Annotated in this window: 53 protein-coding genes and 1 tRNA gene (2 of these 54 running past the window's edge); 23 read left to right on the forward strand and 31 right to left on the reverse strand. The window is 52.5% G+C overall.

The window, feature by feature from the left end:
- The 3 genes from nhaA to ACSC94_RS03925 all read right to left on the reverse strand — a co-directional run.
- On the reverse strand, positions 1–752 hold the 5' portion of the coding sequence (nhaA, locus tag ACSC94_RS03915; protein WP_435641756.1) for a Na+/H+ antiporter NhaA. The gene continues 616 nt to the left of window position 1, outside the view; the window shows 752 of its 1368 coding nt (coding positions 1–752); its start codon is at positions 750–752; its stop codon lies off the left edge, out of view.
- Between the two features lie 60 nt (positions 753–812).
- A complete protein-coding gene (locus ACSC94_RS03920) occupies positions 813–3731 on the reverse strand; it encodes a phosphoenolpyruvate carboxylase (RefSeq protein WP_435641757.1) in 2919 nt (972 codons plus the stop codon).
- A gap of 96 nt (positions 3732–3827) precedes the next feature.
- Positions 3828–4451, reverse strand: a complete 624-nt coding sequence (locus ACSC94_RS03925; RefSeq protein ID WP_435641758.1) for a hypothetical protein — start codon at positions 4449–4451, stop codon at positions 3828–3830.
- A 115-nt stretch (positions 4452–4566) separates the two neighbouring features.
- Here ACSC94_RS03925 and ACSC94_RS03930 point away from each other — a divergent pair, with 115 nt between their 5' ends.
- Positions 4567–5748, forward strand: coding sequence for a type VI secretion system-associated protein TagO (locus ACSC94_RS03930; protein ID WP_435641759.1), 1182 nt, complete (start codon positions 4567–4569; stop codon positions 5746–5748).
- 351 nt (positions 5749–6099) lie between these two features.
- Here ACSC94_RS03930 and ACSC94_RS03935 read toward each other — a convergent pair whose 3' ends face one another.
- From ACSC94_RS03935 to ACSC94_RS03995, 13 genes are all read right to left on the reverse strand, one after another.
- Positions 6100–6543, reverse strand: coding sequence for a hypothetical protein (locus ACSC94_RS03935; RefSeq protein ID WP_435641760.1), 444 nt, complete (start codon positions 6541–6543; stop codon positions 6100–6102).
- A gap of 61 nt (positions 6544–6604) precedes the next feature.
- Positions 6605–7111: an EF-hand domain-containing protein gene (locus ACSC94_RS03940; RefSeq protein ID WP_435641761.1), complete on the reverse strand. Its 507-nt coding sequence runs from the start codon at positions 7109–7111 to the stop codon at positions 6605–6607.
- Positions 7112–7113: 2 nt separating this feature from the next.
- Complete coding sequence (locus tag ACSC94_RS03945; protein ID WP_435641762.1) at positions 7114–10275, reverse strand: efflux RND transporter permease subunit; 3162 nt, start codon at positions 10273–10275, stop codon at positions 7114–7116.
- Positions 10276–10288: 13 nt separating this feature from the next.
- Positions 10289–11629 carry an efflux RND transporter periplasmic adaptor subunit gene (locus ACSC94_RS03950; RefSeq protein WP_435641763.1) on the reverse strand — a complete coding sequence of 447 codons (1341 nt, stop codon included), beginning with the start codon at positions 11627–11629 and terminating at the stop codon, positions 10289–10291.
- On the reverse strand, positions 11622–12950 hold the full coding sequence (locus ACSC94_RS03955; RefSeq protein ID WP_435641764.1) for a TolC family protein: 1329 nt from the start codon (positions 12948–12950) through the stop codon (positions 11622–11624). The genes ACSC94_RS03950 and ACSC94_RS03955 overlap by 8 nt, the downstream gene beginning before the upstream one ends.
- Positions 12951–13054: 104 nt before the next feature.
- Positions 13055–13429, reverse strand: coding sequence for a hypothetical protein (locus ACSC94_RS03960; RefSeq protein ID WP_435641765.1), 375 nt, complete (start codon positions 13427–13429; stop codon positions 13055–13057).
- A gap of 39 nt (positions 13430–13468) precedes the next feature.
- Complete coding sequence (locus ACSC94_RS03965; protein ID WP_435641766.1) at positions 13469–14299, reverse strand: IS3 family transposase; 831 nt, start codon at positions 14297–14299, stop codon at positions 13469–13471.
- A 33-nt stretch (positions 14300–14332) separates the two neighbouring features.
- Positions 14333–14611 (reverse strand): transposase, encoded by a 279-nt coding sequence (locus ACSC94_RS03970; protein WP_435641767.1) that lies wholly within the window; start codon positions 14609–14611, stop codon positions 14333–14335.
- The gene (locus ACSC94_RS03975) at positions 14556–14978 is read right to left on the reverse strand and encodes a TSUP family transporter (protein ID WP_435641768.1); all 423 of its coding nucleotides are present in this window, start codon (positions 14976–14978) and stop codon (positions 14556–14558) included. The genes ACSC94_RS03970 and ACSC94_RS03975 overlap by 56 nt, the downstream gene beginning before the upstream one ends.
- A gap of 169 nt (positions 14979–15147) precedes the next feature.
- A complete protein-coding gene (locus ACSC94_RS03980) occupies positions 15148–15771 on the reverse strand; it encodes a cation transporter (RefSeq protein WP_435641769.1) in 624 nt (207 codons plus the stop codon).
- Positions 15771–16280, reverse strand: a complete 510-nt coding sequence (gene lspA, locus ACSC94_RS03985; protein ID WP_435641770.1) for a signal peptidase II — start codon at positions 16278–16280, stop codon at positions 15771–15773. Before lspA ends, ACSC94_RS03980 begins: the two co-directional genes overlap by 1 nt.
- Position 16281: 1 nt before the next feature.
- Positions 16282–17235 carry a protein-disulfide reductase DsbD domain-containing protein gene (locus ACSC94_RS03990; protein ID WP_435641771.1) on the reverse strand — a complete coding sequence of 318 codons (954 nt, stop codon included), beginning with the start codon at positions 17233–17235 and terminating at the stop codon, positions 16282–16284.
- Positions 17232–17660, reverse strand: a complete 429-nt coding sequence (locus ACSC94_RS03995) for a MerR family transcriptional regulator (protein ID WP_435641772.1) — start codon at positions 17658–17660, stop codon at positions 17232–17234. The genes ACSC94_RS03990 and ACSC94_RS03995 overlap by 4 nt, the downstream gene beginning before the upstream one ends.
- A gap of 90 nt (positions 17661–17750) precedes the next feature.
- Here ACSC94_RS03995 and ACSC94_RS04000 point away from each other — a divergent pair, with 90 nt between their 5' ends.
- Positions 17751–18191 carry a hypothetical protein gene (locus ACSC94_RS04000; protein WP_435641773.1) on the forward strand — a complete coding sequence of 147 codons (441 nt, stop codon included), beginning with the start codon at positions 17751–17753 and terminating at the stop codon, positions 18189–18191.
- A 155-nt stretch (positions 18192–18346) separates the two neighbouring features.
- Here ACSC94_RS04000 and ACSC94_RS04005 read toward each other — a convergent pair whose 3' ends face one another.
- The 3 genes from ACSC94_RS04005 to mobQ all read right to left on the reverse strand — a co-directional run bounded on the left by ACSC94_RS04005 (position 18347) and on the right by mobQ (position 21595).
- Complete coding sequence (locus ACSC94_RS04005; RefSeq protein WP_435641766.1) at positions 18347–19177, reverse strand: IS3 family transposase; 831 nt, start codon at positions 19175–19177, stop codon at positions 18347–18349.
- A 33-nt stretch (positions 19178–19210) separates the two neighbouring features.
- Positions 19211–19489, reverse strand: coding sequence for a transposase (locus ACSC94_RS04010; protein ID WP_435641767.1), 279 nt, complete (start codon positions 19487–19489; stop codon positions 19211–19213).
- Positions 19490–19645: 156 nt separating this feature from the next.
- A complete protein-coding gene (mobQ, locus tag ACSC94_RS04015; RefSeq protein WP_435641774.1) occupies positions 19646–21595 on the reverse strand; it encodes a MobQ family relaxase in 1950 nt (649 codons plus the stop codon).
- Positions 21596–21984: 389 nt separating this feature from the next.
- Between mobQ and ACSC94_RS04020 the strand changes: the two genes are divergently transcribed.
- The 8 genes from ACSC94_RS04020 (at position 21985) to ACSC94_RS04055 (ending at position 30651) form a co-directional block, all read left to right on the forward strand.
- Positions 21985–22752 carry a type IV toxin-antitoxin system AbiEi family antitoxin gene (locus ACSC94_RS04020; protein WP_014102797.1) on the forward strand — a complete coding sequence of 256 codons (768 nt, stop codon included), beginning with the start codon at positions 21985–21987 and terminating at the stop codon, positions 22750–22752.
- Positions 22749–23672 (forward strand): nucleotidyl transferase AbiEii/AbiGii toxin family protein, encoded by a 924-nt coding sequence (locus ACSC94_RS04025; RefSeq protein ID WP_014102798.1) that lies wholly within the window; start codon positions 22749–22751, stop codon positions 23670–23672. The genes ACSC94_RS04020 and ACSC94_RS04025 overlap by 4 nt, the downstream gene beginning before the upstream one ends.
- A 361-nt stretch (positions 23673–24033) precedes the next feature.
- Positions 24034–24381 (forward strand): hypothetical protein, encoded by a 348-nt coding sequence (locus ACSC94_RS04030; protein ID WP_435641775.1) that lies wholly within the window; start codon positions 24034–24036, stop codon positions 24379–24381.
- A 54-nt stretch (positions 24382–24435) separates the two neighbouring features.
- Positions 24436–26298: a copper resistance system multicopper oxidase gene (locus ACSC94_RS04035; RefSeq protein ID WP_014102799.1), complete on the forward strand. Its 1863-nt coding sequence runs from the start codon at positions 24436–24438 to the stop codon at positions 26296–26298.
- Positions 26288–27070, forward strand: a complete 783-nt coding sequence (locus ACSC94_RS04040) for a copper resistance protein B (protein ID WP_014102800.1) — start codon at positions 26288–26290, stop codon at positions 27068–27070. The genes ACSC94_RS04035 and ACSC94_RS04040 overlap by 11 nt, the downstream gene beginning before the upstream one ends.
- An 11-nt stretch (positions 27071–27081) precedes the next feature.
- Complete coding sequence (locus ACSC94_RS04045; protein WP_014102801.1) at positions 27082–27705, forward strand: DUF2231 domain-containing protein; 624 nt, start codon at positions 27082–27084, stop codon at positions 27703–27705.
- A 24-nt stretch (positions 27706–27729) separates the two neighbouring features.
- Positions 27730–28155: a copper-transporting P-type ATPase gene (locus tag ACSC94_RS04050; RefSeq protein WP_014102802.1), complete on the forward strand. Its 426-nt coding sequence runs from the start codon at positions 27730–27732 to the stop codon at positions 28153–28155.
- A gap of 138 nt (positions 28156–28293) precedes the next feature.
- On the forward strand, positions 28294–30651 hold the full coding sequence (locus ACSC94_RS04055; protein ID WP_435641776.1) for a heavy metal translocating P-type ATPase: 2358 nt from the start codon (positions 28294–28296) through the stop codon (positions 30649–30651).
- A 50-nt stretch (positions 30652–30701) separates the two neighbouring features.
- Here ACSC94_RS04055 and ACSC94_RS04060 read toward each other — a convergent pair.
- Positions 30702–30791, reverse strand: a tRNA-Ser gene (locus ACSC94_RS04060).
- Positions 30792–30880: 89 nt separating this feature from the next.
- Complete coding sequence (locus ACSC94_RS04065; RefSeq protein ID WP_435641777.1) at positions 30881–32209, reverse strand: tyrosine-type recombinase/integrase; 1329 nt, start codon at positions 32207–32209, stop codon at positions 30881–30883.
- 276 nt (positions 32210–32485) lie between these two features.
- Here ACSC94_RS04065 and ACSC94_RS04070 point away from each other — a divergent pair, with 276 nt between their 5' ends.
- From ACSC94_RS04070 to mazG, 12 genes are all read left to right on the forward strand, one after another.
- Complete coding sequence (locus ACSC94_RS04070) at positions 32486–33259, forward strand: YdcF family protein (protein WP_435641778.1); 774 nt, start codon at positions 32486–32488, stop codon at positions 33257–33259.
- Between the two features lie 8 nt (positions 33260–33267).
- Complete coding sequence (locus tag ACSC94_RS04075) at positions 33268–34260, forward strand: lytic murein transglycosylase (protein ID WP_435641779.1); 993 nt, start codon at positions 33268–33270, stop codon at positions 34258–34260.
- A gap of 31 nt (positions 34261–34291) precedes the next feature.
- On the forward strand, positions 34292–35302 hold the full coding sequence (locus ACSC94_RS04080) for a septal ring lytic transglycosylase RlpA family protein (protein WP_435641780.1): 1011 nt from the start codon (positions 34292–34294) through the stop codon (positions 35300–35302).
- Positions 35303–35428: 126 nt separating this feature from the next.
- Complete coding sequence (locus ACSC94_RS04085; RefSeq protein WP_435641781.1) at positions 35429–36703, forward strand: D-alanyl-D-alanine carboxypeptidase family protein; 1275 nt, start codon at positions 35429–35431, stop codon at positions 36701–36703.
- 6 nt (positions 36704–36709) lie between these two features.
- Positions 36710–37351 (forward strand): dTMP kinase, encoded by a 642-nt coding sequence (gene tmk / locus ACSC94_RS04090; RefSeq protein WP_435641782.1) that lies wholly within the window; start codon positions 36710–36712, stop codon positions 37349–37351.
- On the forward strand, positions 37348–38541 hold the full coding sequence (locus tag ACSC94_RS04095) for a DNA polymerase III subunit delta' (RefSeq protein WP_435641783.1): 1194 nt from the start codon (positions 37348–37350) through the stop codon (positions 38539–38541). Before tmk ends, ACSC94_RS04095 begins: the two co-directional genes overlap by 4 nt.
- Positions 38538–40112: a methionine--tRNA ligase gene (gene metG / locus ACSC94_RS04100; protein ID WP_435641784.1), complete on the forward strand. Its 1575-nt coding sequence runs from the start codon at positions 38538–38540 to the stop codon at positions 40110–40112. Before ACSC94_RS04095 ends, metG begins: the two co-directional genes overlap by 4 nt.
- A gap of 1 nt (position 40113) precedes the next feature.
- Positions 40114–40935: a TatD family hydrolase gene (locus ACSC94_RS04105; RefSeq protein WP_435641785.1), complete on the forward strand. Its 822-nt coding sequence runs from the start codon at positions 40114–40116 to the stop codon at positions 40933–40935.
- Positions 40932–41732 carry an MBL fold metallo-hydrolase gene (locus ACSC94_RS04110; protein WP_435641786.1) on the forward strand — a complete coding sequence of 267 codons (801 nt, stop codon included), beginning with the start codon at positions 40932–40934 and terminating at the stop codon, positions 41730–41732. The genes ACSC94_RS04105 and ACSC94_RS04110 overlap by 4 nt, the downstream gene beginning before the upstream one ends.
- A gap of 226 nt (positions 41733–41958) precedes the next feature.
- A complete protein-coding gene (locus ACSC94_RS04115) occupies positions 41959–42414 on the forward strand; it encodes a hypothetical protein (RefSeq protein WP_435641787.1) in 456 nt (151 codons plus the stop codon).
- A gap of 158 nt (positions 42415–42572) precedes the next feature.
- A complete protein-coding gene (locus ACSC94_RS04120) occupies positions 42573–43511 on the forward strand; it encodes an EAL domain-containing protein (RefSeq protein ID WP_435641788.1) in 939 nt (312 codons plus the stop codon).
- 95 nt (positions 43512–43606) lie between these two features.
- Positions 43607–44434 (forward strand): nucleoside triphosphate pyrophosphohydrolase, encoded by an 828-nt coding sequence (mazG, locus tag ACSC94_RS04125; RefSeq protein ID WP_435641789.1) that lies wholly within the window; start codon positions 43607–43609, stop codon positions 44432–44434.
- On the opposite strand, the gene ACSC94_RS04130 is transcribed toward mazG, so the two are convergent.
- The 10 genes from ACSC94_RS04130 to ACSC94_RS04175 form a co-directional block, all read right to left on the reverse strand.
- A complete protein-coding gene (locus ACSC94_RS04130) occupies positions 44424–45554 on the reverse strand; it encodes a hypothetical protein (RefSeq protein ID WP_435641790.1) in 1131 nt (376 codons plus the stop codon). The two genes, mazG and ACSC94_RS04130, sit on opposite strands and share 11 nt — an antisense overlap.
- Entirely contained in the window at positions 45551–46666 is a 1116-nt protein-coding gene (locus tag ACSC94_RS04135; RefSeq protein WP_435641791.1) for a hypothetical protein, read from the reverse strand. Before ACSC94_RS04135 ends, ACSC94_RS04130 begins: the two co-directional genes overlap by 4 nt.
- 112 nt (positions 46667–46778) lie before the next feature.
- Positions 46779–47624, reverse strand: coding sequence for an inositol monophosphatase family protein (locus ACSC94_RS04140; protein ID WP_435641792.1), 846 nt, complete (start codon positions 47622–47624; stop codon positions 46779–46781).
- Positions 47625–47740: 116 nt separating this feature from the next.
- Positions 47741–49063 (reverse strand): GTPase HflX, encoded by a 1323-nt coding sequence (hflX, locus tag ACSC94_RS04145; RefSeq protein WP_435641793.1) that lies wholly within the window; start codon positions 49061–49063, stop codon positions 47741–47743.
- Positions 49064–49073: 10 nt separating this feature from the next.
- Positions 49074–49322: an RNA chaperone Hfq gene (gene hfq, locus ACSC94_RS04150; RefSeq protein WP_015467564.1), complete on the reverse strand. Its 249-nt coding sequence runs from the start codon at positions 49320–49322 to the stop codon at positions 49074–49076.
- 129 nt (positions 49323–49451) lie between these two features.
- Positions 49452–50123 carry an HAD family hydrolase gene (locus tag ACSC94_RS04155; RefSeq protein WP_435641794.1) on the reverse strand — a complete coding sequence of 224 codons (672 nt, stop codon included), beginning with the start codon at positions 50121–50123 and terminating at the stop codon, positions 49452–49454.
- A gap of 4 nt (positions 50124–50127) precedes the next feature.
- A complete protein-coding gene (locus ACSC94_RS04160; protein ID WP_435641795.1) occupies positions 50128–51027 on the reverse strand; it encodes a D-amino-acid transaminase in 900 nt (299 codons plus the stop codon).
- A gap of 14 nt (positions 51028–51041) precedes the next feature.
- On the reverse strand, positions 51042–52418 hold the full coding sequence (trkA, locus tag ACSC94_RS04165; protein WP_435641796.1) for a Trk system potassium transporter TrkA: 1377 nt from the start codon (positions 52416–52418) through the stop codon (positions 51042–51044).
- 33 nt (positions 52419–52451) lie between these two features.
- Positions 52452–53933 (reverse strand): nitrogen assimilation response regulator NtrX, encoded by a 1482-nt coding sequence (ntrX, locus tag ACSC94_RS04170; RefSeq protein ID WP_435641797.1) that lies wholly within the window; start codon positions 53931–53933, stop codon positions 52452–52454.
- A gap of 37 nt (positions 53934–53970) precedes the next feature.
- Positions 53971–56232, reverse strand: a complete 2262-nt coding sequence (locus ACSC94_RS04175; RefSeq protein ID WP_435642147.1) for an ATP-binding protein — start codon at positions 56230–56232, stop codon at positions 53971–53973.
- 241 nt (positions 56233–56473) lie between these two features.
- On the opposite strand from ACSC94_RS04175, the gene ACSC94_RS04180 reads away from it, so the two are divergent.
- Positions 56474–57671 carry the 5' portion of a bifunctional 2-C-methyl-D-erythritol 4-phosphate cytidylyltransferase/2-C-methyl-D-erythritol 2,4-cyclodiphosphate synthase gene (locus ACSC94_RS04180; RefSeq protein WP_435641798.1) on the forward strand. It continues 23 nt past the right edge of the window, so 1198 of the gene's 1221 nt are visible here — the first part of the coding sequence; its start codon is at positions 56474–56476; its stop codon lies beyond the right edge, outside the window.

Here is a 57671-nt window from a genome sequence, read left to right on the forward strand (position 1 = left end):
GCCATGAGCAGGCCCGCCAATGTGCCGTGTATTCCGGATTCGTGAATAAACCACCAGAGTGAAACGCCAAGGACAGCATAAATCCAACCGCGCCGTACACCGGACACGTTCATGATAATGATAAAAAATATCGGGATGAGGGATTTTAAAAGCGGCTCAAAATGCAATTGGTCCGTATAAAACATCGCAATAACGGTAATGGCGCCAATATCATCAAAAATCGCCAGCGCAACAAGAAAGATAGAAATTCCGAACGATACACGACTTGCAACCAAGACCAGAACACCAACAGCGAACGCCGTATCGGTTGCCATGGGAATGGCCCAGCCATGGACTTCCGGCCCACTAGGATTTAATAACCAGTATAGAAGCGCCGGAACAGCCATGCCGCCAAAGGCACCCATGATGATTAACATTACCTGGCGCGTGTCCCTTAACTTCCCGGCCAGAATTTCACGCTTTAACTCTAAACCGATCAGAAAGAAAAATAGGGCCATCAGGCCACTGTTAATCCATTCTTTTAATGAAAGGATAAATTGAGAATCCTGGAAAACGACACCGATATCCAGATCAGAAACGTACTGTAAAACACCACTTAATGGAGAGTTTGTAAGGACAAGAGCGATGATAGTTGCAATAAACAGAAAAATGGCCGCTGTTGTCTGCTTATGAATGAATAAATCTATCGGTGATAGATATCGTTCAATTTGTCTTTCAAAATAGCTTTGTAAGGTGATGTCCCGGGGTTTCATGATACTTACATTCTACGCCCATTCGCATCCCATTGATAGGGAAACAAAATTCTGGTGCCTTTACTGCAATGCCGGGGGCAGGGACAATAACCCTGCTACATCGCTTTCCAGATAGCTTTCCGGTTTCATAAATCGGGTTTTGATTCCGCCACGCACGTCATAGACGGGCTCCAGCCGTGTGCGTGTGGCCAGAATGCCAATGGGCGCATTCACTACATCGGCGGCTGCATATAAATTCTGCGTGATGCGGAATTGGTTTTCATCCAACGGAATGTCCGGGTTCTTATCCATCTGTACGGTGCGGTAACACTCGATGACGCGCGAAAATTCCGCGGCGCGATTGCGGATCGACATTTCATTGTAAAGCTCTGGCCAGAGTGTGCTTAACCCATCGCCATGGTTAAAATTCTTCTTCGCTTTTTGCCCCGACACCATCTCGTAACTCAATTTTTCAACTTGCAGGAAATAGTGTTCCAGAAACGCCAGCGTGATGGCGGGTGTGTTGGTGTGGTCCGGGTCATGGTGTCGAAATTGTGCCGCAAGCTTTTCAACAATGCTTCGTGGTGGGCGGGGGTCGCCGACCAATAACGGCCACGCAATATCAAAATCCGCCATGATCGAGGCGTTCAATGTCGCCCGCGCGCCATCGCGGTGAATTTTATGAGCGCGGTAAAGATGGTGCAGGCCATCACCATATTTTTCCGGGTTCCGGCTGGCGCGGCCATGGTCGCGCACGCTCAACATCGCTTCGACCAACCCCAGAACAGAAAAAATGGGCAGGCACGCATGCGCGGTTAATCGTTCACCGGAAATGGCGCGGCCCTGTAACGCCTTTGGCCCGATGCCAACGGATTCGCGCGGGGTAATGCCGGGGCCAACCATTTTTTCACCGCGCTTGGCGGGGCGGGAGCTGGCGTTTCCCGCTTTCATGGCCAGCCACGGCGCACGGACCAGCAATTCATCAATCGCCACATTTTTCTGCGTCAACGTATCAAACGCCCGTCCCGCCGTTTGCGCGTATAACCACGCATCATATTGCCCGTGGTGGCGGTTCAGGCCGGGGCGGGATACGGGGTCGGGCATTTCACCGTAAATGCCGGCCTTGCTGTATAAATTCTGCGCGGCCAAGGCCTCCATCGTCCCAACCGCCACGGGGCCGGGGCAGAACAGGACATTTTGCTGGTGCCCCTGCACGGTCAGGGTGGAGGGGCCAATATCCGTGGCCCGCGCATCCGCCGCCGCACGTCCGTGGACTGCGGGAATTTCGGTGACACGGCCGCCACCGCGTTGCAACGCATGTCCGCCGCCATTCATAATGCTGGGCAACACATGGCGTAAATCGCGATATTTGCGCCGCATTTTTTCCGCCACGCGGTAAATGTCGATGGCGGCTTCGTATTGGGCGTTTTCGGCTTCGCCGCGACCATCCTGCCGCGTGGTATCGCTTTTCGCAATCATCACCAGCAACCGCCCGCGCGCCGCCACATGGGTGCGGAATGTTTCATTGTCCAACAAGGTTTCCAGCGTATTGCCCAGATTCATCAAATCATGCACGGATTCCGACAACATGGTCAGGTCAATCCGCGCCCCGTCATCCGCCACCACATTCCCGGTGATTTTCAGCAACAGCAGGGCGGCCAGCGCATGGGCCGGGTGCGTCGTTTCCGCGATGATCAATTTTTCGCACATATCCGGATTTTGCCCGATCACGCGCAACCGCCCGACAATCATCGCGGATTCATCATCGGGCAGATCGGTGGTGGACGCCATGCGGGCCAACACCGCATCATCCCGCAACCATGCCGCCAGTTTCAATTGGATATGGTCCAGCCCTATGGCCTCCATATCCTGCTTATTCTCCAGCCCGGATAAAATGGCCAATTGTTTCACGGCGGCCAGAATATCAACGGCGTTGTGGCGAATATCGATGGTGCCAAATCCAAACCCGAAACAATGCATCAGATAACGAAAATCCTGAATCTGTTTCTGCGCCGCTTCATCCGGGCAATGGGCGATGATGGATTGGATTATCTGGCAAATGGAATCAATATGGGTCTGCGGCCCGGCCTGCATCAACGCATCTTGCAAATCGTGCAACGCTTGCATCGTCGGTGCATGATCCGTGTGGATGGATTGCAGGGTTAATTTATACCGGTCCGCAATCGCATGGCGGTGCAGGGCGATGCCATCGGCCAAGACTTGCGCGGTCAAGGCCGGGTTGCCGTCGGCATCACCCAATGTCCATGAACAGGGCACAATCAACGCGCGGGTGATGTTCACGCCCTGATCCGCATACCCATGATCGGCAATCGCTTTGATAAACAAATCCCGGTGGGCCAACGCGGAATCGTAAATGGAATTGAGGGTGTTTATACTCTCCCGCGCTTCATCCAGCGGCGTTTTCCGGTCGCCAACAATGGGCGTGTGATACAGATGCAGCAGGGCATCATGCAAATCATCCGGCGTGGCGGATGAATCCACAATCACCCGCGCCACATCGGTTTGCGCGATGGTGTAATCCACCGTGGTCGGGTTGGTGGGGTGGCCGGTAATGCTGAACCACGCCACGGCATTTTCATCCAGAAATTGCTGCACCTGTTCTGGGGCGACGTCTTCCTCCCGAAACCGCCGCATGACGAAATCAATCGACCCGGCGGTGGTGGTTTGGATTTTATTATGCGCCTGCACCACCGTGGTGGTCGCCAATGTCCGCGCCAGCCGGGCGAGGTGATTGATCTTCGCATCATGTGCGGCCAGTTTTAATTGCTGGTCCGCGCTCAACCCCTCCCACAACGCGATGTAGTCGCGCATGCGCGTGGATTTGTTTTCACCCTGCTGAATATCCTTGCGCTGGCGGATCAGGGCGAAACTATCCGGGTCCTGCGCGGCGATAATGTCCATATACCGCCGCGTCAGCAAACGCTCCATCCGCCGCGTGTATGATTTATCCTGTATGGGGCTATCTGTCTGATTATCCATGGTTTCTCCAGCGTACCAGAATAAAGTTACGCCGAAATAAAAAACGGGCCACTGTGTGCAGGGGCCCGTCAATCACGCGCAGAAATCCGCTGTTTTTCAGCCTTCTTGCAAAGCCGCCGCGCCTCGGGCCCGCAACGCCTGACGCCGCCATACGACATACAACGCAAACGCCCAATCCCCCGCCATCAGGAAGAACGGATAGGCCATGGTGTGTACCGTAAATTCCGGCACGGCGAGCAGGGCAAAGAAATACCGCAACCCCGCCCAGAAATACGACACCGGCGGTTCACCCCACGGGTCGTTCCACGATTTGCGAATGGTGGGATAGTAACTGAGAATATCAATCGCCATCAACGCGATGATGGCAAAGAACGGGTTTTGCGTGCTCATCCACACAGGAATAACGGCCAGCGCACCAATAAACGCCAACCAATCCGACCGCGTAATATTTTTCTCCCCCACGAACAGGGACAAAAACGCGATCAACAAACACGTGACCGAAACAAACACCAACGCCCAAACCGACGCCCCGCCATCCAGCGTAAATTGCGCATACGCCCCAATCCCCACCATAATGCCCCAGTTCAGCCAACTGAAAACGTGCGGGCGCGTTTCCTTCTTATAGATGGAATGAAAATACGTCGCATACCGGATCAGCGAGACCAGAATGGCCAGGCTGACGAACAGGATTTCGCGGGAGAGGGGGAGGTCTGTGAGCATATTATACTCCTTGCTCGTAATTTCCGTAACCTTAAATCACGTATTTGTAAAAATCACAACTTTAAAATACAATCTTTTCCGCTTTGGGAATCTATTAACATAGGATTACAGAATAATGGCAAAAGTCGTCAGAACCTTGAAGTATGTTCGGGGCCCAGTTGGTAAACTTTTCAAGTGGGTGTTTATAGCATTTAACCTACTCATGACCTTTTGGCTTTTTAGCTATTGGGTTGAAATTTCACCGATGATTAGCCAAGGATCGGGTGCTGAGCAGGCGGGTGCTGCGCTTGGCTCAACGATTGGCACGGGATTGGTTTTGCTTGTTTGGGTTCTTGGGGCGGTTGTCTTGGGGATTCCCGTTATGCTTACAAAAGGTACTTTGGTGGAGATTGAGAACAGTCCCACTGTCGCAAGTTCATCGGCACCCACGCAAGTCATTCGGGAGGAGAGCGGCGCTACTGCGGCAACAATAGTCGTAGATAAAGACGCCGCGCCCAGTGAATGGATGGAAAAGCTAAAGCTATATGCGCAGAATGCTACGTTTGTTGTTTTTCTGATTGTTGGTATGGCCTTCATGATGACCAACCTTCTTGCGGGTCTGGCAATAATTATTGCGGGAGTTCTATTCCTGCCACAGGTCCGAAAGCGCCTTGAGGGAACCCCTTTAGGGTCACGGAATGGCATGGCTCTTATAATTTTAGGCCTTGTCCTGTTTTCGTTATACCAAGGCGGAAAAACAGGTGGGGAATTGATAGAGAACGCCAAAAGCAAATCTGGCGATTACGCATCTACGGTTCAGGATAATAATGAACCTCAGAAAATGGTTGAGAGCGCGAAAGAGGCAGATTTCTCTGACAATTGGTCCGTTAGCAAAGATCAGTCACAAATGGACGATACGCCCAGCATTACAATTTCAAGAAAATCTGAAAATTCAGTCAAGTCTTGGCTAGATGAAGTGACGCCCACGTTGGTTATACGATGCCAAGAAAACACTACGGATGTTATTTTCCAAGCAGAATCTAATTTTACGCCAGTGTATGGAGAGTATGGAAAGGCCAGCATCCGCGTAAGGATTGATGACAAAACGGCTAACTCGCAATATTGGAATGAAAGCACGAATAGTGAATCGGTATTTGCGCCGAACCCCATTAGCCTTTTGCGCCAAATGAAAGATGCGCAAACTCTAAAAATAGAATTTAACCCTTTCAATGCAAACCTAGCGACGGCTGAGTTTGATTTGCGCGGGTTAACGCCCCATTTGGAAGATGTAGCAAAAACTTGTAAGTGGGATATTTAGAAATTAGCAAAAAAGCCCCCATGGCGGGGGCTTTTTTAATGGCGGAGAGGGTGGGATTCGAACCCACGGAGGGCGTGAACCCTCGCTGGTTTTCAAGACCGACATGGGCTGACTATCCTATTGTTATAGTTATATAAAATTTATATTTTTCTAAAATTGTGTAAGGATTTGTGAAAGTGTGTAAGACCTGTGTAACTCAAATCTTTACAAAAACCAGCGCATCCCAGACACAATTTTTTTAGCTATTTAAGTATAAAGATTTTCTGCTGGTTTAAAAGAGGGGAAGAAGCTTCGGAATATCCCCCGGAAGTTTGAAACTCCGGGGGATAACGGATGAATAAAAATCAGAGGCTAATCATGGCTATGATCGCCATGGTCGTCCGCAGCATCATTTTTCATACCTTCCATAGTCTCATGTTTCATTTCGGGCATGGGGCCGCTGGCAAATTTATGAAGGTTATCTTCACTCTCAAAGTAGTACGTCATGCCGTGCGTATCTGCGCCAATCACTGCGGTGGCTTTATCAACCTTATTGCCGCTGACGGGATCGATTGCAGCGCGTTTAGACGCGTCTTTGCCTAGCATTTCTTTGCACATGGGGCAGCAGCCATAGTAAGTCTTGCCCTCGATCTCGATGCTCATTTGCTCTTTATCAAAAACTTTGTCGTTCATCATGCAGACCATCTTGGCTTCAACGGGTTTAAGCCAACTATTACCATGGTCATGGCCATTATCAGCGGCCATCACGGGTACAGCAAAAAAGGTCAGCAAGAAGGCAAGTATAAGTGTTTTCATAGAACTTCTCCTTTGGTTTAAGTTTTATAGTCAAGCGCCGTTGTTTTGATTTACAAGGCTATCATTTTTTCTTTCGATAGCTGCTCGGCAATTTCTCTGAATCTGCACGGTATTCATCTTTAGAGATTATGCCATCTCCATTACGATCAAAATTAGCTTGGTGGTTATTCATATATGTCTGGTATTCCTGTTTGGATACGTTGCCGTCTTCGTTTTCATCGGCATTCTTCATCCGGCTTTTCACTCTGTTGACCTGTGTTTTAGCGTCATCTTCGCCAAAGGTTGCCTGTTTCTGCGATTTCAGCTTCGCCAATGATGCAGCCGTTTCCTCTGGCGATAGAAAGCCATCTTTATTTATATCCGCAGCATCAAATTTTGATCCTGCGCTTTTCTGAAGCTCTGTTGCGTCAAGGACACCATCCTTGTTGACGTCATATGCCTTAATCTCACCGCTCCTTTGATCCAGTTTCTTTTGCTGATATTCAGAAATCTCCAGCTTCTTGTCATCGGCAAGAACGGAAGTTGAGATAGAAAAACTAAGTAAAACCATCATAAGAGTTTTATTCATGACTATGCTCCTTGTTTAAAGTCGGGTGCTTTTGAAAACATTTTATAAAGGGCAGGCAGAACAATCAGTGTTAACAGGGTGGCCGTTATCAGGCCTCCAATTACCACAGTAGCCAACGGTTTTTGAACTTCTGCGCCTGTTCCGGTAGCCAAGGCCATAGGGACAAAACCCAGAGATGCCACCAAAGCAGTCATTAATACGGGGCGAAGGCGTGTAAGTGCGCCATCAACAATCGCAGCCCGTTTCTCCATCCCGCTTTTTACCAGATCATTTATATAGGTAATCATAACCAGACCGTTGAGGACGGCTATGCCTGACAAAGCTATAAAGCCTACGGCAGCAGGAATAGAGAAGGGCATATCACGCAAGGCAAGCGTCAATATGCCGCCTGAAATTGCCAGAGGTACACCACTGAATACCAATAGTGCCTGCCGCGCTGACCCTAATGCCGTAAACAGCATCATAAAAATCAGGAAGAAGCAGGCCGGAACAACAATCATCAGGCGTTTTTGCGCTGCTACCAAATTCTCAAACTGGCCACCCCAGTCAAGCCAGATTCCCGGCGGCAGTTTTTGCTGCTTATCCAGAGATTCTTGAGCCTCGGTAACAAATGACCCTATATCGCGGCCACGGACGTTAGCTTGTACCACTACTCGTCTTTTTCCATTCTCACGGCTTATTTGATTTGGCCCTTCAGAAAGCTTGAACGATGCGACTTCCTTAAGAGGGACAAAAGCGCCAGATTCGCCGTCTTCATGCGGCACAGGTACAGGAAGATTTTGAAGGGCTGCAATATCCTGCCGTAAAAATTCAGGCAAGCGGACAACTATGGGGAAACGTCTGTCACCTTCAAATACGAGTCCAGCTTCCTTTCCTCCCACAGCGGCAGATACAAGATCAAGAACATCGCTTACGTTCAGGCCATATCTGGCAATAGAATCTTTGTTGATATCTATGTCAAGCATGGGAAGGCCGGTTGTCTGCTCAACTTTTACGTCTGCCGCACCCTTAACACTTCGCAGTACGCTAGCGATTTTGTTCGCTGTATCCGTCATCACACCAAAGTCATCACCGTAAACTTTTACAGCGACATCACTTCTGACGCCGGAAATTAGTTCATTGAAACGCATCTGAATGGGCTGGGTATATTCATAGTTATTGCCGGGAACCTGTCCAACCGCTTTAGCCAGCTTGTTTATAAAATCCGCTTTATCAAGGGATTTGTCAGGCCATTCATCGTGAGGCTTAAGAATTATGAATGTATCGGATACGTTTGGCGGCATCGGGTCTGCTGCCATTTCTGCCGTTCCCGTTTTTGAATATACAAAAGCCACTTCGGGCAAACTGCTGACAGCTTTTTCGACCTGTAATTGCATAGCCGTAGATTCAGATATTCCCGTACTAGGGATTCGCATGGCGTGCATGGCAATGTCTTTTTCATCAAGAGAGGGGATAAACTCTTGGCCTAAACGACTTCCAATTGCCAAAGAGAACACAAAAAAGGCCATGGCCGCAAAGACAACAAACTTAGGTCGATCCAACGACCAGTTAAGCATGGGGGCGTAGCCCGATTTTGCCTTCAATATAATACGGCTTTCCTTCTCTTCTACTTTTCCGGTTATGCACATGGCAATCATGGCTGGCACGAAAGTGATAGACAGGATAAATGCCGCAACCAGAGCAATAATTACGGTCATTGCCATAGGTTCAAACATCTTACCTTCAACTCCTGAAAAGGTCAGAAGAGGCAGATAAACTGTAATAATGATAGCCTGACCAAAAACAGCGGGCTGGATCATCTGGCGGCTGGCATTAAGAACTTCGCTCATGCGTTCTTGTAAGGTCAATAACCGCCCTTCGTGATGCTGCCTTTCAGCGAGTCGGCGCAAACAGTTCTCCGTGACAATTACTGCGCCATCGACAATCAAACCAAAGTCCAGAGCGCCGAGACTCATAAGATTGGCACTGATACCAGCCTTGAGCATACCCGTAGCTGTCAGCATCATGGTGATGGGGATAACAAGGGCGGTAATCAAAGCCGCCCGTATGTTTCCCAATAGCAGGAATAGAATGACAACAACAAGTAACGCACCTTCACCAAGATTTTTTTGTACGGTATGAATTGTGGCATCTACAAGCTTTGTGCGATTAAGAACCGTTTTTGCTTTTATGCCTTGGGGCAGGGATTTATTTATCTCTGTAATTCTTTCATCTACGGCCTTGGACACAATTCGGCTGTTCTCGCCCTTTAACATCATCGCCGTGCCGACAACAACTTCATGGCCATTTTCACTGGCGCTGCCTGTACGAAGCTCCTTGCCAAGCTCAACCGAGGCAACATCCTTGATATAGATAGGGATGCCGCCACGGGTTGAAAGAACAACATTTTCTATCTGCTGTATGTCTTCCAGCCGTCCATCAGCGCGAACAACATAAGATTCGCCCTTTTGTTCAAGAAACCCTGCGCCAGTGCTTGTATTGTTCCTCTCAAGGGATTCAATTACATCAGAAAAGCTAAGACCTAAACCCGCCAGCTTCTGCGGATCGGGCTGGACATGATATTGCTGGGCGTACCCACCTATAGCGTCAATTTCGGCAACGCCGGGAACAGTTTTTAGCTGCGGCCTGATTATCCAATCCTGCACGGTACGCAGATACATGGCTTTCTCAAAGGCAGTTTTTAGAACTCTGCCTTCGGGGGTCGTGTATTCGGACTCTGGATTTTCGTATTCCACAGTCCACATATAGATTTCACCAAGGCCTGTTGAGATAGCGCCCATCCGTGGCTCTGCGCCTTCCGGTAAGGACTCCTTGGCTTCGGCTAATCGTTCATTGACTTGAGCGCGGGCAAAGTAAATATCAATTTCATCTTTAAAAATGACAGTGACTTGAGAAAATCCATTCCTTGATATGGAACGTGTATAAGACAGTCCCGGTATGCCCGCCATTGCCGTTTCAATGGGGTAGGTGACTTGTTTCTCAATTTCGTACGGAGAAAGTGAGGGAACTTCGATATTGATAGCCACCTGATTATTCGTGATATCAGGTACAGCATCAATAGGAAGCTTGCTTAGGGAATAAATCCCGTAAGAAGCCATCACGGCTGTAATCATTACAATCAGCAGCCTATGGGCGATAGAAAATCCCAGTATTTTTTCAATCATAATCTAAACTTTCTTAGTGTTCGTGTTCCGCTTCGGCTTTGCCTAATTCAGCTTTCAGGGTGAAGGTGCTTGTGATGGCAATCGATTCACCAAAGTTTAAGCCAGAAACAATCTCTGCATGATGGCTGTCTTCCCGACCCATTATGATTTCACGCTTTTCAAAGCCTTGTGATGTACGCACGAAAACAACGGATTTTCCTTCAATTGTCTGGATGGCATCCTTGGGAATTATCAAATCAGTTTGCTGTGCGGATGTAGAAATAGCAGCATTCGCAAACTCGCCTGGTCGCCATTGGGAGGCTTTATTATCCAGCTCTATGATTGCTTTTGCTGCGCGGGTTTCTGGATCAATTGCGGGGCTTACAAAAATGAGCTTTCCATCGGCCTTGCCGCCGCTGCCTGTAACAGTTGCCGCTTGACCTTCCTTAACAAAGGGCAGGTCGCCGGGAGAAATAGCAGTTTCAACCCATACAACGCTTAAGTCAGCGACAGTGAAGGCCGAGTGCGTGGCATCAACATATTCGCCTAATGTCAATTCACGGGCAATAACGCGGCCCGACAAAGGAGAACGCAGTTCGTGAAAACGCAGTCTTTCGCTTGCCTCTGCTGTATCAAACTCTTTTAGCATTTCGGAATCGTGGCCAAGAGCCTGAAGCTTTTGCCGAGTCAGATCAAAACGGATTTTTGCTTCCTGATGGGTATTTCTTGCATTCAGGTAATCCTGCGCTGCGGTAATTTTTTTCTCCCACAGGCCTTTTTCACGATTGAAGGTAGTTCTTGCCAGTTCTTCTGCTCGTTTGGCTGCAAGATAATCTGCTACCGACTCGGCCATTTCTCGGCTTTCAATAAGCGCCAGAACATCGCCTTTCTCAACAATATCGCCAAGATTTTTTGCGGCTTCGGTCACGGTTCCAGATACTTTCGGCACAATTTGCGCCATGCGGTCAGCAGCCGCGACAATCTTTCCGGGGACAGACACTTCACGCGACAATTTTCCGGGGCCAACAGCCGTAATCTTTATCCCTGCGGCTGTTATTTGTTGATCAGTTAAGGCTATGACACCTTCTGCGTGTTCTTCTTCACCGCCATGTCCATGTTCATCTTCATGGCCGTGTCCATGTTCTTCTTTTGCGCCACTATCATGCGCTTCTTCACTTTTCTCATGCTCATGGCCATGACCGTGTTCATCTTCTGTCTTATTTTCATGGCCTTCTTCAGATTCGGTATGTCCGTGGCTATCCGAATCTTCTGCGGCATAGCTGGGCGTGGCCTTGTAGTTCCATACGGCAGCACTTCCTGACGCCAGAATCACTAAACCAGCCGCTAGAATGGTTTTTGTTTTAAATTTACTCATGGCCTTCATCCTTGTTGTGGTGCTGTTCAGCATGGATCGCTGTCATACGTTCAATCACAGCGCGTTTATTGTGATAATCAAGAATTGACTGGTTTAATTGCTTGCGGGCATCAAACAATGTTCGTTGCGCGTCCAACACTTCCAGATAATCGAATTTTCCTGCTTCATAGCCTTCGTGGGCGAAGCGGAAAGATTCTTCTGCGCCTGACAAAACACTTGTTTTCAGTGCGCGTGCTTCATTAAACGCGCTGCTGAAATCGTTATAAACACTGACTAGGGTTGCCTCCAGCGCCAGTTGGCTGCCACGCTGGTCAAGAATAGTGGCGTTCAGCTCATGGCCTGCACGTTTAATGCCCGTTCTGTTCATATTAAAAACGGGCAGGGGGAATGATAATCCGGCGACAAACGCTTCAGTATCGTCCTCTTCAAAATTCTTTATTCCAAAATTCAAAGTAGGATCAGGGAAAGAATTGGCTTTTTCTAAAGAAAGACCAGCCTTCGCCTGTAATACATCTGCATCAAGACTTTTAAAGTCAGGGGTTTGTTGCAAGCGTGAGTGATACACTTCATAGGCCTGCGGTTCCATCAATTCAGGAAGGCTATCCATTGACACTTTAAATCTTCCAATTTCACCTCCCATCAAGGCTTCAAGAACCTTTGCCCTTGCGTTTAAATTTCTACGCGCACGTTCCAAGGCAATATCGCTTGATGAAAGCTCAATTTGTGCCTTGTTCTTCTGGATAGGGGGGACTTTCCCGGCTTGCACCTTTGCAGAAACACTTTCATAAACCTCAAAAGCTAGATTACGCTCTTCTTCCAGAATAACGACTTCCTGCTGTGCTGCCGTCACTTCAGAAAACGCTATCGTTACATCACGGATCAGGTCTAGCCGCGCAGAATCGCGTGCATAATGGGTTTTGGTTCTTTCCGCGTCAGCAAGGCGCACACGATTACCGCGCTTGCCGGGAAGCTCAATTAATTGGGAAACGCCGTAGGTAATTTCAGCGCTATCCATGCCCTCATAAGGGCCATCACCATAAATATTGTCTGCTTCTATTGATATTTCAGGATTCGGCAAGGCTCCTGCCTGTGATCGGCTTGCATTGGACGCATCGGCACGCGCTGATGATGCGGCAAGCACTGGCGATTTATCCAGCGCCCATGCTATGGCCTGATCTAATTCCAGATATGCTGGTTCATTTTCCACTTTAACGCTAGCAGAAGGATCCACGATGCCTTTGTCTTGTGCAAAGGCGGGGAGTGTAGGCGGCATAAATGACACCGCCAGTATCCCTGCCAAAGCAATTGATTTTATGGACATGGAATTATCTCCTTGTTTGATTGCAAAGCATACGCAATTCAGGCCGCTTCTTATGAAGCGACTGGACAGAGATCAAGCCTTTTGAGGGCTAGACTCCGATCAAATCAAACGAAGGATTTTGGAGGACGTAGCAGGGAGAAGAGGTATTCTCCGGCAAAGCCATTAACAGGCGGCGGGTTGAGAGCTGCGGCCTGTGAAGGGAAATCTACGGCATGGTCAAGAAGGTTAATAGCATGAGAGACACAGCAATGTGTGCAATCCATGCATTTACCTTTTGCGGATTTATCCGTCTTTGAATCTTGCTGATGCTCGGGTTTTGGTTGATGGTCGGGGCAATCAGACATATCCATGCCCTCATCCGCAACGTCCGAAACAACCACTGGATTGCAGGATTCCTTGTCAAAAGCGTGTGCAGCGGCTGAATAGCCGCTAAATACCAAAGCAAAGATTATGAGCATCAAAAACACGCGCATGGTCATACATATAACGTTGAAGCCCTTAACTGGTCAACCCCCATTTCAGAGTCCACCCTTTAAGTTACAATTCTGCGGAACTGGCGGCATGAATGAAGGGGCTGGAGCGTAAGCGGAGGCCCCTTCATTCATGTGTGCCTGCGGTGCTGGCGGTTTATAGCCCAGACTTGTGTGCGGGCGGATGTGGTTGTAGTGATGCCGCCACTGTTCAAGAATGACCTGCGCTTCTTTCAGCGTATGGAAGGTTTCACCGTTCAGGCATTCGTCGCGCAGGCGGCCATTAAAGCTCTCGTTATAGCCGTTCTCCCACGGGCTGCCCGGTTCGATATACAGGGTCTTGACCCCCAGCTTCGGCAGCCAGTTTCTGATCGACTTCGCCGTAAATTCTGAACCGTTGTCCGACCGGATATAATCGGGGATGCCGCGCGTGATAAACAGGTCCGTCAGCACATCCATGACATCGTCAGCTTTCAGGCTGTAGCCGGTGCGCAATGACAGGCACTCCCGCGTATATTCATCAATCACCGTCAGCGTCCTGATCTTCGTGCCGTCTTTCAACTGCTCCGCCACGAAGTCATACGCCCAGACATGGTTCGGCCAGCAGGGACGCAGCCGGATGCAAGAGCCGTCATTTAAATACAGGCGGCCTTTCTTCTTATGTTTTTGCGGGACTTTAAGGCCTTCCTGACGCCAAATACGCTCCACGCGCTTGTGATTTACGCGCCAGCCTTCCACGCGCAGCAAGGCCGCAATGCGCTTGTAGCCATACCGCCCGTAGCGCGTCGCCAGCCTGATGATTGCGGCGCTGCAGGCCACGGCTTTGACCGAGCGCCGCGCACGCGCGCCGCTCCGTGACGCCCAGCTTCTGCTGCACATAAATCACAGCCTCACGCCGCCGCTGCGGGCTGGTCAATACTTTCCCGTTGTAACTTCCTTCAATATCAGATTATCCAGTGTCAGGTCGGCAACCGCCCGTTTAAGGCGTGCATTCTCCTGCTCAAGGTCTTTCAGGCGGCGTGCCTGATCGAGGCCCAGACCACCGTACTCCTTACGCCAGCGATAATAGGTGTTCGCCGTAACCCCGATCTCCCGCAGCACTTCTTCCATGCCGCAGCCACGACCCACCATGATTTCAGCCTGCCGCAGGTGCCCGATGATCTGCTCCGATGTGTAACGCTTGCGCGCCATTTATGCCTCTCCTGTAAATTGTCCATAATTTACCCGGATTCACTTTCCGGGTGGACTCATTTATAGGGGGTGGCTCATCAGGAATTGCTGGCATCAGGAAAGCACGGGTCAAATAAACAGCAACGATAGAAGGAATTGCGAACGTAATCGCTGCCTTCATATCAATAAGACCTTGGCGATAATAACGAAAAGCACCAAAAGCTGCTGCCGATCCTACAATTAAAAGTGAGTATCCTGTTGCAGTGACAGGTGTTACACCCATAAGATAAACAAGAATTGGAACTGTCAGGATTGAACCGCCGCCGCCGATACTTCCCAATGTGACGCCCATAATAAAGGCGGCGATATATCCCAGAATTTCCATCATACTGCACAAGCCTTTTTTTTAGAGGAGCAATAATCAGAGTCTGAAAACATGTCATTAAACAGCAAAGCATAATAGCCAAACCCACTTAAGCAACTAGCGGCTACAGCCCGCCATAAGCGTTTTTCACCTAATTCAAACAAATATCCGTGTGAATGTCCGTGTCCCATATTTACTTTCCTTTTTTAATTTCGGACAAGGCTTGTCGCGTGATTTTGACGGATGAGTGCATGAACAATCCGGCGATCACAAAAGCAACGATGATATCCGGCCACGCCGTGCCGCTTGCAAAAACGCCCGCTCCGGCCAGTATCACAGCAACATTGCCGATAGCGTCATTGCGGCTGCACAGCCAGACCGAGCGAATATTGGAATCCCCTTCGCGGTATTTCAACAAAAGTAGGACGCTAACCATATTGGCTAACAGCGCCAAAAAGCCTATCGCCCCCATTGTCAATGGTTCCGGCTCACCAATGACAACAACGCGGTACAGGGTAAAGCCAAGCACAAACAGCGCCATTGCACCCAGGCTCAAGCCTTTGAGCAGAGCCGCCATTGCCCTTGTTTTTAAAGATTTACCGATCACCAGAAGCGTCACTCCATAGGTGGCGGTATCTCCAAGAAAATCAAGCGCATCAGCTTTCAGGGCCGTTGAGTCGGCCAGAAACCCTGCGATAATTTCAACCAGAAACATCAGGCCGTTAATCGCAACCACCACCCATAAAATTTTCTTATAAGTATCCGAAAGCCCCTCAAAAGACTGGCTACCGCATGAATCGCCGCATTTATCGGCCACTATTCTTCCCCCTTTAAATCTTCAAGCTTTGACGTTTTGAAAAATTCATAAAACATGAGCAGTGTTACACCGCCGACAATGGCGCTGTCTGTCAGGTTGAAAGCAGGCCAGTGATAGCCATAGACATGAAAATCCAGAATGTCGATCACATGACCGTAAGCCAGCCGCTCAAACGTGTTACCGAGTGCACCGCCGATAATCAGACCAAGCGCGACACTGACCCATAGGGATTGTGTCCGCAGCAGCCAGATAAAGAAAAAGCCTGTAATGATAAAGGCAAAGGCGGAAAGCAGCCATTTGCCATACGCCAAGCCCTGCAACATGCCGAAGCTAATACCGTCATTGCCTGTCCAGACCAGATTAAAAAACGGCGTGATTTCTATGAACCCTTCCGAATCCTGCAAATACAGCGCAACGGCTTGTTCGGTGAGGCGGTCTATCACAATAACCAAAGCGGCCAGCATGAGCGCTATGGCGGGCAAGCGATATTTTGAGAAAAAGCGTTTCATGCTATATCCCCGGCCTGATAAACACTTTTAAAATAACCGCATCTTCACCCCTGTCGGACTCCTTGCGTAGATGAATCGTAGGCTCGGATAAAAGATAATGGCTGCGCGGGCTTTGATAGGAGGTGTCTCCATCCACAACGAGTTCTTTTAAGCCCAATAAATTCGTGCATTCTCCGTCCAGCAACTCTTGCCCTGTCGCCAGCAGACGCGCTTGCTCCTCTGGATTATCCGTGCGCCAGACAACCGAGTGAGACATAAGCTCCATATCAGATACAGGCTCCATCATAATGAGCGACATATATGATTTTTGATCGTCCAGCATCAAAGAAAACGGTGAAGCCTTTGCCCCTTCTCGGCCATGCGGAATATGATGTTCGCCGCCCAACTGATTTTCAAAAAGATAATCGGCAGCTTGCAGGATTTTTTGTAAGCCAGGACAAAAGGCATCAGCTTGTTGTTCCAAAGCCGCACTCTGCTTTGCCACAGGCAGCGATAAAGACAATTCAGCGGATTCGGGAATGCATGTTTTTTCACAGACCATCCAGTCCACCTTTGCTGTGAGCATCACGGTGCCGGAGGGTGTATCTTTCGGCGGGGTGATTGTTATCGGCAGGGAAACTTTTCCGCTATAGCCGTAGGTGGTGAAGCCAAAATCCTTATATGTTTCCGTTGGCGGCCATTCAATCGCTCCGGCCTTGAAATCAGGCGGCAATGTCCACGCGACCCTGACAGGCAGACCTGAATCGCCAGGGGGATCGGCATAAGTGTGCCAGCCCTCCGTCAGATCAAAGTCCAGAAACACCTTAAATGGTGTATCAAGCTGAAGGGCCTCCACATCTGTCCGCAGTTTTAGTTTCGTGGAATCGGAGCGATATTCTTCAGTATCCTGCGCGAAAGACGGCATTATTGAAAACAATGCTGCGAGACAAAAACTAACTACCAATAAAGCTTTCATGCTTCTACCTCTTTCTTTTTTGACTTGTCACTAAGCGCATCGATAATGCTACATGTGGCATTTTTCTCGTTGGGACAGGTGTTGATTATTACGCTCAATTCCTTTTCCAGTGCGCTAAGACTGGCTTTATCTTTTTTAATTTTTTCAAGATGCCGTTTGGCAATGGCACTGGCCTTTTCGCAGGACGCATCAAGGTTTTTACTCAGTTCAAAAAGCTCGCGGATGTCCTCGATAGAAAATCCAAGCTCGCGCCCGCGCCGGATGAAAACCAGAAGATTAATATGATAATCGCTGTAAAGCCTGTGATTGCCGTCTGTTCGCTTCGGTGGCGGTAGCAGCCCAATGGATTCATAATGACGGATGGTTTGAATATTGCAGCCGCTTTGCTGTGAAAGAACCCCTATAGCCAGTTTTTGCTGTTGCATATTATGCTCTTTGAAAAAATCTACAATAGTTGTAGATTTTATACGCATACTGCGATAAAAAGACAAGACGAAAATAAAAGGAGACTCACAATGAAACGCAAATCTATAATGACCATGGCTCTGGCAGGAGCGCTGCTTGCCTATCCGGTCGCAGGTGTTTTGGCGCAAGCCCCGCAGGGCCAAGAAACTCAAAGCCAGCAAGCTCCATGGCAGGGCATGATGGGTATGGGCAAAAACATGATGGGCGGCATGGGAAACATGTCTATGGGGTGTACAGGCATGAAAAATTGTCCCTGTCCCATGATGCGGGGGCAAGGGCCGATGGCTCCGGTTGACACGCTGACCGAAGATCATGTCCGCACCATGCTTGAAAATGATTTGTCGTGGCAGGGTAATACACGCCTTAAAGTCGGTACTGTGAAAACAGGCGAAGACGGCAATATCGTGGGCGATATTGTGACGCAGGATGGCGCACTTGTTGACCGCTGGAGCGTTGACCCTAAAACGGGTGCTATGCAGCGCATGCAATAATGATATGCTTTAACCGTATACAAAAGGGCATTCAATTTCCGCAAGCATGTCCTTTTGTGTTCAAACCTTGTAAGCATCTCGACCGGCCTTGAAGCCTTCCCACGCTACATATGGGACAATAGCCAAAGCAGCAACAGGATTGGTCAACCCCCATTTCAGAGTCCACCCTTTAAGTTACAATTCTGCGGAACTGGCGGCATGAATGAAGGGGCTGGAGCGTAAGCGGAGGCCCCTTCATTCATGTGTGCCTGCGGTGCTGGCGGTTTATAGCCCAGACTTGTGTGCGGGCGGATGTGGTTGTAGTGATGCCGCCACTGTTCAAGAATGACCTGCGCTTCTTTCAGCGTATGGAAGGTTTCACCGTTCAGGCATTCGTCGCGCAGGCGGCCATTAAAGCTCTCGTTATAGCCGTTCTCCCACGGGCTGCCCGGTTCGATATACAGGGTCTTGACCCCCAGCTTCGGCAGCCAGTTTCTGATCGACTTCGCCGTAAATTCTGAACCGTTGTCCGACCGGATATAATCGGGGATGCCGCGCGTGATAAACAGGTCCGTCAGCACATCCATGACATCGTCAGCTTTCAGGCTGTAGCCGGTGCGCAATGACAGGCACTCCCGCGTATATTCATCAATCACCGTCAGCGTCCTGATCTTCGTGCCGTCTTTCAACTGCTCCGCCACGAAGTCATACGCCCAGACATGGTTCGGCCAGCAGGGACGCAGCCGGATGCAAGAGCCGTCATTTAAATACAGGCGGCCTTTCTTCTTATGTTTTTGCGGGACTTTAAGGCCTTCCTGACGCCAAATACGCTCCACGCGCTTGTGATTTACGCGCCAGCCTTCCACGCGCAGCAAGGCCGCAATGCGCTTGTAGCCATACCGCCCGTAGCGCGTCGCCAGCCTGATGATTGCGGCGCTGCAGGCCACGGCTTTGACCGAGCGCCGCGCACGCGCGCCGCTCCGTGACGCCCAGCTTCTGCTGCACATAAATCACAGCCTCACGCCGCCGCTGCGGGCTGGTCAATACTTTCCCGTTGTAACTTCCTTCAATATCAGATTATCCAGTGTCAGGTCGGCAACCGCCCGTTTAAGGCGTGCATTCTCCTGCTCAAGGTCTTTCAGGCGGCGTGCCTGATCGAGGCCCAGACCACCGTACTCCTTACGCCAGCGATAATAGGTGTTCGCCGTAACCCCGATCTCCCGCAGCACTTCTTCCATGCCGCAGCCACGACCCACCATGATTTCAGCCTGCCGCAGGTGCCCGATGATCTGCTCCGATGTGTAACGCTTGCGCGCCATTTATGCCTCTCCTGTAAATTGTCCATAATTTACCCGGATTCACTTTCCGGGTGGACTCATTTATAGGGGGTGGCTCATAACTAACAAGAGGATGGCACTACTGGTTATAAATGGGCTGGCTCACTTCCTTGATTTATCTGTCAAATACAGAAATCTTTATGGTCGATAGGCTTGGTCTTTATTAATCAGGGGCTTTTCTTCTGTTTTAGTGGTGGCAACCTTAAACGCGCCTGACATTCGGGCGGCAGGGGGCGTTTCTTCCGGGTATGGCTCGGCTTTATATTCCGGCGGCATTTTCTCCCTGATTATGGCTGCTGTTGCGATTGTCTTATTGACCACATCCTCGTTTGTCGTGATTTTTTCCGGCGGCCTGTTCTGGCTGGAGGTGGTGAATGCGCTTTGCAGGGGTGAGGATTCTTTATAGGGCTGCGATACGGGGTTTTGTAGCCTGCTGTTTTCCAGTGCCCTTTCTACGTGTACTTGAAATCCTCGTGTTTTTTCTGACGCGGGAATATGCCAGTCCCTGCGCTCCGGGCTTGGCGGTGTAGGTTTTTCTGTATGGGTTCCTAACGGCGCTGCCGGGGTGATGCTCGTGGTGCGCTCTGCTGGCTCCTGCGCCTTTAATGGCGGCGGTATTGCTTGCTTATTAATCGGCTCCGTTATGCGGGGCTGCTCTTTTGATGGTCTGAATATCTCCGGTATCCCTTCGCGCAGCAATTCGGCTTTCAGCTTTATCTTTATACCTGATTCCTGATTGGTGATTGTCTTGGGCTTTGCACTTTCCGTGAATTTTATGGTGGGGTGTTCTGCCAATGCCTTATCGATCTTGTCCACGAATGACTTGTATTTGCGGCACTGTTCATGGGTTTCTTCCATGATTTTTAGGCGGTTTTTCATGGTCTGGATTTGTTCGTGGATGCCTGTGCGGTAGGATCGGCCATAGCGGAAATTCTGACGCACGTTACGGGTCTGATATTCTTGCTCTGTCAGGCGCAAAGCTTCACGGTTCAGGATGCGGGTAAATAAAAGTTCTTTTGAGAACCGGACAATCTCTACAATCGATTTCTTGATAACAGCCGGAAGGCTGGTCTTGGCATAGATGTTCTCAAACTGCCGTACACGATGGTCAAGCCTGACCATTTCTTTTTCCAGTGTGCGAATTTGCTCTGTCAGTGGCAGGGCTGGCCATTTGCTGCGCTCGGCGTTTACTTTCTTGATGTCTTCAACCAGTTCGGCGCGGGTCTTGCCTTGGTCTATGGTTTTATAGTCCACCTCGCGTTTCTGGGTAGTGGCTTCTTTCTCGGCTGGCTGGTCTTGGGGCACGGCGGGGGCTGGGCCTTTGTCGCCGGAACCGCTGCCTTGCTTGCCGTCAGTATCGCCGGATTCATCTTCCTCATCTTTCTTGCCGTCTTCGTCTTCATCGTCCTTGCTGGTCTTTTCCTTGGCGGCTTTACCCTCCGGGCCGATATGGATTTGTGGGATGCGGTCTATGCCTTGATCGTCCAGCGTCCGGCGGTCGATTTTGGCATGGTTTAATCCAGCATGTTCCAAGGCATTGTTGGCAAGGGCTTCCCATATGGTGTGGATTAATTCGACCTCCTGCGGGCCTTGCTCCCGGTCGTCAAGGATGCGGGTTTTCTTGCCAAGCCCGTCTTTTGTCACCTCACGAGTCGTAAACAAAAGATGGGCGTGATGGTTGCGGGGGTCGTGACCATCCCCGTCAACGGGGCTATGCAGGGACGTATCAACGGCCACGTTGTAGCGTTCCACCAGCCATAGCGCCATATCGCGGGTCAGGGATTCGCGGGCGGGGGCTGGCAGCTCATGCGGCAGGGCTAGAATAATCTCCCGCGCCACGCGGGAATTTTTGCGGGTTTCTGCCGCTTCAACCGCGTTCCACAGGGTAACGCGGTTGCGGGTGATTTCCGGTGCTTGCGGTGGTGTGATGATGAACGAGGCCACAACGCCTTTGCGATTGTGGTAGCGGTGCGTATGGCCCCGCCGTTCATCATGCAGCACCGCCCCGGCGCGGTACGCGGCGGCGGCCACGGCAGAGTGGCCGTCAGCACGGGAAAACACCCGTAATGAACAATGATAAATCGCCAAGGTTTCTCTAAAAACCTTTCTTTCCCTGCGGGCGATTTATTGTTGTTCAGAATTGTTGTTTCGCCCGGTTCCCAAAATGACCGGGCGGAATAACAACAGGGCGGCAAGATGCCGCCACAGGCCCGGATTCTTAAATCAATGAGGGCCGCACCTTAAAAGCACTCCTGCGAAGCGGGGCAAACGAAGTTTGCGTAAGTGCGCTCTTAAGCCCTTATTGTTTAGGATAGCAGGGGGACATTAAGGTTTTGTTACGGAAATGCTTGAATTGCTCCACCCTTAATTCTTGCGGACTATAAAGTGATTCTTGAGAATGGCAAAGGTGAGGTGGATGGCCAGCTACAGAAAGAAAATCCTAGCCGTTACATTAAAAATAATGTATTTTAGGTAGTATGAATACCAATAACAGAGAAAAATTAAAGAATCTGTTGGACTCGCACTTGCCGGGAACCGTTTATGTCGCTTCATGGCTGGAGGGGCGCGGCATATCCCGCGACCTCCAGAAACACTACCGCAAAAGCGGCTGGTTGGAAACGGCTGGCACAGGGGCTTTCAAACGCCCCGGCGAACAAGTGTCATGGCAGGGGGGCTTATACGCCCTGCAAGCGCAAAGCGGGCTGGACGTTCATGCAGGGGCGTTGACTGCGCTGGCTCTGCAAGGCTACGCCCATTATCTGCGCCTTGGCGCGGAAACCGTCTTTTTGTTTTCGCCGCCAAAAACCAATTTGCCCGCATGGTTCAAAAATCGCGATTGGGGGCAGAAAATCCATCATTGCAAAACCTCTGCCTTGCCTCCCGCGCTTGCGCTGGCGGATTATCAGGCCGGGGCGTTTTCAATACAAATATCCACGCCGGAACGCGCCTTTCTGGAGTGTCTGCATTTATCGCCCGATACGATCGATCTGGTAGAATGTTACCAAGTGATGGAAGGCTTAACGACCTTGCGGCCCAAGCTGCTGCAACCGCTTTTGGAACAATGCAGCTCGATCAAGGTCAAACGGCTGTTTCTCTACATGGCCGAAAAAGCCGGGCATGACTGGTTCCAGCGGCTCGATACCTCTAAATTCAATTTGGGGGCGGGGGCCAGAACCGTCACCAAGGGTGGGGTTTACGTTTCCAGCTATGGCCTGACTGTACCAGAGGAGTTAGTCAAATTATGATCTCGGAAACCTACCGCGCCCAAGTTGATTTGCTGTTACAGGTCTTGCCCCATGTGGCGAAAGAAGGGTCTTTTGCCCTCAAGGGCGGCACGGCGATAAACCTGTTTGTCCGCGATATGCCCCGCCTGTCGGTTGATATTGATTTATCGTGGCTGCCGTTTGATGATCGCGCGACCGCACTTGCTGGCATTACGGATGCCCTGCGGCGCGTCAAGGCGCGGGTGGAAACCGCTATCCCCATGTCTAAGGTTGCCTTGGTTCCGCAAAGTGACGGACAGGAAGCCAAGCTAACCTGTCAGACCCAAGCCGCGCAAATCAAAGTGGAGGTGAATACCACTATCCGGGGCAATCTCTTGCCGCCGCGCATGATGGATATTGCCGATACGGTGGAGTCCGAATTTGGGCGGTTTATGACGGTTAATGTCGTGTCCCATGCAGAGTTGTTCGGTGGGAAGATATGCGCCGCTCTCGACCGCCAGCACCCCCGCGATTTGTTTGACGTTTACCACATGCTGAACAATGAAGGGCTGACGGATGATATTCGCATGGGATTTATGGCTGCGCTTTTGAGTCATTCCCGCCCCATCCATGAAATGATACGGCCTAATTTCCAAGATCAGGAAAGAGCGTTTGAAGCGCAATTTGCAGGTATGGCTTTTACGCCGTTCAGCTATAGAGATTTTGAAGATACGCGGGAGCGTCTGGTGCAGGAAATTCACAAGAGCTGGTCAGGTAATGATCGCGCTTTCTTGCTTAGCTTCAAACAAGGGAAGCCGGACTGGTCATTATTTTCCTTAGAAAATCTATCTCGTATGCCTGCCGTGCAATGGAAGCTGCTGAACATTCAAAAGCTAATAAAGCAAAATCCTGATAAATACGCCGAACAGTTTAAAGCCCTTGAAGATCGTCTTGGTGCGTAAGAAAAAGATGGATGGCCTGAAAGATAGAGTTTTTTCTGAAAGTTGAATTTGACGATATAATACCAGACTTCCCCAGAACCATCAGTTCATGGGCATATGATTACGCGGTAGGAAACGATCAAGTTTATCGGCACACCGGAATATCTGGCGCAGCCGGATTTTGATCGAATTTTGGAGAAGGTGTACAAAGTTCGTGATCGTATCTGCGTTTTGAATATTTTCTTTTGATTTTATTGAGAAAACTCTCATTTTTTATAGGCAATTGAAATCTTTAACAAATGTGCTATATAACAAAACCATGAGGAAATTTCTTCTCAGCTTCCTAATGCTTATCATGCTCACGCCTTCGCTGGCGTGTGCAATGCCAGTCTGCGCCGAACCCGCGCAAGCGGCAAAGCCGATGGCAATGTCGGATATGCCTTGCCCAAGCATGGATCACCAAGGCAAGACGAAGGAAAAAAAATCCAGTTCCGACATGTTAATGAAGGACTGTTTGGGCCTTGAATTGCTGGTGGTCGATAATGGGCCTGTAATTCATAAACCTGATGCTTCTAAGGATGTAGCAGTTATTCTGGCCTTGAATATCGGACCTGTTACCGCTTGGACATTAGACAATGTTCGCACTATTCGTGGCCCGCCGCCTGATTGGCCTAGCCATTTTCAAACTCAACCCTCCATTATTCTGACGACCCAACGTCTGCGGATTTAATCCCCGGCGCATTTTTTGTTTTTTGCGCTCAGCTTCCAGCTATGGGGATTCCCGATGAAATTTTACGCCTATACTCTATTTTTGTGCCTGTTCTTTAGCTTTGCCAGCCCGGCCAAGGCGGAGGAATACAATCTTGTCATTGCCCATGAACCCGTGAATATCACCGGTAAGACCGTTGAAAAAATCACCATTAACGGCACCATTCCCGGCCCGACCTTGCGGTTTACCGAAGGCGAGGATGCCATCATTCATGTCACAAACAAGATGGATGAGGATACGTCCGTCCATTGGCACGGCCTGATTTTGCCCGGTGAAATGGACGGTGTTCCCGGCTTCAATGGTTTTCCGGGTATCAAGCCGGGCGAAACCTTCACCTATCGCTTCCCTGTTAATCAAACCGGCACCTATTGGTATCACGCGCATAGTTCCGAACAGGAACAGGACGGACATTACGGCTCTCTCGTGCTTGTCCCGAAAGGCAAAGACCCGATCCGCGCCGACCGCGATTATGTTGTCCTTTTATCAGATTTCCATGATGAAGACGGAAAAGATATTTTCAGCAATTTGAAAATGTCGTCTGAGTATTACCAATATGCTCGCCGCACGATTGGAGATTTCTTTGCGGACGCGGAAGAAAAAGGATTTGGCAAAGCATGGGCCAACGCCAAAATGTGGGGCGAAATGCGGATGCTGCCGACCGACCTTTCTGATGTTTCCGGCTATACATTTCTCGTGAACGGCAGAACGCCTGAACAAAACTGGACGGCCCTGTTCAAACCCGGCGAACGGGTGCGCCTGCGTTTCATCAACGCTTCGGCCATGAGCATTTATGATGTGCGAATTCCCGGTCTGAAAATGAGTGTGGTTGAGGCGGACGGCCAAGGCGTAGAGCCGGTTACGGTTGATGAATTCCGCTTTGGCGTTGCGGAAACCTATGACGTTATTGTGACGCCCAAGGAAGACAAAGCCTTCACGATTGCAGCGGAATCTATCGACCGCACTGGCTTTGCACTTGGCACCCTTGCACCGCGCGAAGGCATGAAAGGCCCGGCACCGCAGACGCGCCCGCGTGCTTTGCTGACTATGGCGGATATGGGTATGGGCCACGATATGGCGGGCATGGAAGGCATGGACCATTCCAAAATGAACCATGATATGCCGATGGGCGATATGGCAGGGATGGATCATGGTAACATGGGACATGACATGGTCGGAATGTCTATGGAGGATATGCAAAGCGGCTGGGCGCAAGCGGGAACCCCGCCGGGCGACAAGGCTTTAAGCTATGCCGATCTTCGCTATGTCGGCATTCAGGCAGACACGCGCCAGCCGGAACGTGAAATTCTTGTCCGTCTTGGCGGCAACATGGAGCGTTTCATATGGACAATTAATGACAAGAAATTTGAAGATTCCGGGCCGATCAATCTGAAATACGGCGAGCGCGTTCGCCTGAAATTCGTCAATGATACGATGATGGCGCACCCTATGCACTTGCACGGAATGTTTGTTCAACTTGAAAACGGCCAGCCCGCCGAAAAATTACCGAACAAGCACACGGTCATTGTCGCACCGGGGCAAACCTATTCGGTATTGCTGACCGCCGATCAACCCGGCGAATGGGCGTTCCATTGCCATCTCCTGTTTCATATGTCCGCAGGTATGATGAACAAGGTGGTTGTAGCAAAGCTTGACCCTAATGCCGTGCCGCCGCCGAAAGCATCCACCACGAAGGCTGCGCCGCAAAAAGAAAAGCCGGAACAGGCTGATCCGCATGAAGGGCATTCCATGCCGATGAACCATCAAGGCATGGACATGAAAGGCATGGACGACATGCCGAGTATGGATCATTCCACGCCTCAAAAAAATGATACTTCGTCAAATCAAAATTCTTCTCACGGAGGCCACGATGCACACTAAACCTATTCTTGCGGCGTTATTGCTGCTTTCGACCACGCCCGCTTTCGCGCAAGACCCCCATGCCGGGCATGTTATGACCGCGCCAGTTCCGGCGGAGGATTCGTCTTCGGATTCCAAGGAAGCCATGACCGGTGGAGGTCACGGTCACAATCAGCTGTTTCATGCCTTTCGTTTGGAAACCGATTATGGCGCGGGTACGGAAGGCCCGGTCGCCAGTTGGGGTTTCGACGGATGGATTGGAGGCGATTACAACAAGCTTGCTTTGAAAATCGAGGGCGAACATGGTGAAGGGAAACTAGAGCAGGCTGAATTTTGGGCGTTGTATAGCCGCAACGTCGCCCCGTTTTGGGATTTGCAGGCGGGTATAAGGCATGACACGCAGCCGCAATCAACAACGTATTTCGTTTTCGGTACGGAAGGTCTTGCCCCGTATTTCTTTGAAACCGAGGCTCATTTGTTTTTAAGCGAGGATGGCGATTTAAGCGCGCGCATAAGCCAAGAAAACGACTTCCTGATTACGCAACGCTTGATTTTGCAGCCCTATGCGGAAATTGAATTATCCGCACAGGATATACCGGAAAAATCTATCGGCGCAGGATTGACACACGGTGAAATCGGTTTGCAGACGCGCTATGAAATCACCCGCAAATTCGCGCCTTATGTCGATTTCCGTTATGAGCGCAAATTCGGGGAAACCTCATCCATTGCCAAAGATGAGGGCGAAGATAATGACGATTTTATTGCCGCCGTTGGCTTGCGGCTCATGTTTTAGGATATAACGCCATGACAATTGAAATCATACCAAACTGGCACCCGATACTGGTGCATTTCACAATCGCCCTTTTAAGCGTTTCTGTTGTTCTTTTTCTGGCGGAATCGTTCGTCAGAAAATGGAAGCTGCATATTCAGCTTGTCACCGTTGCGCGCTGGAATCTCTGGCTAGGTTCTCTGGCCGCTATCGCCACCGTTATTGCCGGGTTTGACGCTTTCAATTCCGTTGCCCACGGCAGCGAGGCGCAGCACTTGGCAATGCTCGATCACCGCAACTGGGCTTTAAGCACCGCTGCCCTGTTTATTGTTTTAGCTATCTGGTCGTTATCGTCCTCCCTTCGTGGCAAAGCAGATTTCAGGAGATCCAAAAATCTTGTTTTCGTTTCTCTTATGGCGGTGGCCGGATTGATGCTGACAGCCACCGGCTATAAAGGCGCGGAGCTTGTTTATCGTCACGGCCTTGGCGTTATTCCCATGCAAGTCGGAATGACAGCCGGACACAATCATAGTGATGGCGGTGCAGAACAAGGCGAAGGCGAAGGCCACGACATGAAAATGGATATGAGCATGGAAGGCGGGGAGCATGATGAAGGCTCCGAAAGTAGCCATGAAGATACCGGCGATCACCAACATTAACTTAAACCCTAAAGGAGAAAACCTATGAAAACTTTTGTACTGGCTTTGATACTGACTTTGTTTGCACTCCCGGCCTTTGCCGCCGATCACCAACACGGCGATAGCTGGCTCAAACCTGTAGAGGCAAAATATGTTTGCATGATGAACAACAAAGCTTTCGACAAGCCGCAAATGGCCGTCGAGGTGGAGGGCAAAACTTATTACGGCTGCTGTCCGATGTGCAAAGATATTTTACAAAAAGACGCCTCCAAACGATCCGCAAAAGACCCTGTTAGCGGCAATGCCGTTGACAAATCCAGCGCGATAATCGGCACTGACGCGCATGGTATGGTCTATTACTTCGAGAATGAAGAAAACTTTCACAAATACGCCAGCGGCCCCATGCCTGAAATGAATCCCGAGCATATGGATGGTATGGATATGAAGGGCATGAAAGGGCATAACCAATAAGACGTATATCAAAGCGGTGATTGCCGCTATCGTTGTTGCCGGGACGGGATTTCCTGCCCCGGCACAAGCCCGGCCCTTACCTGACCGGGTGCAGGAAATTGAACAAATAAAAGCTATGCTGGAAAAAAGGAAACAATAATGAAAAGCCACACTCACGCAGACACGAAAGAAAAAACCCATTCCTGCTGCGCGAGTCATGCGGGCAATGAAAACAAAAACAATATGGCGACAGACCCGGTTTGTGGCATGAATGTTGACCCAGAAACAGCGAAATATAAAAACACCTATAAAGAGCAGAAATACTATTTCTGTGCGGAAAATTGCCTGAAGAAATTCAAGGCCGACCCGGAAAAATATCTTGCGCCAAAACTGGAAGAACCCACTGCGCAGGGCGCAATTTATATATGTCCGATGCACCCGCAAATTCGACAGCAAGGGCCGGGTACTTGCCCGATATGCGGCATGGCGTTGGAGCCGGAAGTGATAACCGGTGACGAAGGCCCAAATGAAGAATTGCGCGATATGACGCGGCGATTCTGGATCGGGCTTGTTTTAACGCTGCCCGTTTTTGCGCTAGAAATGGGCGCGCATCTTTTCAATTTGCATCTTGTCGGCCAGCCGCTTTCTAACTGGCTGCAAATGCTGCTGGCGACTCCGGTTGTGCTATGGGCAGGGTGGCCGTTCTTCACACGCGGATGGGCGTCCCTTAAAACCCGCAATCTCAATATGTTTACCCTGATTGCGATAGGCACAGGCGCGGCATGGCTTTACAGCATGGTGGCAACCCTCGCACCCGGCATTTTTCCGCCCGCCTTCCGGCAAGCCGGGGGCGCGGTGGCGATTTATTTCGAGGCGGCGGCAGTGATTACGGTGCTGGTTCTGTTAGGGCAAGTGCTTGAATTGCGGGCACGGGAAAAGACAGGCGGTGCCATTCGTGCGCTTCTTGATCTCGCGCCTAAAACGGCGCGACGGGTCGGCGAACACGGCGACGAGGATATTTCCTTGGAGCATGTGGCGCAGGGCGATTTATTGCGCGTTCGCCCCGGCGAAAAAGTGCCGCTTGATGGCACGGTGATGGAAGGCCGCAGCGCAGTGGACGAGTCGATGGTCACAGGCGAATCCATGCCGGTGATGAAAGAGGCCGCCGCAAAAGTGATCGGCGGCACCATGAATCAGACTGGCACTTTCATCATGCGGGCCGATAAAATCGGCAAGGACACCATGCTGTCGCGAATTGTGAATATGGTGGCCGAAGCGCAGCGCAGCCGCGCGCCTATTCAGCGCATGGCCGATATGGTAGCGGGCTGGTTCGTACCAGTTGTCATTCTGGTTGCCATTATAAGTTTCGGCATATGGGCATTTTTCGGCCCGGCTCCGGCCTTTGCTTATGCGCTGGTCGCAGCAGTGTCCGTTTTAATTATCGCTTGTCCGTGCGCCCTTGGTCTTGCCACGCCGATGTCGATTATGGTCGGTGTCGGGCGCGGCGCGCAGGCCGGGGTTCTGATTAAGAATGCCGAGTCTTTAGAACGTATGGAAAAGATTGATACGCTTGTTATTGACAAGACTGGCACTCTGACCGAAGGCAAGCCAAAAGTCACGGCGATTGTCGCGGAGGCTGGTTTTGATGAAACCGGGCTTTTAGCCTTTGCCGCCACGTTGGAAACGGGCAGTGAGCATCCTTTAGCTCATGCCATCGTTGAAGCGGCAAAAGAAAAAGGCTTAACCTTGCCGCAAATCAGCGATTTTGATTCTCCCACCGGAAAGGGTGTTGTCGGCCAGATTGAAGGTCAGCTGGTTGCACTCGGTAACGTCAAGCTGATGGATGATTTAAAAATCGATGTGGCGGGTCTGTCAAGCCGTGCGGATGAATTGCGCAGCAACGGCGCGACGGTCATTTTCATGGCCGTGGGCGGCAAGGCGGCGGGGCTTCTGGCGATTGCCGACCCGATCAAGGCAACAACGCATGAAGCGATACAGGCTTTGCAAAAATCCGGCCTGCGCGTTGTTATGCTGACCGGCGATAACAAAGTCACGGCACAGGCCGTAGCGCGCCAGCTTGGCATTGCGGAAGTCGAGGCAGAAGTTTTGCCGGAAGATAAAAGCCGGATTGTCAAAAAATTGCAGGCAGAAGGCCGGGTGGTGGCAATGGCGGGTGACGGAACAAACGATGCCCCTGCACTGGCTGCTGCCGATGTGGGTATAGCGATGGGAACGGGGACGGATGTAGCAATGGAAAGTGCGGGTGTAACCCTGCTCAAAGGCGATTTAAACGGCATTGTGAAAGCTCGCCGCCTGTCCGTCGCTGTTATGCGGAATATCCGGCAAAACCTGTTTTTTGCCTTCATATACAACATGGCGGGCGTTCCTATTGCTGCGGGAATCCTCTATCCCACGTTCGGAATCCTGTTAAGCCCAGTCATGGCAGCAGCGGCAATGGCTTTAAGTTCGGTGTCCGTTGTGGCGAATGCCCTGCGGTTAAAGGCGCAGCGTTTGTGAGAAGGGGGGCAGGGACGGTAAAACCGGAGGCTTTGGTTCCATCGAAGTAATGGCGGAGGGGGTGGGATTCGAACCCACGGAGGAGTTGCCCCCTCGATAGTTTTCAAGACTATTGCCTTAAACCACTCGGCCACCCCTCCGTTCGGGAATATCTATTTTGAATCTGGGTCAAAATGCTGAGTAGTAATAGCCATTTCTTATAATCAGGAAAGGTTATCTTTTCAAGCTGTTATAACGGGCTGTCTTCATTTTTTCCGGCCTTTTGGGGCTTCCTTTTCGGCTTCCTGACGTTGATGGCCGAGGCATCCAGCGTGTTTTTCAGGTGGGCGGCATAGAATTGCTCGATCATTTCCACGGATGTCCGGCAATTTTTGGCGATTTGATAGATGTCTGCACCCTCCATCAGCCTGAGGCAGATATAGGTATGGCGGAGGCTATAGGACGTTCTGACATTCCCGTCCCGGTCATATTTCAGGTTCAGTTCATCCAGAATCTTGTTCATGGTGTCACGGGGTGTTTTGCCAAAGATTTTATCTGTCGGCTTGCCGCCGTGCCGTTTCTGCATCCGCTGAAAGGGCAGGATGGCCCCTGACATAGACTTACAGTAACCAACGCCGCGCTTGCCCCGCACTTCGATTTCAAGAAGGCGTTCGCCTGAATCTTGGTCTGTCACGATTGTGACATCCCTGTACTCAAGCCGTCCGGCTTCGTCCGGCCTTAAACCTGTATTCGCCATGAACAGGACGTAGTCGTGTAAATCCTCCCATACCGTCCTGTAACGCTCACGCGAAGGGTTCTTCGCTCGCTCGCGTGTGGCTTCATACAGCATTTTGTATTCTTCGGGGGAGAACCAAGCCCTGTGTTTGACTTTGCCAGATGTTTTATAGGGTGCGGATATATCCGGCACGGCATCTATCCAGCCATAGCGGTGCGCGGTTTTTAAAACCAAGCGCATGGTTACGGTTTCATGGTGCAGGGTGCTGCGGGAGGGTATGCGTCCCTTATACCCGTTGGTGTTCCTTGCCACCCTGTATTCCTGCATCAATCCAGCGTTGATTTGCTTTACGGGCATTTCGCCAAAGAAGGGGATCAGGTGGACATTGATACGCATTGCATGGCCTTGCGCCCATGCTTCGTTCCGTTCGCCTTGGGTGATGATGTTGTATTCGGCAATGAATTTCTCTGCTGCCTCCGCAAAGGTCGGGCCGCTGGCCGCCTGTTTCTTGGGGCGCGGTTCATAGGGGCGGGGCGTTTGAGGGGCATAGGGTGAATGGGGCGCATTATTATAATGCGCGGGTTCTTCTATTCTGTGGTGATGCGGGGCTGCTTTATGCAGCAAGTTTTGGGTGAGGCCGCTTTCCTGAAAGCGGCGGGAATCCACATAAACGCTCATATACCACTCCCGCGCATAATCCATCGCCATAGCGAGGCTTTCATGCTTGGTGGATTTGCGGTGGTTACGTCCGTTCATGTAGGTGGAGCATTGCCAATAGCGGCTGCCGTCACGTCTATAAACGTGGACTTTGCCGTCCATCAAAGAATGGGTTTCTGTGACCATCAAGCGCGCCCTTTCTGTGTCAGAAAGTGTGTAACACTTGTGTAAGTATAAACCGGAAAGGTTAAAATTGATAAGTAATTGATTTTAAAGGAAAAATAGAGTTGAAAATAGGGTCGATTGGTTTTCAAGACCAGAGCCTTAAACCACTCGACCACCTCTCCGTGACCATCATTTGACTGTGGTTTGATTGCAGGCATATTTAAGGTTTTGGATAAGCCCTGTCCAGCCCCCAATCGCGCTTGGTCAACAGGGAAGGGGGGTGGTAGCCTTTGATCCATGACATTCTGGCTTTCAAAAATACTGTGGGCGGTGATCAGCCCGGTTAATCTGGCCGCCATTCTGCTAGCCCTCGGGGTTGGGCTGGGGCCGTTTTTCCGGCGTGTTGGGTATGGGTTATGTGCCTGTGCGCTGGCCATTATTGTGGTTTTTGGGGTTTTGCCGACGGGCACCAATCTGGTCGCATGGCTGGAGCGTCAGGTTCCGGCCCCGGCCAGCCTGCCGGGGGAGATTACGGGCATTATCGTGCTGGGCGGCATGTTTGAAACGCGCCTGTATAATGAAGTGTCCGGGCCGCAATTGAATGAGAATGTGGATCGCGCGCTCAAAGCTATGGAAATTGGGCGGAAATATCCGAACGCCAAACTGGTGTTCAGCGGCGGGAGCGGGTTTTTGACCGAGAACAGCCGGACAGAGGATATGGACGTGGCCGATTTTTTGGCGCGGCAGGGCTTTCCGTTGGACAACGTGCTGTTTGAAAATGAATCCCGCAATACTTATGAAAATATTTTGAACAGCAAAGAGCTGATCCGGCCGGGCGTTGGCGAGACCTGGATTTTGATTACATCGGCGTTCCACATGCCGCGCGCCATGGCCGTGGCCAATGAATTGGGGTGGACGGATATAATCCCGGTTCCGGTGGATTACCGCACCAGCGGGCAATATCGCATCGCACCCAGACGCTTGGATGTTCTGGGGGAGATGTACCGATCATCAATTGCTATAAAAGAAATCATAGGCTTAAATGCGTACAGATTCTTGGGGAGAGCATAAACCTAATCATGCGCAAAATTTTGTCGTATTTCGCTTTGTCTTTGTCACTGTCCGGCATGTTCGCGGGCAGCGCGATGGCGCAGGGGGGAAGTTTTCCCGACTGGCTGAACAATTTCAAAAGCGAAGCCGCGCGCGAAGGTGTGTCGCAACAAACGATCAATGCGGCCCTGAACGGCATTTCACCGATCCAGCGCGTGATTGATCTGGACCGCAAACAACCGGAAAGCAAAATCGGTTTTGCCAAATACAAATCCAACGTCATCACCCAAGGCCGCATTGACGAGGGCCGCAGCCTGTTGCGCCAACATTGGAACGACCTGCAACGCATTGAACAACAATTCGGCGTTCCGCCGCAATATGTCGTCGCGCTGTGGGGCATGGAAACCAGCTACGGTAAAAACACCGGCGGGTTCGATGTTGTTGATGCGCTGGCGACATTGGCATGGGAAGGCCGCCGGGCGGAGTTTTTCAAAAAAGAATTGCTCGACGCCCTGAAAATCATCGATCAGGGCCACACCAGCGCCGATAACATGCGCGGTTCATGGGCCGGGGCGATGGGCCAATGCCAGTTTATGCCGTCCAGCTTCCGTAATTTCGCGGTTGATTATAACGGTGACGGGCGCAAGGACATCTGGGGCACACGCGCCGATGTGTTTGCGTCCGCCGCCAACTACCTGTCGAAAAGCGGATGGAAACATGATGAACGGTGGGGCCGCAAAGTCTCCGCGCCCGCCGGACTGCCGAAGGGTTTGGAAACACGCAAAACCATTTCCGAATGGGCGCAATTGGGTGTGAAGCAGGTTGATGGTTCCCCGTTGCCGAAATCCGATACCATGATGGCGTCACTGGTCGTGCCGGAGGGTGGCAATGGCGAAGCCTATCTGGCGTATGATAATTACCGCGTGATCATGAAATGGAACCGTTCGATTTATTTCGCAACATCCGTTGGCCTGCTGGCCGATCTGATCGCCAAGGGCGCGCCGACGCCTCTGAACCAATAATCACTTAATACAAAGAGAGAGCCTGCGGCTAATGAGAAAGTTTGTCCTCCTGATCCTGGTATCGTTGACCCTGTCCGCCTGTACCGAAATGGAATATGCGTCACACCTGACGAAACAGGCGATGGGGTCCGATCAGCAATATGCCGCGAACAGCGGCGGCAGTGTCGGCCAAACCAAATTGCCGGACGGAAAAACATCCGAAGGGCTGTACAAGGTTGGCAAGCCCTACAAGATCGAAGGGCAATGGTATTACCCGAAAGAAACCTACAGCCACGTTGAAACCGGTATCGCGTCCTGGTACGGCCCGGGTTTTGATGGCAAACGCACGGCCAGCGGTGAGATTTTCAACAGCGATGAATTAACCGCCGCGCACCGCACCTTGCAAATGCCCTCACTGGTCCGCGTGACCAATCTGGATAACGGTAAATCCGTCATCGTGCGTGTGAATGACCGTGGCCCGTATAAACGGGGCCGCGTCATCGATCTGTCCAAACGGGCCGCCGACTTGCTGGGCTTCCGCAATCTGGGTACGGCCAAGGTGAAAATTGAATTGATGCCGGACGAAAGCCTGATGGCCGCCAACATGGCGAAGCAGGGCCAAAGCACCAAGGGCATCGAAATGGCCGCCAATAATGGCAAGCTGAGCGCACCGACGGCGCAACGCGGTGATGTCCAAATGGCGTCACTCAATAACGACACATCCATTGTCGGCCGTCCGGCCAGTGTGGAAAGCGAAGTATTACCACCGGGGCACACGGATAACACGGGCCGCTATCTGCCCGATCCGGTCGTGACACAAATGCCCGTCACACGCACCGGAATTTATGTTCAGGCCGGCGCCTTCACCGTGCGTGAAAACGCCGAAAGTCTGAAAAACACCCTCGGTTCGCTGGGGTCCGTGTCGGTCCATACGGCACAGGTGAAAGGCCAGCAATTCTACCGCGTTCGCATTGGCCCCGTGGACAATGTCACGACGGCGGACAAGATGCTGAACACTGTGGTGGGCATGGGGCATAACAACGCCTTGATCGTGGTTGATTGATCATCCGGCATCATCCCAAAAAATCCCCTGTAAATCCGCGGCAAACCCGTTGATTTTCGGGCTGTTTCGGGGTCTTATGGGGCCTTGAACACTCCTCATCCTCCTTCGACCTTTGAGAAGAGCGCTATGACCAAGCTTAAGTCCCTGATTCTGACCATTTTTATCGCTGTTTTTGCCCTGCCGATGGCCGCCATGGCCCAGCCGGATGACGCGCTGGACAGTGCGTCGTCCTTCGATATGAAAAAGCTGATGAATCGCGCCATCAGCGGCAACCTGAACGACCAGACAACGGCGAAACAGGCCATCATCATCGATTACGACACGGGCATGGTCCTGATGGAGAAGGATGCGGACACGCAAATGCCGACCGCGTCGATGAGCAAGACCATGACTCTGCACATGGTGTTCAAAGCGTTGAAAGAGGGCAAAATCGCCCTCGACACCATGCTGCCCGTCAGTGAAAAAGCATGGAAAATGCAAGGCTCCAAAATGTGGGTCGAGCTGGGTAAGGCCGTATCGGTCGAAGACCTGATCCGCGGCGTGGCCATTCAATCCGGTAACGACGCCACCGTCGTGCTGGCCGAAGGTTTGTCGGGCACCGAAGAAGCCTTCGCCGCAACAATGAACGAAGAAGCCAAACGTCTGGGGATGACGGGAAGCAACTTCACCAACGCCAGCGGCTGGCCCGACCCGAACCATTATTCAACGGCCCGCGATCTGGCCATTCTGGCGGCGGATACAATTCGGAACTATCCGGAATATTATCCGTACTATGCTGAACTGGAATATACCTATCACAACATCCGTCAGGCCAACCGCAACCCTATCCTGACCCAGAATCTGGGCGCGGACGGAATCAAAACCGGCCATACGGAAGAGGCGGGCTATGGCCTGATGGCGTCCGCCGTCCGCGATGGTCGCCGCATTGTTCTGGTGATCAACGGTTTGGACAGCATGGCGGCCCGCGCGCAGGAATCTGCACGCTTGGTCGCATGGGCGCAAAGCACATTCGAAAACGTATCTCTGTTTAAAGCGGGTGATACGGTCGAAGAAGCCGAAGTGGTCATGGGCCAATCGGCCACTGTTCCGCTGGTGATCGAAGAGGGGATTAAAGTCACCTTGAAAAAAGCCATGCGCAACGACCTGAAGGTCAGCGTTTTGTACAAGGGCCCGCTGCAAGCGCCTGTGAAAAAGGGCGATGTTGTCGGTTCCCTGAAAGTCGAAGCCCCGGGCCTGCACGCGTTTGAGGTGCCGCTGGTCGCTGGTGCCGATGTTGCGCCGCTGGGCCTGTTCGCCAAGACGATCGCGAAGGCCAAAGTTCTGGTTGGGCAGAAGAAAGCCGCAGCCCCGGCGCAACCCGACCCGATCGTGAAAAGCGCGGCCGAGCCGGTTGCACAATAACGATCGATGGCACGCGGATTGTTCATTACGCTGGAAGGTGGCGAAGGATCGGGAAAATCGACCCAGATCCGCCTTCTGGCTGAACATCTGACATCGCTCGGCCACGACGTCATCACCACACGCGAACCCGGCGGCACGCCAGAGGCGGAAAAAATCCGCCATCTTCTGGTTCACCGCGATGGGGGTGATTGGACGCCGATTGCGGAAACATTCCTGCTGTTCGCTGCACGCGCCATGCACACGGAAACACTGATTAAACCGGCGCTGGCCGCGGGCAAGATTGTTATTTCCGACCGCTTTGCAGATTCCACACGCGCGTATCAGGCCTATGCCGGCGGCTTGCCGCTGGATACGGTTGAACAGATCAACACGCTGGCGCTTGGTGATTTCAAACCGGACCTGACGCTCATTCTCGACATGCAAGCCGCCGATGGTTTGGCGCGGGCGGGCAAACGCCTATCGGATGATAATTCCGGCGAAGACCGGTTTGAGAAAAAGGGTATCAATTTCCACGAAAAACTGCGCGACGGATATCTGGCCATTGCCAAAGCCGAACCGAACCGCTGCATCGTCATCAACGCGGCCCAAGACATTCAATCCGTCGCCGCCGCCATTGCATCCTGCGTCACGCAGAAGGTGGCCGCATGATGTTTGATGATTTCGACGATCTGGATGATCTGCAAGACGATGATGGTGCATCCGCATCGGATGGGGCCGAGGGCGTTGAACTGCCCGACCCGCGCCTGAACATGGACTGTTTCGGGCACGATGATATTGAACGCCAGTTGCTGGAATTATTCAACGCGGGCCGCATGCCGCACGGTTTGGTGTTTGCCGGACCAAAGGGTATTGGCAAGGCCACTTTCGCCTATCGCCTCGCACGCTTCCTGCTGAAACATGGCAAGGCCGATGCGGTTGACGCGGGGCCGTCGTTGTTTGGCGATCCGTTGCCCGCCACTCCCGTTATCCATGAAACCATGAATGTGGATGCCGAAGAGCAAGCCGTTCGGTTGATTGCCTCCGGTGGTCATCCGGACCTTCTGACCATCGAACGCGCGATTGATGAAAAAACCGGCGCGCGCAAAGAAGGCGTCAGCGTTGATGACGCACGCAAGGTGACACCGTTCCTGCGCATGACGGCCTCGATGGGGGGCTGGCGCGTGGTTATTCTGGATGATGCGGATACCATGAACCGCAACAGCCAGAACGCCATCCTGAAAATTCTGGAAGAGCCGCCATCAAACACCGTTCTGATTTTGATTGCGCACCGCCCCGGCGCGTTGATCCCGACCATCCGGTCGCGGACGCGTTTTATTGAATTTAACACGCTGAACGACGATTTGATGGCGCGCCTGCTGACCCGCGTGAAACCGGATCTGCGCAGCGATGAATGCGACGCCCTGTGCGCCATTGCCCAAGGCTCCATCGGCCAAGCCCTGAACCTGATGGATGAAGAAGGACTAAAGGCGATGGATCGTCTGGTCGCCGTCCTGCAAAACTGGCCCCATCTGGATTGGAAAGACATTCACCATGTCGCCGATTATTTCGGGCAAAAGGGACAGGAAAACGCGCAGCAGAGTTTTCAGGATATCCTGTTGTGGATCGTATCCACCATGGTCAAGGCCCGCGCGCGCGGTGTGAAGGGCGAGGGCGGCTTGCCCCGCGCTTTGTCCGCGCCCGTCTTTGGCCAGATTTTACGCCATTACAATGTTGAACAATGGGTCGGAATTTACGACGCGTTGATCAGCCATTTCGCAACCGTCAAATACGGGACGCTGGACCGCCGCTATGCGGCGTTCGGTGCCTTCTCAATCCTCTCCGGAGCTGAACAAAAATGAGCAAGAATTTTTACATCACCACCGCTATCGCCTACGCCAACGGCGCGCCGCATCTGGGGCATGCGTATGAGGCGATTTTGACCGACGTCATGGCGCGGTTTAAACGGCTGGATGGTTACAACACGTTTTTCATGACCGGCATGGACGAACACGGGGAGAAGGTTGCAACCACGGCCGAGAAAAACGGCATGGCCCCGCGCGCCTTTACCGACACGATCGCCGAAAAATTCACCGCGTTGGATGATCGGATGAATGTGTCCTATGACCGTTTTATCCGCACGACGGAGGATGCCCATTACAAAGCGTCCCAAACATTGTGGGAAGAAATTACCAAGAACGGTGACATCTACGTCGATGCCTATGCCGGGTGGTATTCCGTGCGGGATGAAGCCTATTTCGGCGAAGATGAACTGACCACCGATGTATCAGGCAAAAAATTCGCACCGTCCGGCGCCGAAGTGGTGTGGAAGGAAGAGCCGAGCTATTTCTTCCGCTTGTCCGCCTACACACAAAAATTGCTGGACCTGTATGAATCGCACCCCGATTTCATCGAACCGGCCAGCCGCCGCAATGAAATTCTGGCGTTTGTGAAACAGGAGGGGGGGCTGAAAGACCTTTCAATCTCCCGCACCACGTTTGACTGGGGTGTGCCGGTTCCGAATGATCCGAAACACGTCATGTATGTGTGGCTGGATGCGCTGACCAACTACATCACGGGCATTGGTTATCCCGATACGAACAGCGAAAATTACAAAAACTTCTGGCCCGCCGATGTGCATGTGATTGGCAAGGACATCACCCGGTTCCACGCCATTTACTGGCCCGCGTTTTTGATGGCCGCGAAACTGCCGCTGCCAAAGAAAATTTTCGCCCATGGGTTCATCAATATTGATGGCCAGAAAATGTCAAAATCATTGGGCAATGTCGTTTCGCCGGGTGAATTGCTGGATATGTATGGCGTTGATCAAACCCGCTATTTCCTGATGCGCGAAATTCCGCACGGGCAAGACGGGAATTTCAGCCATGAGCAGGCCGTCCTGCGCATCAACAGCGATCTGGCCAACTCCCTTGGCAACCTCGCGCAACGCACGCTGTCCCAGATTGCCAAAAACTGTGGCGGTGCCGTTCCTGCGCCCGGGCCATTGACGGACGAAGACCACGCCTTACTTGAATCGGCACAGGCGAAGATGATTGAATCCGTGCGCGGCGAATTTGAAAAATTCCACATCCACCGCGCGATCGAGGACATCATGCGCGTGGCCTATGACGCCAATGCCTATATCGACAAACAGGCCCCATGGGCGTTGAAGAAAACCGACGTTCCGCGCATGGAAACGGTTTTGTATGTGCTGGCCGAGGTTATTCGGTGCCTGGCTTTGATCATGCAGCCGATCACACCGGAATCGGCCGCGAAAATGCTGGATCAATTGTCCGTTCCGGCGAATGCGCGTGGGTTTGATACACTGAATGCCGCCCATGCGATCAAGGCGGGCACAATATTACCGGCCCCGACGGGTGTATTCCCGCGCATGGCCACGGAAACGGAAACCGCAAAACAAGCGAACGCGTAACATGTATATCGACTCCCACTGCCATTTGAATCACAACCGTCTGCTGAATATCGGCGGGCCGGATCAGGTGATTGAAAATGCCAATGCCGCGGGTGTCGATGGCATGCTCAGCATTTGCTGCCGCATTTCCGATGAATTTCCGCAAATTCTGGATCTGGTTTCAAACCGAAAAAACATCTGGTGCACCATCGCCACGCATCCGCACGAAGCCAGCGACCCGGCGGAAAAGGCCGTGACGCAATCCGATCTGGTCGCCATGGCAAAATCGCACCCGAAAATCATCGGCATTGGCGAAAGCGGCCTCGATTACTTCTACGAACACGCCACGCGTGAGGATCAACAGGATTCATTCCGCAAACATCTGCGCGCCTGTATCGAAACCAACCTGCCCGTGGTTGTTCACGCCCGGGATGCGGATGACGACATTATCCGTATCATTCGGGAAGAGGGGGCGGGGACCAATTTAACCGGCGTCATGCATTGCTTTTCCTCCACCCGCAAAATGGGTGAAGAGGCGCTGGAATGCGGGTTTTACATCTCATTCTCCGGCATCGTGACGTTCAATAAATCACAAGAACTGCGCGATTTTGCGCGTGATGTTCCGCTGGACCGTATTTTGATTGAAACCGACGCGCCATATCTGGCCCCGGAGCCATTCCGCGGAAAAATTAACGAACCCGCGTTGGTCGTTCACACGGCGCGTGCCGTCGCCGACACGCACAAAATTTCTGCGCGTGATCTGGCCGCCAAGTCGCGAGAGAATTTCTTCCGGTTATTTCCACGCGCACTTGATACATTCATCGCCGACGGTGATGCGGCATGAGCAGAAAAGTTAAATTAACCATTCTGGGCTGCGGCAATTCGGCGGGCGTGCCGGAAATCGGCAACTATTGGGGCGCATGCGATCCCAATGAACCGCGCAACCGCCGCACACGCGCCAGCATCGCGTTACAGGACGAAAAAACCACATTCATCGTTGATACAGGCCCGGATTTCCGTGACCAGCTGAACCGCGAAAATATCACGCATGTGGACGGTATTTTCTACACCCATGCGCACAGCGACCATATTGGCGGCATCGATGAATTGCGTGTGTTCAGCAAACGTACAAAATCCATGATTCCGCTGTATGGTGATCAAAAAACCATCGATGAAATCCGCTATCGCTTTGAATATATGTTCAACGACATCGATGATGGCCTGTATCCGGCCGTGTGCAGCACACACGCATTCCACGACCACGAATACGGCCAGATCAAACATTTCGGTACCATTCCGGCGATCCCATTTGTGCAGGACCACGGGTTCCGTGAATCACTGGGCATCCGCGTTGGCGATCTGGCATATTCGACCGATATGGTGAATTTGAACGAAGCCGCACTGGAAACGCTCAAAGGCGTCCGGGTCTGGATCGTCGATGCCGCCGGATACAAAATGCCCAAAAACTATGTTCATGCGACGTTGGAACAGATTTACAAACTGAACGAAACCATCCGCGCCGAACAGGTATACATCACGCACATGGCCGCATTCATGGATTACAAAACATTGTGCGACGAATTGCCGTCCGGTTACGCGCCGGCCTATGATGGCCTGACGCTGGAAACCACGGTTGATTGATGGTCGTTTAGGCGCCGCTTATAAACAGTAAGAAACGCCTTATAAAACAGATCCATAAGCACCCTTTTCCCACCCTATGCTTTATTTTCCATAATATACATTATCACATCATTATCATGGTGTTTTAAAGCAGAACCTATACCAAAGTTTTGACTCAACCCACCTATGATGTTATTACGCGCCCCTTACAATCAAATTTAACATCAAAAACTGGGAAGTTCGCGTCATGGTAAAATCTCTTCGCCTATTTGTACTCTTAACATCCATTTCCGCCTTTATGATCACAGCGTGCGCTCCGCATTCCGAAGACATCAAGGCAGCCTATGTATCGCCAATGCATTACGAAGATTTCTCATGCAAACAAATCCGCTCTGAAATGATGCGTGTTTCGCGAAAAGTTCAAGAAATCTCCGGAGTTCAAGATGATCAAGCCACGGGCGATTCTGTGGCCCTTGGTGTTGGCTTGGTCCTATTTTGGCCAGCTCTATTTTTTATGATTGGCGACGACCAAAAGGAAGAAATAAGCCGTCTCAAAGGCGAATATGATGCCTTAGAACAATCCGCTATCCAGAAAAACTGTGATATTTCAAGAGAGCTGGAAGCTGCACGTGTAGCAGCAGAGAAGAAAAAGGCAGAACGTCAAGCCAGCCAGCAATCTGCTCATAAGGCCGTTAACGACTGATAATACATGGTTTTTCCGGTGTGGTCTCTTCAATTAGAAACGACCACACCGGACGCCTGCTCGCAACGTATTCAAATATAAGCACTTCTTTACATTTTCCACTTATAGTCTGATGGTTATATGATGAACCATCTCTGGCAATTATCAGGCTTGAAGGCATGAACAAAAACCGCACCGCGCTGTTTCAGGATTTGATTGCCGCGACCCGTATGGGCCTCGACATGAAACATGCGTCCGGCGTTGTCTCCGATCACGATGCCCAAATTGCATCTGAATTGCTGTCGGCGCTGGCGGCTGGTCGGTTCCATTTCGTGGCTGAAACCTGGCACAATAATCACGATCAGAATGCTGGGCAAAATACTGGGCAAATTTACCCGGCTGAGCTTCTTTTGCGCGCTTTTACAGCCGCTGGCGACCCCATAAAACCGCTGGAGCCCATCACCATTTTATCGCGCGCCGGGCTGCAATCGAATTTCGATCAGGCCCTGATTTTGGCTGGCCTTGATCAGGCTCTGGCCCAAGGTTTGCGCCCCGTATCCATCAACACATCCGCCCGCAATGTTTCAAATGCCAGCTTCTGGTACGACGTCTGCGATATGCTGAGTGATGATTTCACGCCCGAGGAAATTCAAGGCCAATTGACGCTGGAAGTCACCGAAGACGACCTGGCCGACAGCCCGTGCCGTGACATTTTACTGGCCATGAAGCGCCAATTTGGCTGCACTTTTGCCATTGATGATTTCTACCACGACTACGCCCAATTTTCCGCCCAAGATGGCAATGGCAGCCGTGATTGGCTACGCCTGAACAATTTGCGCGACATCGTCGACTACGTCAAAATTGACGGCGAAACGGTCGAGGCCGCGCTGGATAAAACCAATCCGTTTAATCTGGCGGATCTGGTTGATCGCATTAAACAGATCGTTCCGAACGTCAAAATCATCCTGGAACGCGTCAAAAACGCGGATCAGGCCCATGCGTTCAACGGCGTCAGCGATGCCGTCCAAGGCCTGTATCTGCCCAGCGATCGCCAAGCGTTTCAGGAAGAGCTTTTTATCGCAGCCCGTAACTTCCCGCCGCGCCCGCCAAACCTGTAGAATTGTTTTCATATTGCGCATTGACGGTTTTATTTTTGGCCCGGTTCTGACATAGTGACCGCGTGAAATTCATCACGCAAAGGACCGCAAACACCATGGCAAACGACCCCATCAAAAACCAAGCCAGCAATCAAGCCAGCAATCCCTGCCCGTCGATGACGGAATTGATCGCCGTCATGGCCAAATTGCGCGACCCGAATGGCGGTTGCCCGTGGGATCTGGTGCAGAATTTTGAAACCATTGCGCCTTATACGATCGAGGAAGCCTATGAAGTGGCCGAGGCGATCAACACCAACGACATGAAATCGTTGCAGGAAGAATTGGGCGATTTGCTGATGCAGGTTGTCTATCACGCGCAAATGGCGGCCGAGGCTGGGCACTTCACATTCGAAGACGTCGCCGCCGGAATTACCACCAAAATGATCCACCGCCACCCGCACGTGTTTGGCGAGGCCAAAGCCGCCGACGCCAAGGACGTTGAAAAACGCATCTGGGAGGACCAGAAGGACAAGGAAAAAGGCCCGCGCGAAAGCATTCTGGATGATGTTCCCCACGCCCTGCCCGCGTTGATGCGCGGCCAGAAACTGGCCAAACGCGCCGCGCGTGTCGGGTTTGAATGGCCCGAAGCGGTTCACGTTCTGGACAAGCTGGAAGAAGAAATCGCCGAACTGCGCGAAGCCATGGACAGCAAAGGCCGCGACGAAATTCAGGATGAACTGGGCGACATGATGTTCTGCCTGATGAATTTTGGGCGCATGCTGGATCTGGATGCCGAGGAAACATTGCGCAAAACGAATGCTAAATTTGAACGTCGTTTCAAGGGTTTAGAGCGCGATCTTAAAGCGATGAATAAAGGATTTTCTGACACGAATCTGGAAGAAATGGAAGCGTTGTGGCAGGCGCAAAAGCGCATCACGGGGTAAGCTTATTCCGCACAGCGTGATACAATTTTTCGACGCGAATACAATGCTTTATCGCCTCTTCTTCATATTCGTCTTTATGTGCAGCAATATCAAAAAACTGCAATAAATGACCCGATTCACGGTGCAGTTTTTCGGTGATAAACGCCTGCTCCGCGCCGTCCTGATAGTTATATTTATCGCGATCTTCGCCGTCATAATCGCGGTCGCAGAATATCTCTCCGGCCACCCCCTCGATCAGAACGCCGCGCGCCAGATCCGCACGCCCGTCCTCTGGGATAATACCAATCCCGCCCGTGGGGTCGGGTGACGCCAGAAACACGTTCAACACCGCCGCGCCATTTTTCTGGTACAGCGCGCTTAAAGATTCAGCGTAGCCATACCCGTCACTGCGACAGCCCAGCATATGATGCGCCCCGCTATTCTGAATCATCAAATCCAACTGATGATCCTGCATAAAGGCCAGCCCACGCTTGACCATACCCCAGTTGCGCACGGCCATACCGCTCGAACTAACGGCATCGCTGACATATTCGTCATCACGGGTGTAGATCAACGCGCCTGCCTCAACCAGCGGATCGGTAATATCCAACATCGCCATGTTGAGAGAATAATCCCGGGCCGCATCGTTAAAAATTGTTGGGATATCATTGTGATACAGGAAGGCGTTGAAATTTTTCTCCGCCACGGGCGCCCATTCCGGGTGCATGCAAACGATGGATGCCGCCAATGATGCGGTTCCGCGTGGGTCAAACTGGATCAGGCTGTCGTAATATCCAACACCACGGCCGACATCCAGCCCCATGCCTTCGGTCATCATATGGGCCAGCGCATTACACGGGCGCTCCATCGCCTGCGCAAAGGCCGTGCCTTGATCATGAAACGTCGCGGCGACCAGATGCTGTAATTCCAGATGCGCAGAAATGTTGTGCGTTTCAGCAATCAGGATGACCAGCGGCACATCATCCGGCAATTCCGCCCGCATTTTTGTGGCTGCACCAACGATAATATTGGCCGCCGGGCGCAGATCATACGGATTGGATGAGCAGTTTATGTAATGCGCCGCAACGCCCTCGCGGGCCGACTTGATTGTTGTTTCGGAAAACGGGTCAAACGGGCTCATGCGGTCAAACTCACGTTACGACGCAGGGTGTTTGCATGATATTGCGTCAGGATACGGTCGCAATGATTGCGAATAGCCTCAATATTGCGCTCCATATGGCGTTCAGCATCAAAAGACTGCGTCAAACACCCCGATTCACGGTGCAGTTTTTCGATAAAGGCGCGCTCCGCGCCCGCATTGTCGTTATCGGCAAGAAACTCATCATCGGCCAAGCCATTGATGACCACGCCGTCCTTCAAGTGGGTCCGCCGGTCCTGCGGGATCGTATCAATCCCGCCATCATACCCCTGCGTCGTGATAAAGACGGGCACAACCACCGCCCCGGCGGCTTGGTATGCTTCGGTTAGCGACAAGACACGGGTGTCAAAATTGTCGTATTTTCGGCCCAACACATGCGATCTGCCAGTGTTTTGCAGGATCATGTCCACCCCATGGCTGGCCGCGAACGCAACGCCCCGCTGGGCCATATTCTGGTGGCGAATACCAATCCCACCCACGCCGTACATATGGATGCCGTTTTTCTTGGTTACGCCACAGGCGGGTGCAACGGCGGCGTTGAAACGGTTTTGCATGTCCAGATACATTTCACCCTGCCCCGCAAAGTCACGGGCCGCATCATTGAAAATGCTGGGAATTTTGTTTTCGTGGCAAAAGGCCATCAAATTCAATTGCGTTTCCGGTGCATCATTCGCCACAACACATTGTGTCATGTAAGACAACAGCCCCGCCGCACCATCGGTATCCAGCGCCAGAATATCGTCGCTGTCCAAATGGCCAAGATCGCCCATATTGGTCGTCATCACCTGAACCAAATTGTTGGAATCCAGTTCGTATCCCATGCAAAAACGCTGACCAGCGCTGGTCCATTTTTGGGCAACCATGTGCAACAATTCACCATGGGCAGAACATGGGTGCTTTTCCCCTATCAGGATCACCAGCGGCGTCCCCGGCGGCAATTCCGCACGTCTGCGGCCTGCGGCCTGAATAATCAAATCTGCGGCAGGGCGGAGGTCATACGGGTTGGCGGAGCAATCGATATAATGCCCGGCCATACCCTCTTCCCCCAGGAAGAGGGGTGCATTGGATGATGGTTTGACTTTGATTGTGGCCATTGCAAATCCCGCCAAATGCTTACGCAGTAAGGCAGAACTATACCCCTTTAATTGCCATAATGCAACATTTTGAGGCCCGGAGAAATGGCGGCGCTGAATTGATAAATACCATTTATTTTCCGTACTTTAAAATAATATCCTCAAGTATCGGTTTAATAAAAATGGCATCAATCTGGTGCAAAAGCGCGTCATGGCTCGCCACCAGTAGACCGCCGAAATCATCGGACGGGTGGTAAACGGATGAATCCCACTTGGCGATCACACCCCCGGCCTCGGTCACGGCCAGCACCCCGGCCAAATGGTCCCACGGTTTGATCCGGCTATAGACACCAAAATCGGTCTTGCCCGTGGCCAGATTGATGTACTCATGCGCGGCGCAGCTTAGGGAATAAAACTGCTTTACCTTGTCGCGTTGTTCTTCCAGATGGGCGCGCATTTCTTTTGGAAAATACTTCTTCCCAATATGGCCCGTGGCGTTGATCGCATCATTCCGGTTGGTCAGGTTCAAGCGGCGGCCTTCGAAATACGCGCCCGCGCCCTTTTCCATCGTCATGGTCCGTTCGCCCAGAATGTCATAAATCCACCCCGCCCGAATTTCACCGTCCATCACACAGGCCAGCATGACCGCAAATTCGCGTTTGCCATGCACGAAGTTATAGGTGCCATCGACCGGATCGACGACCCAGACCATTTTGCCGGCTTCTTTCAGCGGCCCCAGCGTGGCCTTGCCCGATGAAATGCTTTCCTCGCCAATCACGATCGACCCGGGATACAGGTCGGGCAGAATGCGCACCAAGGCCTCTTCGGCTTCGGTATCGGCAACGGTCACAAGATCATTGGGGCCGGATTTTGTATCAATCTGCCCACTGGTCAGGGCGTTGTAGCGCGGCAGGATATAGGTCGCGGCAACATCGACGAGGACGTCGGAGATTTTGTCGATATCAATGGATTGTGTCATGGGTTACGCCCCCTCCCGCTTGTTTTTATTCGTCATACCGGCGAAGGCCGGTATCCATACAGAGCCCCCATGGATTCCGGCCTTCGCCGGAATGACGATAGAGGGGAAAAGCGGCATCAGGCCGCGTGTTTGCCAAACCGCTCCGCAAACCGCCCCTGATCCGCCGGGTCGATTTCGACGCGCATGGTGATCATGGAATCTTCACCATCGATCCGCTCAACAATATTGCTGCGGGCATAGAGCCAGGCCAGCGCCTCGCCCTCGGCGGGGTGCAGGTGATAGGTCACGATGTTGCGTCCATGGGCCAGCATTCGGGAAATCATCTGCATCAAATCACCAATCCCCTCACCCGTCAGGGCAGAGATGGCGACCGTATTTTCAACATGCTCGCGCGCTTCGCGCAGAATGCCGGGGCGGTTTTCTTCGGTAATGGCATCAATTTTGTTCAGCACCTCAACCACGCGGCGGTCGGATGCGTATTCAATGCCCAGATCATGCAGGATGGAAACCACGTCGTTTTTCTGGGCCGCTCGGTCATGGCGGGACATGTCCCGCACATGGACGATGACATCGGCATATTGCACCTGTTCCAGCGTGGCGCGGAACGAGGCGACAAGGTGGGTGGGCAGATCGGCGATAAATCCAACCGTATCGGCCAGAATGATTTCGTTTCCGTCTTCCAGCTTCACCCGGCGCATGGTTGGGTCCAGCGTGGCGAAGGGCAGATCTTCGGCAAACACGTTCGCACCCGTCAGGCGGTTGAACAGAGTCGATTTACCGGCGTTGGTATACCCCACCAGCGACACGACCGGGAATGGGACTTTCTCGCGCCCTTTGCGTTGCAGGTCGCGGGTGCGGCTGATCTGTTCCAGATCGCGTTTTAATTGCGTAATGCGGTCCGTCACCAAGCGACGGTCGATTTCCAACTGGGTTTCACCCGGGCCCCCGGTTTTACCCATGCCGCCGCGTTGGCGTTCAAGGTGGGACCAGGATTTAACGAGGCGCGATTTCTGGTATTCCAGCGCGGCCAATTGAACCTGAATTTTACCCTCACGCGTTTGTGCGCGGGCACCGAAAATTTCAAGGATCAGTCCGGTGCGGTCGATGACCTTCACCTTCCATTCCTGTTCCAAATTGCGTTGCTGCACCGGGCTGAGCGCGTGGTTCACGAACACGACATCGGGTTTCATAACCTCGACCTGCGCCGCGATCATTTCGCGCGTGCCCTTGCCGAACAAGGCCCCGGCATCAATCTTGCGCACCGCAACCACACGGGATTCGCAGACCTCCATGAAAATGGCGTGGATCAGCCCAACGGCTTCTTCCAGCGCATCTTCCGGGTCGCGATCGTGGCGTGCAAAAGCCCCCGGCAATGTCGGGTGCAGAACGATCGCCGTTCCTGGCCCTTCATCATCGGGGGTCTGTTGTGAATCACTCATGTTTTAAAACTTAAACGTCCTGATCTTCGCCGGCTTCATACAGGCTCAGCGGGCCGCCCGGCATAATCGTGGAGATTGCGTGTTTGTAGACCAGCTGGATATGCGCATCACGGCGCAGCAGCAGACTGAAATTGTCAAACCAGGTTACAACACCCTGCAATTTGACGCCGTTGACCAGAAAAACAGTCACGGTCATCTTTTCTTTGCGGATTTTGTTAAGGAAGACATCCTGCACGTTCTGATTCTTTTCACCCATCATTTTTTCCTTTTTTATTTTTCATATTTCTTTAACGGCCAGATGGCTGGAATTACTTAGCGAATGCACAATGACCAGACAAGGGGTCGAGCCCAAAAAACCTTAAATTAACGCAAAATTACAAACACAAACTCACAGATTTTGCTTCAGCAGGGTCAACAATCCTTGGTTATCGCCAACGATGTGGGTGGGCGGGTTGTTTTTGGTTGCGGCGTCATGTTGGCCATCAAACCGCAAAAACACCGATGCACACCCGGCATCCCGACTGCACAGCAGGTCCGATTCCGTATCCCCAATATACCATATATTCGGCCCGGCCTTTAATCCGGCCTGATTCAACGCCAGAATCAGCGGGTCCGCCGCCGGTTTATCGCGCCCGGCCACGCCCGCGCCCACGACGGAGGCAAAATATTTGCTCCACCCCAGATGATCGATTTCCTTCATCAAAACGGCGTGGCGTTTGTTGCTGACCACCCCCATCGGCACACCGGCCGCGGCCAGATGGGCCAGAACATCCCCGGCACCCTTCATCGGTGCGATGTGGGCCAGATGAAGTTTCTCAACATTTTCGTACCAGATTTTGAACGCTTCATCCGAACGGCTGCCGTACAGGCGTGGGAATAATTCGCGCGCGGAATATTTCAGATTGTCGAAAAACTGATCATCACTGAATGGCGGCTGGCCGAAATGGCTTTGCAACCGCGCATACATTTCGCGCAGCAGCGGAATCGTATCCACCAGCGTGCCATCCCAGTCGAAGAAGACACCAACCGGGCGTGATGCCGGTGTAAAATTCTGTGTCAATGTATCACCCATTTTTATCGTTCAACCCCGAAGCCCATTTTAATTGTTCGCCGCGCAACCCATCGGCATAGGCACGATATTCATCATACAGCCGCCGCGCCACCGGCCCCGGTGTGCCTGTTCCAATCACATGATCATCCAGCTTTACGATCGGCACAATCAGGGCCGCCGCCCCGGTGCTGAAGGCTTCATCGGCCTTGTACGCCTCATCCGGCGTAAAGGCCCGTTCCTCAACGGTCATTTGCAAATCATTGGCAATTTTCATCAACGCCGTGCGCGTAACACCGCGCAGGATGGAATGGCTGGGCGGGCGGGTGATAATGCTGCCGCCCTTTACAATCCAGGCGTTGGATGCCGCGCCTTCGGTAATCAACCCATCATCATCGACCAGCCACGCTTCCGCCCCGCCGCGTGCATAGGCACTCTGGCGCGCCAGAACCTGCGGCAACAGGGCGACGCTTTTCACGTCACGGCGTTTCCAGCGGATATCCGGCACGGTGAAGGCGCTGACGCCCTTTTCGCATTTGTTGGTTTTTTCAAAATTGAACGGGCGGGTAATGACCACGATTGATGGCGCAACATGGGCCGCCGGGAAAATAAAATCGCGTTTCGCCTGCCCACGCGTGACTTGAATATACACGGTCGCGGATTTCAGATGATTGCGGCGCAGCAGTTCGCGCATCACCATCTGCAACGTCCGGCGCGGCATTGGCATGTCGATGTCCAGCTCGGTCAATGACCGTTCAAGCCGGTCCAGATGCCCCTGCTCATCCGCCAGATGGCCGTGGATGCAGGCAATCACCTCATACACACCATCCGCAAATTGAAAGCCACGATCCTCCACATGCACGTTGGCGTGTGCATGGGCAACATAGGAACCGTTTACATAGGAAACGCGTGGCATTCTTTATATCAACCTTAAAACAGGTCCACATGGACCAGAAACAGTTTTTCAACCTTACGCGCTTGTGCCTGCGTGGCCAGAACGATCACATGGTCCCCGGACCGGATTTTCAAATCCGGTTGCGGCATTAACACATCATCGCCCCGCACAATCGCACCAATCAACACATCGCGCGGCAATTTAATGCGCCCGACTTCCGTGTTCACGATACTGGATGTATCGGACACTTCGGCCTCGATCACCTCGGCAAACCCATCACGCAGGCTGTGCAGCGCCTTGATCCGCCCGCGGCGTACATGCTGCATGATCGATGCCACGGTAATCGCGCGCGGTGTCACCATCGCGTCAATATCCAGGAATTTGATCAACGGGGTATAGCTGACCTTGTTCACCAGTGAAATGACGCGCTCACACCCCGCCTGTTTGGCCAGCAGGGCCGCCAGAATGTTGGTTTCATCATCATCCGTCACGGCCACCATGGTTTCGGTGTTGGCCATATCGGCATCTTCCAGCGTTTTGGGCTCCAACCCGTCGCCGTGCATAATCGATACGCCGCGCAATTGTTCGGACAATGTCATCGCGCGGGCCAAATTGTTTTCAATGACGCGAATGCGCGTCTGCGGGCTTTGTTCCTGCAAAATCCGGGTCAGGTACATGCCGATATTACCGCCGCCCAGAACGGTGACGTGACGCGCTTCTTTTTCCTGGTGGCCAAAAGCCGCCATAGCGCGTTGCAAATGATCAGTGTCGGTGAAGAAATACACTTCATCGCCCGCATACATCTGTTCGTTCTCGTTCGGAATAATCGCCTGCTGCCCGCGAATAATCGCCACGACTTTCAACGACAGGCTGGGGAACAGGTTGGTGAGTTGTTTCAGCGGCGTGTTGATCACCGGGCAATTATCCCCGCACATCACCCCCACCAAATGCACCCGGCCATCGGCCAGACGCATGACGTTGGTGGTGCCGGGCACGCGCAGCCGTTCACAAATGGCGTGCGCCACTTCCATTTCCGGGGAAATGATTACATCAATCGGCATATGCGCGCGGGTAAACAGGTTGGACCATTCCGGCTTCATATAGGCACGGTCACGGATACGGGCGATTTTTTTCGGTACGTTGAACAGGGAGTGCGCAACCTGACACGCCACCATATTGACCTCGTCCGACTGGGTCACGGCGATCATCAGGTCAACATCGGCGGCCCCGGCCGCCGCCAGAATATCCGGGTTGGATGCGTGGCCGACAATACCGTTGGCGTCCAGCGTTTCATTCACCTTCGCGACCAGATCGGGCTGGATATCAATGACGGTCACATCATTGTCTTCGCGCGACAAATACGCGGCAATGTTATATCCGACCTGACCGGCCCCACAGATGATGACACGCATGATGATTTAATTCCAAAGGCAGGGAGATTAGGTTCAGGCTGTTTTCTTCTGGCTTGATGGTTGAACGGGCGCTTCGTCCCCGCCAGACAATCCATCGCAGGCCCCATCAGACACATCGCCGTCATTGTGCTTCTCTGACGTTGAAATGCCAAGCAGTTTCAGCTTGCGATGCAGGGCAGAACGCTCCATCCCGATAAACTGCGCGGTTTTGGAGATGTTGCCGTGGAACCGCTCGACCTGGGCCTCCAGATAGTCTTTTTCAAATTGTTCGCGGGCATCGCGCAGCGGCATCAAAACCAGTTCACGGCTGAGCGCCGCACGGTCGCCATCACCGCCCATATCGGCCCCGGTAATTTCCGGCGGCAGATGGTCCGGGCGGACGGCTTCATCGGCCCCTGCACCCGACATGATCATCACCCATTCCATAACGTTGCGGAGCTGCCGGATATTGCCCGGCCAGTTATAGGCCTGCAACGTCATCACCGCCGCTTCGGACAAAATCCGGCGCGGCAGGGAATTGGCATCGGCATATTGATCCATAAACGCGGCGGCCAGATCGGGAATGTCGGCGACGCGGTCACGCAAAGGCGGCATTTGTACGGGTACGACGTTCAGGCGGTAGTACAGATCCTGCCGGAAACTGCCCTCCTCCATCGCGCGGTTCAAATCGCGGTTGGTCGAGGCCAGAATGCGCACATCCACATGCACCGGGTCTTTTCCGCCAACGCGGGTGACTTTCTGATCCTGCAAAGCGCGGACGATCTTGCCTTGGGTTTCCAGTGGCATATCCGCCACTTCATCCAGCAGCAACGTCCCGCCATTGGCCTGTTCCAGCACGCCAACCTTGCCCGGTTCACCATGGATACCGTCAATCGATCCAAACAGTTCGATTTCCAACCGTTCCGGCAACAAGGTGGCGCAATTCAGGGCCATAAACGGTCCCGTGTTGCGTTCCGATAAACGGTGGATCAGGCGCGCGGCCAGTTCCTTGCCCGTGCCCGGTTCGCCGGTAATCAAAACCCGGCTGTTGGTCGGGCCGACGCGTTCCAGAACATGGCGCAACTGGCTAACCATGCTGGAGGCCCCGGTCAAATCGGTCGGGGTCGACGTTTTCCGGCGCAGGGCCTCGTTTTCTTTTTTCAGTTCGGCATTTTCCAACGCCCGGTCGATCATCAGCAACAGGCGGTCGGATTTGAATGGTTTTTCAATAAAATCATACGCGCCCAGCTTGATAGCATTCACGGCGGTTTCAATGGTGCCGTGGCCGCTGATCATGATAACCGGCAAATGCGGGTGATCGGCCTTCAGCTTGGTCAGGATGTTCATCCCGTCATGTTCGCTGTTCTGCAACCAGATATCCAGAACGACCAGCGACGGCACCCGCGCGGTAACGGCGTCATACGCCTGTTGCGCGTTCCCGGCCTGACGGGTCGAGAATCCCTCATCCTCCAGAATGCCTTGGATCAGCATCCGGATGTCGGCTTCGTCATCAATGATTAAAATATCCGCAGACATTGCGATTCCATTACCTAATAAAGCGGCAGTTTATCAATCATCCGGACGCGGCATCAAGCGGGACGATCTGTTCATCCCCCGCAAGTATATCATCGGCCGCAAGGTCGAATACCAGCGTCATCGTCGCCCCACCCAGATCATTCCATCCCGGTGTGGCGCGGATCATGTCCGTTGTGCCGATAATAATACGACCGCCATGGTCTTCCATAATTTTCTTCACAATGGCCAACCCCAGCCCCGTGCCCTTCTCCCGGTGCGTAACATACGGGTCGGTCAGGCGGGCGGTGTCTTCGCCTTTGGGCAATCCGGCGCCGTTATCGCTGACCAACACCATAACCGTGCCATCGGCGCGGCTTTGGTGCAGGCACAGTTCAACATGGCCCGGCGCGCCTACATCAACGCCTTGGGTAATTCCATTTTTCTGTCGTGTTTCAATGGCATCAATGGCGTTTTGAAGAATGTTGGTGAAGACTTGGCGCACCTGTTGTGCATCCGCCTCCATCCACACCGGATTGGCGGAAATGGTCCGCAGATCAAAGCCGGAATGGGTGAATTTTATGTCCGGGTGCGCCTGCTGCTGCAGGATCATCGTGTCGCGCAACAGGGTCAGCAGGTTCTCCCGTTTCATCACCGGATCGGGCATCCGGGCAAAGGCGGAAAATTCATTCACCATGCGCCCGATATCGCCCACATGGTGGATAATCGTGTCGGTGCATTGGGCAAAGATATCAGGGTCTTCGGTAATTTGTTTCAGATATCGCTTCTTCAACCGTTCCGCCGATAACTGGATCGGGGTCAGCGGGTTTTTGATCTCATGCGCGATGCGGCGGGCCACATCCGCCCATGCCGCTTTGCGCTGTGCGGATTGCAGGGCGGTCATGTCATCAAAGGTCAAAACCGCACCACGGTCTTCATCCCCGATCAAGTCGATGGCAATGCGGACCAGGAACGTACGGCGGTTGCCATCGACGTCGATGAAGGGAATTTCGCCTTGGGTAATCTTACCCGGCTTCTGATGCGCCTGATCCAGCAAGGGCTGAATTTCTGGCACAATATCGCCGATAGCGCGACTGACCAGCCGTTCATCCTTGTCCCCGAACAAATCCGCCGCCGATGAATTGGCCAGCGTAATCTTGCCCATCCGGTCCACACCGATAATTCCGGCGGACACCCCGGCCAGAACCGTTTCCGTGAAACGGCGGCGCTGGTCCAGTTTACGGTTGGCCATAATCAGCTCATCGCGCTGATCCTGAATCTGGCTGGTCATGCGGTTAAACGCGCGGGCCAGAACTTCAAATTCATCCAGATTGTCGGATTCGATCAGGCGGACGGTCAAATCCCCCGCCCGCACCCGGTCGGCGGCGTTGACCAGCGACCCGATCGGCGTCACCAATTGCCGCGCCAGCACCAGACCAAACCACATGGCCGCCAGAAGAAGAAGCAAACCAACGACAACGAACATCATCATCATCTTGACCTGCAGGTCGCCGCGTTGGGCTTCCAATTGGTCATATTCCTTTACCGCGCGTAATGTGGCATCCAGACGGGATCGCACCAACGGGTCAACCATGCGGCCGACAAACAGATACGTGTCGATAAAACTGTTAAGCTGGACCAGCGCCCGCACGCGGTCGTCATCGCGCGTGCCCATCACGGCCACTTCGCCCTGACGCGCCTGCTCCATGACATATTGCGGGATGTTTTCAAATTGCAGGGAGAAGTTCATCCCCGATGACGCGATCACGCGACCCGACCCGTCAAAAATCAAAACTTCGGACAGGTTCCGCAGGAAGGATTGCGTTTGCACCAATTGGTCAAACCCCGCCGGGTTATGCGCGGCCATATCCGCCGCTCGGTCCAAATCGCCCGCCATGGCCAGAATATCGGCGCGCACAACCTGCTGGTGTTCTTCCATATAGGCTTCGGCGAAGGCTTGCGACTGGGTGACCGCATTTTGCACCTTCTCACTGAACCATCCCTGCACCCCGTAATAGAAGAAAACGGCGGAAAACACGGCCATGATAATGGCGGGAATGGCGGCCAGAAGGCTGAAGATCAGAACCAGACGGCCATGCAGACGCGCCCCCGGCACGCCACGACGGCGGCCGCTCCACAATCCTGCAATCCGACGCCCGATCAACGTGGCCAGAACCAGCAGAATGACCAGATCAAGGTTGAGCAGCCAAAAAATGGTCCGGGGATCATTGCCAAAGGGCGGCGTTTCGGTCAGCGCGGCATAGGTTGCCACACCCGCCGCCACCGCCGCGATACCCAGCACCAAAGCGGCCAGCGTTCCCACACGAGAATAGCGCCGCTCGAGAATGTTCAAGCGTCGCCAGAAACGGTTTGTTACGCTGTTCGCCAACAAGGATGATTTCACGCGTTCAATTATCCGCTATAACCTATCCAGAACATCGTCATCCCGGCGAAAGCCGGGATCTTCCGCCGATACGGTTAGAAGATTCCGGCCTTCGCCGGAATGACAAATATGTGTGCGAAATATCCTCCTATTTGACGGGAAAGGCAAGCCCGGAAACGCTATGGAAAGCATGAATAAACCGCAGAAAAACGCCGATTTTAGCCCCCTGCCTTTCACCCTGATCGTGGTGGCGGCGGGTACGGGAACCCGTATTGGCGGCGAGATTCCGAAACAATATCAACGCATTAATGGCAAAACCCTCCTGCGCCACACGCTGGACCGGGCATTGAAATTGCCGGGTTTACGCGATATTCGGGTGGTTATTCATGCCGATCATTCTGACCCGTATCATGACGCGGTTCATGGATTGAATCTGCACCCGCCAATTGTCGGTGGGAACAGCCGAAAGGAAAGCGTTTATAACGGGATAAAATCCGTTACCGAAGCGGGCCCGAAAGATGTCATTTTGATCCACGACGCCGCCCGCCCATTCTTGGATGCCGATAGTGTAATTGCGCTTGTGCATAAGGCCCATTACAGCGGCGCGGCAACGCTGGCCGTACCTGTGGCGGATACGGTGGCGCGTGATAAAAACGAATCTCTCGATCACATTGTCGATCGCTCCGGTCTGTGGGCGATCCAAACACCGCAGGCTTTTCATTACGACCTGATCAAACGTGCGCACGACCAATTCCAGGGAGACGATAATTTCACGGATGATACCGGGTTGGTCGCGGCCATGGGTCAAACGGTTCACATCGTGCCCGGTACGCGGCAGAATTTTAAAATCACAACAGTGGATGATATGACAATGGCCAAAGCCCTCCTGTCCCACCCCATGGAAACACGCACCGGGTTCGGGTTTGATGTTCACGCTTTGACAGCACCCGGGGCTGGATCGGGCGTGATCCATCTGGGCGGCGTCGCCATTCCGCATAACCGGTCCCTGATCGGGCATTCGGACGCGGATGTGGGTTTGCACGCTTTAACCGATGCCATTTTATCCACCATTGCCGCCGGGGATATCGGCACCCATTTCCCCCCATCCGACCCGCAATGGAAGGGCGCAGACAGCACCATTTTTCTGAAAAAATCGGTTGATCTGATTGATCAACAAAACGGCGTAATCACTTTACTTGATTTAACTTTTCTGTGCGAAGAGCCAAAGATTGGCCCGCACCGCGAAGCGATGCAGGATTGCATCCACCGTGTCACCGGCGTAGCCAAAAACCGCATCAGCATCAAGGCCACCACCACCGAAAAACTCGGCTTCACAGGCCGTGGTGAGGGGATTGCGGCGCAGGCCGTCGCCACCGTAC

Origin of the sequence: Micavibrio aeruginosavorus (assembly GCF_051245535.1) — a bacterium.
GTDB lineage: Bacteria > Pseudomonadota > Alphaproteobacteria > Micavibrionales > Micavibrionaceae > Micavibrio > Micavibrio aeruginosavorus_D.

Bases quoted from the DNA above. Each gene is read 5' to 3' on its own strand.
- ACSC94_RS03920 (WP_435641757.1), bottom strand. From the start codon at position 3,731: ATGGATAATCAGACAGATAGCCCCATACAGGATAAATCATACACGCGG.
- ACSC94_RS03925 (WP_435641758.1), bottom strand. From the start codon at position 4,451: ATGCTCACAGACCTCCCCCTCTCCCGCGAAATCCTGTTCGTCAGCCTG.
- ACSC94_RS03930 (WP_435641759.1), top strand. From the start codon at position 4,567: ATGGCAAAAGTCGTCAGAACCTTGAAGTATGTTCGGGGCCCAGTTGGT.
- ACSC94_RS03935 (WP_435641760.1), bottom strand. From the start codon at position 6,543: ATGAAAACACTTATACTTGCCTTCTTGCTGACCTTTTTTGCTGTACCC.
- ACSC94_RS03940 (WP_435641761.1), bottom strand. From the start codon at position 7,111: ATGAATAAAACTCTTATGATGGTTTTACTTAGTTTTTCTATCTCAACT.
- ACSC94_RS03945 (WP_435641762.1), bottom strand. From the start codon at position 10,275: ATGATTGAAAAAATACTGGGATTTTCTATCGCCCATAGGCTGCTGATT.
- ACSC94_RS03950 (WP_435641763.1), bottom strand. From the start codon at position 11,629: ATGAGTAAATTTAAAACAAAAACCATTCTAGCGGCTGGTTTAGTGATT.
- ACSC94_RS03955 (WP_435641764.1), bottom strand. From the start codon at position 12,950: ATGTCCATAAAATCAATTGCTTTGGCAGGGATACTGGCGGTGTCATTT.
- ACSC94_RS03960 (WP_435641765.1), bottom strand. From the start codon at position 13,429: ATGACCATGCGCGTGTTTTTGATGCTCATAATCTTTGCTTTGGTATTT.
- ACSC94_RS03965 (WP_435641766.1), bottom strand. From the start codon at position 14,299: ATGTGCAGCAGAAGCTGGGCGTCACGGAGCGGCGCGCGTGCGCGGCGC.
- ACSC94_RS03970 (WP_435641767.1), bottom strand. From the start codon at position 14,611: ATGGCGCGCAAGCGTTACACATCGGAGCAGATCATCGGGCACCTGCGG.
- ACSC94_RS03975 (WP_435641768.1), bottom strand. From the start codon at position 14,978: ATGATGGAAATTCTGGGATATATCGCCGCCTTTATTATGGGCGTCACA.
- lspA (WP_435641770.1), bottom strand. From the start codon at position 16,280: ATGAAACGCTTTTTCTCAAAATATCGCTTGCCCGCCATAGCGCTCATG.
- ACSC94_RS03990 (WP_435641771.1), bottom strand. From the start codon at position 17,235: ATGAAAGCTTTATTGGTAGTTAGTTTTTGTCTCGCAGCATTGTTTTCA.
- ACSC94_RS03995 (WP_435641772.1), bottom strand. From the start codon at position 17,660: ATGCAACAGCAAAAACTGGCTATAGGGGTTCTTTCACAGCAAAGCGGC.
- ACSC94_RS04000 (WP_435641773.1), top strand. From the start codon at position 17,751: ATGAAACGCAAATCTATAATGACCATGGCTCTGGCAGGAGCGCTGCTT.
- ACSC94_RS04005 (WP_435641766.1), bottom strand. From the start codon at position 19,177: ATGTGCAGCAGAAGCTGGGCGTCACGGAGCGGCGCGCGTGCGCGGCGC.
- ACSC94_RS04010 (WP_435641767.1), bottom strand. From the start codon at position 19,489: ATGGCGCGCAAGCGTTACACATCGGAGCAGATCATCGGGCACCTGCGG.
- ACSC94_RS04020 (WP_014102797.1), top strand. From the start codon at position 21,985: ATGAATACCAATAACAGAGAAAAATTAAAGAATCTGTTGGACTCGCAC.
- ACSC94_RS04025 (WP_014102798.1), top strand. From the start codon at position 22,749: ATGATCTCGGAAACCTACCGCGCCCAAGTTGATTTGCTGTTACAGGTC.
- ACSC94_RS04030 (WP_435641775.1), top strand. From the start codon at position 24,034: ATGCCAGTCTGCGCCGAACCCGCGCAAGCGGCAAAGCCGATGGCAATG.
- ACSC94_RS04035 (WP_014102799.1), top strand. From the start codon at position 24,436: ATGAAATTTTACGCCTATACTCTATTTTTGTGCCTGTTCTTTAGCTTT.
- ACSC94_RS04040 (WP_014102800.1), top strand. From the start codon at position 26,288: ATGCACACTAAACCTATTCTTGCGGCGTTATTGCTGCTTTCGACCACG.
- ACSC94_RS04045 (WP_014102801.1), top strand. From the start codon at position 27,082: ATGACAATTGAAATCATACCAAACTGGCACCCGATACTGGTGCATTTC.
- ACSC94_RS04050 (WP_014102802.1), top strand. From the start codon at position 27,730: ATGAAAACTTTTGTACTGGCTTTGATACTGACTTTGTTTGCACTCCCG.
- ACSC94_RS04055 (WP_435641776.1), top strand. From the start codon at position 28,294: ATGAAAAGCCACACTCACGCAGACACGAAAGAAAAAACCCATTCCTGC.
- ACSC94_RS04065 (WP_435641777.1), bottom strand. From the start codon at position 32,209: ATGGTCACAGAAACCCATTCTTTGATGGACGGCAAAGTCCACGTTTAT.
- ACSC94_RS04070 (WP_435641778.1), top strand. From the start codon at position 32,486: ATGACATTCTGGCTTTCAAAAATACTGTGGGCGGTGATCAGCCCGGTT.
- ACSC94_RS04075 (WP_435641779.1), top strand. From the start codon at position 33,268: ATGCGCAAAATTTTGTCGTATTTCGCTTTGTCTTTGTCACTGTCCGGC.
- ACSC94_RS04080 (WP_435641780.1), top strand. From the start codon at position 34,292: ATGAGAAAGTTTGTCCTCCTGATCCTGGTATCGTTGACCCTGTCCGCC.
- ACSC94_RS04085 (WP_435641781.1), top strand. From the start codon at position 35,429: ATGACCAAGCTTAAGTCCCTGATTCTGACCATTTTTATCGCTGTTTTT.
- tmk (WP_435641782.1), top strand. From the start codon at position 36,710: ATGGCACGCGGATTGTTCATTACGCTGGAAGGTGGCGAAGGATCGGGA.
- ACSC94_RS04095 (WP_435641783.1), top strand. From the start codon at position 37,348: ATGATGTTTGATGATTTCGACGATCTGGATGATCTGCAAGACGATGAT.
- metG (WP_435641784.1), top strand. From the start codon at position 38,538: ATGAGCAAGAATTTTTACATCACCACCGCTATCGCCTACGCCAACGGC.
- ACSC94_RS04105 (WP_435641785.1), top strand. From the start codon at position 40,114: ATGTATATCGACTCCCACTGCCATTTGAATCACAACCGTCTGCTGAAT.
- ACSC94_RS04110 (WP_435641786.1), top strand. From the start codon at position 40,932: ATGAGCAGAAAAGTTAAATTAACCATTCTGGGCTGCGGCAATTCGGCG.
- ACSC94_RS04115 (WP_435641787.1), top strand. From the start codon at position 41,959: ATGGTAAAATCTCTTCGCCTATTTGTACTCTTAACATCCATTTCCGCC.
- ACSC94_RS04120 (WP_435641788.1), top strand. From the start codon at position 42,573: ATGAACAAAAACCGCACCGCGCTGTTTCAGGATTTGATTGCCGCGACC.
- mazG (WP_435641789.1), top strand. From the start codon at position 43,607: ATGGCAAACGACCCCATCAAAAACCAAGCCAGCAATCAAGCCAGCAAT.
- ACSC94_RS04130 (WP_435641790.1), bottom strand. From the start codon at position 45,554: ATGAGCCCGTTTGACCCGTTTTCCGAAACAACAATCAAGTCGGCCCGC.
- ACSC94_RS04135 (WP_435641791.1), bottom strand. From the start codon at position 46,666: ATGGCCACAATCAAAGTCAAACCATCATCCAATGCACCCCTCTTCCTG.
- ACSC94_RS04140 (WP_435641792.1), bottom strand. From the start codon at position 47,624: ATGACACAATCCATTGATATCGACAAAATCTCCGACGTCCTCGTCGAT.
- hflX (WP_435641793.1), bottom strand. From the start codon at position 49,063: ATGAGTGATTCACAACAGACCCCCGATGATGAAGGGCCAGGAACGGCG.
- hfq (WP_015467564.1), bottom strand. From the start codon at position 49,322: ATGATGGGTGAAAAGAATCAGAACGTGCAGGATGTCTTCCTTAACAAA.
- ACSC94_RS04160 (WP_435641795.1), bottom strand. From the start codon at position 51,027: ATGCCACGCGTTTCCTATGTAAACGGTTCCTATGTTGCCCATGCACAC.
- trkA (WP_435641796.1), bottom strand. From the start codon at position 52,418: ATGCGTGTCATCATCTGTGGGGCCGGTCAGGTCGGATATAACATTGCC.
- ntrX (WP_435641797.1), bottom strand. From the start codon at position 53,933: ATGTCTGCGGATATTTTAATCATTGATGACGAAGCCGACATCCGGATG.